Annotated in this window: 57 protein-coding genes (1 of these 57 only partly in view); 21 read left to right on the top strand and 36 right to left on the bottom strand. The window is 61.6% G+C overall.

Annotated features, from left to right (window positions below; genetic code table 11):
* Positions 1-44: 44 nt before the first annotated feature.
* The 11 genes from DM826_RS00590 to DM826_RS00535 form a co-directional block, all read right to left on the bottom strand.
* On the bottom strand, positions 45-518 hold the full coding sequence (locus tag DM826_RS00590; RefSeq protein WP_233735631.1) for a hypothetical protein: 474 nt from the start codon (positions 516-518) through the stop codon (positions 45-47).
* 486 nt (positions 519-1,004) lie between these two features.
* Positions 1,005-2,063: a tyrosine-type recombinase/integrase gene (locus tag DM826_RS00580; protein ID WP_120100166.1), complete on the bottom strand. Its 1,059-nt coding sequence runs from the start codon at positions 2,061-2,063 to the stop codon at positions 1,005-1,007.
* The gene (locus DM826_RS00575; protein WP_120100164.1) at positions 2,060-2,452 is read right to left on the bottom strand and encodes a DUF5805 domain-containing protein; all 393 of its coding nucleotides are present in this window, start codon (positions 2,450-2,452) and stop codon (positions 2,060-2,062) included. The genes DM826_RS00580 and DM826_RS00575 overlap by 4 nt, the downstream gene beginning before the upstream one ends.
* 1,009 nt (positions 2,453-3,461) lie before the next feature.
* Complete coding sequence (lrpA1, locus tag DM826_RS00570; RefSeq protein WP_120100162.1) at positions 3,462-3,890, bottom strand: HTH-type transcriptional regulator LrpA1; 429 nt, start codon at positions 3,888-3,890, stop codon at positions 3,462-3,464.
* Between the two features lie 90 nt (positions 3,891-3,980).
* A complete protein-coding gene (locus DM826_RS00565) occupies positions 3,981-4,919 on the bottom strand; it encodes a thiamine pyrophosphate-dependent enzyme (RefSeq protein WP_120100160.1) in 939 nt (312 codons plus the stop codon).
* A 2-nt stretch (positions 4,920-4,921) separates the two neighbouring features.
* Complete coding sequence (locus DM826_RS00560) at positions 4,922-6,820, bottom strand: 2-oxoacid:acceptor oxidoreductase subunit alpha (RefSeq protein ID WP_120100157.1); 1,899 nt, start codon at positions 6,818-6,820, stop codon at positions 4,922-4,924.
* Positions 6,821-7,201: 381 nt separating this feature from the next.
* Positions 7,202-8,392: a chorismate synthase gene (gene aroC / locus DM826_RS00555; RefSeq protein WP_120100155.1), complete on the bottom strand. Its 1,191-nt coding sequence runs from the start codon at positions 8,390-8,392 to the stop codon at positions 7,202-7,204.
* A gap of 53 nt (positions 8,393-8,445) precedes the next feature.
* Positions 8,446-9,060 carry a hypothetical protein gene (locus DM826_RS00550; protein WP_120100153.1) on the bottom strand — a complete coding sequence of 205 codons (615 nt, stop codon included), beginning with the start codon at positions 9,058-9,060 and terminating at the stop codon, positions 8,446-8,448.
* Positions 9,061-9,099: 39 nt separating this feature from the next.
* Complete coding sequence (aroA, locus tag DM826_RS00545; RefSeq protein ID WP_120100150.1) at positions 9,100-10,437, bottom strand: 3-phosphoshikimate 1-carboxyvinyltransferase; 1,338 nt, start codon at positions 10,435-10,437, stop codon at positions 9,100-9,102.
* Between the two features lie 86 nt (positions 10,438-10,523).
* Entirely contained in the window at positions 10,524-12,026 is a 1,503-nt protein-coding gene (locus DM826_RS00540; RefSeq protein WP_120100148.1) for a tubulin/FtsZ family protein, read from the bottom strand.
* 48 nt (positions 12,027-12,074) lie between these two features.
* Entirely contained in the window at positions 12,075-13,247 is a 1,173-nt protein-coding gene (locus DM826_RS00535; protein WP_120100146.1) for a tubulin/FtsZ family protein, read from the bottom strand.
* 233 nt (positions 13,248-13,480) lie between these two features.
* Here DM826_RS00535 and DM826_RS00530 point away from each other — a divergent pair, with 233 nt between their 5' ends.
* Both DM826_RS00530 and DM826_RS00525 read left to right on the top strand, forming a co-directional pair.
* Entirely contained in the window at positions 13,481-13,726 is a 246-nt protein-coding gene (locus tag DM826_RS00530; protein WP_120100144.1) for a YhbY family RNA-binding protein, read from the top strand.
* A gap of 160 nt (positions 13,727-13,886) precedes the next feature.
* Positions 13,887-14,393, top strand: coding sequence for a hypothetical protein (locus tag DM826_RS00525; protein WP_120100142.1), 507 nt, complete (start codon positions 13,887-13,889; stop codon positions 14,391-14,393).
* Positions 14,394-14,420: 27 nt separating this feature from the next.
* On the opposite strand, the gene DM826_RS00520 is transcribed toward DM826_RS00525, so the two are convergent.
* Positions 14,421-14,600 carry a hypothetical protein gene (locus tag DM826_RS00520; RefSeq protein WP_120100140.1) on the bottom strand — a complete coding sequence of 60 codons (180 nt, stop codon included), beginning with the start codon at positions 14,598-14,600 and terminating at the stop codon, positions 14,421-14,423.
* Between the two features lie 224 nt (positions 14,601-14,824).
* Here DM826_RS00520 and DM826_RS00515 point away from each other — a divergent pair, with 224 nt between their 5' ends.
* Genes DM826_RS00515 through DM826_RS00505 form a run of 3 tightly spaced genes read left to right on the top strand, consistent with a single transcriptional unit; the run spans position 14,825 to position 17,469 of the window.
* The gene (locus tag DM826_RS00515; RefSeq protein WP_120100138.1) at positions 14,825-16,261 is read left to right on the top strand and encodes a cytochrome ubiquinol oxidase subunit I; all 1,437 of its coding nucleotides are present in this window, start codon (positions 14,825-14,827) and stop codon (positions 16,259-16,261) included.
* Positions 16,254-17,255, top strand: a complete 1,002-nt coding sequence (locus DM826_RS00510) for a cytochrome d ubiquinol oxidase subunit II (RefSeq protein WP_120100136.1) — start codon at positions 16,254-16,256, stop codon at positions 17,253-17,255. Before DM826_RS00515 ends, DM826_RS00510 begins: the two co-directional genes overlap by 8 nt.
* A 1-nt stretch (position 17,256) precedes the next feature.
* The gene (locus DM826_RS00505) at positions 17,257-17,469 is read left to right on the top strand and encodes a hypothetical protein (protein WP_205738774.1); all 213 of its coding nucleotides are present in this window, start codon (positions 17,257-17,259) and stop codon (positions 17,467-17,469) included.
* 38 nt (positions 17,470-17,507) lie between these two features.
* Here the strand turns inward: DM826_RS00505 and DM826_RS00500 are convergent, their stop codons facing one another.
* From DM826_RS00500 to DM826_RS00470, 7 genes are all read right to left on the bottom strand, one after another.
* Complete coding sequence (locus DM826_RS00500; RefSeq protein WP_120100134.1) at positions 17,508-17,768, bottom strand: MTH865 family protein; 261 nt, start codon at positions 17,766-17,768, stop codon at positions 17,508-17,510.
* 37 nt (positions 17,769-17,805) lie between these two features.
* The gene (locus tag DM826_RS00495) at positions 17,806-18,042 is read right to left on the bottom strand and encodes a hypothetical protein (RefSeq protein WP_120100132.1); all 237 of its coding nucleotides are present in this window, start codon (positions 18,040-18,042) and stop codon (positions 17,806-17,808) included.
* 81 nt (positions 18,043-18,123) lie between these two features.
* A complete protein-coding gene (locus DM826_RS00490; protein ID WP_120100130.1) occupies positions 18,124-19,224 on the bottom strand; it encodes an ABC transporter permease in 1,101 nt (366 codons plus the stop codon).
* On the bottom strand, positions 19,217-21,172 hold the full coding sequence (locus DM826_RS00485) for an ABC transporter permease family protein (RefSeq protein WP_233735629.1): 1,956 nt from the start codon (positions 21,170-21,172) through the stop codon (positions 19,217-19,219). The genes DM826_RS00490 and DM826_RS00485 overlap by 8 nt, the downstream gene beginning before the upstream one ends.
* On the bottom strand, positions 21,169-22,119 hold the full coding sequence (locus tag DM826_RS00480) for an ABC transporter ATP-binding protein (protein WP_120100128.1): 951 nt from the start codon (positions 22,117-22,119) through the stop codon (positions 21,169-21,171). Before DM826_RS00480 ends, DM826_RS00485 begins: the two co-directional genes overlap by 4 nt.
* 99 nt (positions 22,120-22,218) lie before the next feature.
* Positions 22,219-22,809: a flavin reductase family protein gene (locus tag DM826_RS00475; RefSeq protein ID WP_120100126.1), complete on the bottom strand. Its 591-nt coding sequence runs from the start codon at positions 22,807-22,809 to the stop codon at positions 22,219-22,221.
* Between the two features lie 2 nt (positions 22,810-22,811).
* Entirely contained in the window at positions 22,812-23,132 is a 321-nt protein-coding gene (locus DM826_RS00470; protein ID WP_120100124.1) for a cupin domain-containing protein, read from the bottom strand.
* Positions 23,133-23,233: 101 nt separating this feature from the next.
* On the opposite strand from DM826_RS00470, the gene DM826_RS00465 reads away from it, so the two are divergent.
* On the top strand, positions 23,234-24,001 hold the full coding sequence (locus tag DM826_RS00465) for a DUF429 domain-containing protein (RefSeq protein WP_233735627.1): 768 nt from the start codon (positions 23,234-23,236) through the stop codon (positions 23,999-24,001).
* A gap of 27 nt (positions 24,002-24,028) precedes the next feature.
* Here DM826_RS00465 and DM826_RS00460 read toward each other — a convergent pair whose 3' ends face one another.
* Positions 24,029-24,808, bottom strand: a complete 780-nt coding sequence (locus DM826_RS00460; protein ID WP_120100120.1) for a class I SAM-dependent methyltransferase — start codon at positions 24,806-24,808, stop codon at positions 24,029-24,031.
* A gap of 107 nt (positions 24,809-24,915) precedes the next feature.
* Between DM826_RS00460 and DM826_RS00455 the strand changes: the two genes are divergently transcribed.
* The 3 genes from DM826_RS00455 (at position 24,916) to DM826_RS00445 (ending at position 27,588) form a co-directional block, all read left to right on the top strand.
* Entirely contained in the window at positions 24,916-25,365 is a 450-nt protein-coding gene (locus DM826_RS00455) for a hypothetical protein (protein WP_120100117.1), read from the top strand.
* Between the two features lie 118 nt (positions 25,366-25,483).
* Positions 25,484-26,938 (top strand): APC family permease, encoded by a 1,455-nt coding sequence (locus DM826_RS00450; RefSeq protein ID WP_267899951.1) that lies wholly within the window; start codon positions 25,484-25,486, stop codon positions 26,936-26,938.
* Positions 26,935-27,588 (top strand): potassium channel family protein, encoded by a 654-nt coding sequence (locus DM826_RS00445; RefSeq protein ID WP_120100115.1) that lies wholly within the window; start codon positions 26,935-26,937, stop codon positions 27,586-27,588. The genes DM826_RS00450 and DM826_RS00445 overlap by 4 nt, the downstream gene beginning before the upstream one ends.
* Position 27,589: 1 nt before the next feature.
* On the opposite strand, the gene DM826_RS00440 is transcribed toward DM826_RS00445, so the two are convergent.
* The gene (locus tag DM826_RS00440) at positions 27,590-28,393 is read right to left on the bottom strand and encodes an RIO1 family regulatory kinase/ATPase domain-containing protein (RefSeq protein WP_120100112.1); all 804 of its coding nucleotides are present in this window, start codon (positions 28,391-28,393) and stop codon (positions 27,590-27,592) included.
* Positions 28,394-28,657: 264 nt separating this feature from the next.
* Between DM826_RS00440 and DM826_RS00435 the strand changes: the two genes are divergently transcribed.
* Positions 28,658-30,205 carry a sensor histidine kinase gene (locus DM826_RS00435; protein ID WP_120100110.1) on the top strand — a complete coding sequence of 516 codons (1,548 nt, stop codon included), beginning with the start codon at positions 28,658-28,660 and terminating at the stop codon, positions 30,203-30,205.
* A 10-nt stretch (positions 30,206-30,215) separates the two neighbouring features.
* On the opposite strand, the gene DM826_RS00430 is transcribed toward DM826_RS00435, so the two are convergent.
* The 6 genes from DM826_RS00430 to DM826_RS00405 all read right to left on the bottom strand — a co-directional run bounded on the left by DM826_RS00430 (position 30,216) and on the right by DM826_RS00405 (position 34,087).
* Complete coding sequence (locus tag DM826_RS00430; RefSeq protein ID WP_120100107.1) at positions 30,216-30,749, bottom strand: dihydrofolate reductase; 534 nt, start codon at positions 30,747-30,749, stop codon at positions 30,216-30,218.
* A gap of 2 nt (positions 30,750-30,751) precedes the next feature.
* Entirely contained in the window at positions 30,752-31,750 is a 999-nt protein-coding gene (thyA, locus tag DM826_RS00425) for a thymidylate synthase (RefSeq protein WP_120100105.1), read from the bottom strand.
* A gap of 44 nt (positions 31,751-31,794) precedes the next feature.
* Positions 31,795-32,646, bottom strand: coding sequence for an ATPase (locus tag DM826_RS00420; RefSeq protein ID WP_120100102.1), 852 nt, complete (start codon positions 32,644-32,646; stop codon positions 31,795-31,797).
* A gap of 3 nt (positions 32,647-32,649) precedes the next feature.
* Positions 32,650-32,973: a DUF5827 family protein gene (locus DM826_RS00415; RefSeq protein ID WP_120100100.1), complete on the bottom strand. Its 324-nt coding sequence runs from the start codon at positions 32,971-32,973 to the stop codon at positions 32,650-32,652.
* Between the two features lie 110 nt (positions 32,974-33,083).
* Positions 33,084-33,683, bottom strand: a complete 600-nt coding sequence (gene sod / locus DM826_RS00410) for a superoxide dismutase (RefSeq protein ID WP_120100097.1) — start codon at positions 33,681-33,683, stop codon at positions 33,084-33,086.
* A 206-nt stretch (positions 33,684-33,889) separates the two neighbouring features.
* A complete protein-coding gene (locus tag DM826_RS00405) occupies positions 33,890-34,087 on the bottom strand; it encodes a heavy-metal-associated domain-containing protein (RefSeq protein ID WP_120100095.1) in 198 nt (65 codons plus the stop codon).
* A 132-nt stretch (positions 34,088-34,219) separates the two neighbouring features.
* Here DM826_RS00405 and DM826_RS00400 point away from each other — a divergent pair, with 132 nt between their 5' ends.
* On the top strand, positions 34,220-34,810 hold the full coding sequence (locus DM826_RS00400) for an AsnC family transcriptional regulator (protein ID WP_120100092.1): 591 nt from the start codon (positions 34,220-34,222) through the stop codon (positions 34,808-34,810).
* Positions 34,811-34,900: 90 nt separating this feature from the next.
* A complete protein-coding gene (locus DM826_RS00395; protein WP_120100090.1) occupies positions 34,901-37,480 on the top strand; it encodes a heavy metal translocating P-type ATPase in 2,580 nt (859 codons plus the stop codon).
* 23 nt (positions 37,481-37,503) lie between these two features.
* Here the strand turns inward: DM826_RS00395 and DM826_RS00390 are convergent, their stop codons facing one another.
* The 4 genes from DM826_RS00390 to folP all read right to left on the bottom strand — a co-directional run bounded on the left by DM826_RS00390 (position 37,504) and on the right by folP (position 41,593).
* Positions 37,504-38,046, bottom strand: coding sequence for a hypothetical protein (locus tag DM826_RS00390; RefSeq protein WP_120100087.1), 543 nt, complete (start codon positions 38,044-38,046; stop codon positions 37,504-37,506).
* A 59-nt stretch (positions 38,047-38,105) separates the two neighbouring features.
* On the bottom strand, positions 38,106-39,536 hold the full coding sequence (locus DM826_RS00385) for a cryptochrome/photolyase family protein (protein WP_120100085.1): 1,431 nt from the start codon (positions 39,534-39,536) through the stop codon (positions 38,106-38,108).
* 47 nt (positions 39,537-39,583) lie between these two features.
* Positions 39,584-40,303 carry a 6-hydroxymethylpterin diphosphokinase MptE-like protein gene (locus DM826_RS00380; protein ID WP_120100081.1) on the bottom strand — a complete coding sequence of 240 codons (720 nt, stop codon included), beginning with the start codon at positions 40,301-40,303 and terminating at the stop codon, positions 39,584-39,586.
* Positions 40,304-40,444: 141 nt separating this feature from the next.
* Positions 40,445-41,593, bottom strand: a complete 1,149-nt coding sequence (gene folP / locus DM826_RS00375) for a dihydropteroate synthase (RefSeq protein ID WP_120100078.1) — start codon at positions 41,591-41,593, stop codon at positions 40,445-40,447.
* A gap of 113 nt (positions 41,594-41,706) precedes the next feature.
* Between folP and DM826_RS00370 the strand changes: the two genes are divergently transcribed.
* The 5 genes from DM826_RS00370 (at position 41,707) to dph5 (ending at position 46,910) form a co-directional block, all read left to right on the top strand.
* Positions 41,707-42,294, top strand: coding sequence for a hypothetical protein (locus tag DM826_RS00370; RefSeq protein ID WP_120100076.1), 588 nt, complete (start codon positions 41,707-41,709; stop codon positions 42,292-42,294).
* Positions 42,291-43,109 (top strand): RNA methyltransferase, encoded by an 819-nt coding sequence (locus tag DM826_RS00365; protein WP_120100074.1) that lies wholly within the window; start codon positions 42,291-42,293, stop codon positions 43,107-43,109. Before DM826_RS00370 ends, DM826_RS00365 begins: the two co-directional genes overlap by 4 nt.
* Before the next feature lie 38 nt (positions 43,110-43,147).
* Complete coding sequence (tmcA, locus tag DM826_RS00360) at positions 43,148-45,472, top strand: tRNA(Met) cytidine acetyltransferase TmcA (RefSeq protein ID WP_120100071.1); 2,325 nt, start codon at positions 43,148-43,150, stop codon at positions 45,470-45,472.
* Between the two features lie 77 nt (positions 45,473-45,549).
* Entirely contained in the window at positions 45,550-46,032 is a 483-nt protein-coding gene (locus DM826_RS00355; RefSeq protein ID WP_120100069.1) for a DUF456 domain-containing protein, read from the top strand.
* A 65-nt stretch (positions 46,033-46,097) separates the two neighbouring features.
* The gene (gene dph5, locus DM826_RS00350; protein ID WP_120100064.1) at positions 46,098-46,910 is read left to right on the top strand and encodes a diphthine synthase; all 813 of its coding nucleotides are present in this window, start codon (positions 46,098-46,100) and stop codon (positions 46,908-46,910) included.
* 1 nt (position 46,911) lies between these two features.
* Here dph5 and artA read toward each other — a convergent pair whose 3' ends face one another.
* Both artA and DM826_RS00340 read right to left on the bottom strand, forming a co-directional pair.
* Positions 46,912-47,931: an archaeosortase A gene (gene artA, locus DM826_RS00345; protein WP_394338533.1), complete on the bottom strand. Its 1,020-nt coding sequence runs from the start codon at positions 47,929-47,931 to the stop codon at positions 46,912-46,914.
* 66 nt (positions 47,932-47,997) lie between these two features.
* Complete coding sequence (locus tag DM826_RS00340) at positions 47,998-48,435, bottom strand: universal stress protein (protein ID WP_120100062.1); 438 nt, start codon at positions 48,433-48,435, stop codon at positions 47,998-48,000.
* A 121-nt stretch (positions 48,436-48,556) separates the two neighbouring features.
* Between DM826_RS00340 and DM826_RS00335 the strand changes: the two genes are divergently transcribed.
* From DM826_RS00335 to DM826_RS00325, 3 genes are read left to right on the top strand one after another with little or no spacing between them, the layout of a single operon-like run.
* On the top strand, positions 48,557-50,962 hold the full coding sequence (locus DM826_RS00335) for a DEAD/DEAH box helicase (RefSeq protein ID WP_120100259.1): 2,406 nt from the start codon (positions 48,557-48,559) through the stop codon (positions 50,960-50,962).
* A 25-nt stretch (positions 50,963-50,987) separates the two neighbouring features.
* The gene (locus DM826_RS00330) at positions 50,988-51,248 is read left to right on the top strand and encodes an AbrB/MazE/SpoVT family DNA-binding domain-containing protein (RefSeq protein ID WP_120100059.1); all 261 of its coding nucleotides are present in this window, start codon (positions 50,988-50,990) and stop codon (positions 51,246-51,248) included.
* Positions 51,249-51,656, top strand: coding sequence for a hypothetical protein (locus DM826_RS00325; protein ID WP_120100057.1), 408 nt, complete (start codon positions 51,249-51,251; stop codon positions 51,654-51,656).
* 58 nt (positions 51,657-51,714) lie between these two features.
* Here DM826_RS00325 and dnaK read toward each other — a convergent pair whose 3' ends face one another.
* The 3 genes from dnaK to DM826_RS00310 all read right to left on the bottom strand — a co-directional run bounded on the left by dnaK (position 51,715) and on the right by DM826_RS00310 (position 55,222).
* Entirely contained in the window at positions 51,715-53,625 is a 1,911-nt protein-coding gene (gene dnaK / locus DM826_RS00320) for a molecular chaperone DnaK (RefSeq protein ID WP_120100055.1), read from the bottom strand.
* Positions 53,626-53,801: 176 nt separating this feature from the next.
* Positions 53,802-54,434 (bottom strand): nucleotide exchange factor GrpE, encoded by a 633-nt coding sequence (gene grpE / locus DM826_RS00315; protein WP_120100053.1) that lies wholly within the window; start codon positions 54,432-54,434, stop codon positions 53,802-53,804.
* Between the two features lie 41 nt (positions 54,435-54,475).
* The gene (locus DM826_RS00310; RefSeq protein WP_120100051.1) at positions 54,476-55,222 is read right to left on the bottom strand and encodes a proteasome assembly chaperone family protein; all 747 of its coding nucleotides are present in this window, start codon (positions 55,220-55,222) and stop codon (positions 54,476-54,478) included.
* Between the two features lie 110 nt (positions 55,223-55,332).
* On the opposite strand from DM826_RS00310, the gene DM826_RS00305 reads away from it, so the two are divergent.
* Positions 55,333-56,173: the 5' portion of an RsmB/NOP family class I SAM-dependent RNA methyltransferase gene (locus DM826_RS00305; RefSeq protein ID WP_120100257.1), read on the top strand. 68 nt of this gene lie beyond the right edge of the window; 841 of the gene's 909 nt are visible here — the first part of the coding sequence; its start codon is at positions 55,333-55,335; its stop codon lies off the right edge, out of view.

Raw genomic sequence — 56,173 nt, 5'->3', positions numbered from 1 at the left:
AGAGGGATGTATAGGGGAGACACTACCCAGGCTGATATGACTCACTATGCTACGACCAAACTCAGTCCGACAGTAGCTGGTACCAGCACAAGTAGGTAGCCGGCGGCTGCAATCGCCCACGCGAGCCCGGTCTGTGACCGACGGGTGTCATCCAGCCCCGTTGCTCGTGGCAGCGGAATGAGTATGAAAAATCCGACCATCAAGACGTACAGGACGACTGTTGTTCCAGCGACAGTCGTTGCTGAGAGGGCGCCTGTGAGTTGCTCTGCGACCAAGAGGAAGTACACAAATAGCAGGCCTGTGCCAAGCCCAGCGAGGTAGTGTACCACCGACGCGAGCCGAGATGGCGCGGCATCCACCGGGCGCCCGGTGAGTACACTTGCCGCGACAGACGGCGGGGTCGTTCCCTCTGTAGTGTGAGCCATCAGTCGGTTCATGCCGAGAACAGCAATCCCGGCCGCAGCCAGTCCGATCGGGAATCTGACCACCGGCGATACCGTCGACAGTTCAGAAAGCATCTGGTAGGCGGTTGGGACGCAATCGGCTTGAATTGACTCGTTGCGTAAGTGGGTGTCGTGGCGCGTTTCGATAGTTACGTCGAGACAGCAAAGTCGTCTATCGACCGGCCCCGTCGGACGATTTGCTCGCTGATTACCAGCTTTTCTTTGCGGTCGAGCTGTGACCACTGCAGCGTGTCTGGTGGTGACTCCTCAAATGACTGAAACTGCTCGAGGACTGCCTCGTTGATGAACCGACTAAATGAGCCGCACCGCGAACACTGAGTTTTGAGATGGGAGGTATTGAAACTCCGCGTGACCGCCCCTTCGAGACAGTCGAGACACCGATATGATTGATTCACACATCAGTAGAGGGGTTTGAGACATGAATATCTGTGGCCCGTTTTCGACAGCCACGTTCGCCGAACTGACCGAGATATTTTATATAGCCGAATACGATTTATGAGTTCGAACTCAGACAGCACTCCGCGAGCGACCTATTTTATTTCATCTCAAGATTGAGTAAATATTTGCGTCGTAGGTTGCTCTGACCTGGCCACCCCAGTTGTGGGTGTAGGTGTCGATGATGTCATCAGCCACGTCACCACGGAGATATTTCACCACGCCGCGGTCGCCCGTGCGATCTCGGAGGTGTGTCGTGAAGAAGTGCCGAAAGTAGTGTGGCGTTACGTTATCGGCGGCATCACCGCCGGTGTCGTACCAGCCGGCAGCCTCGGCATGCTCGGTGACGACGGTCCGGACAGCCCGTGGCGTCAGTCGTTGTCCCCACTCACCGGTGGTGTAGACAAACAACGGTTCGGCCGGTGAGAGACTGTCCGGTCGAATCGCCAGCCAGCGTTTGAGCACGCGCTGTAGCTCCTCGTCGACGGGGATGATCGTCGCCCGCTTGCGTTTATTCGAGGCTGTCCGCTCCTCGCCGTTGACCCGCTCGCCGACCGCAGGTTCGCTGTCGACGTACAGCGAGTTCGGTCGAGTTGCAAGCTGTGGTCGAGGACTACCATCAAATGCCGTTTCAACCTCATTGTCGTCGAGAGCAAGATCACGCAGATCGAGATTGCAGAGCTCACCCACCCGCATGCCGGTTTTGAGCAGTGTGACGATCAATGCTTGGTCGAGAGGGTGGTGGATATCGCTGACAAACGATCGCATCTGATCGATACTGATCTCCCGTCGGGTGGGATCTTTCTCGATTGTTTCGTCCAGTTCCTCGACGACAAGCGTCATCGGATTCGACTCGAAGACGCCGACCTGTGTCATATAGGCGTAAAACCGGTGGAGATAGGCGGCGTAGCTGGCGATCGTACTATCGGTGACTGTCCCGCGAAGGGTGTGAACCCACGCCATGCAGTCCCGATGGGTTGCCTCTGCGGGCGTGAGTGCGTCGCCGCTCGGGTTGCGATCCGGATCAGCCAGAAACGCCTCAAACCGCCGGAGCACCCGGCCGTAGGCGTCGCGTGTCCGCTCAGTTTTGCCGTGGTAGGTGAGGTCTTCAAGAAAATACGCGATCGGGTCGTCCGGATTGTCAGTGCTGACGGTCGTGCTCATGAGTCGATCGTTGTGTAGCCGCCGTTTCGGCCGCTGTACCGAATCTGGTTGGTAGCCTGTAGTGAGTCAAGACAGGCTTCGAGTCGCTCCTCGAAATCTGCCGATAGCGAGTCAACCAACTCCTCCCAAGACAGCGAGCCGTTCGAATCGAGGGACTCGAGAACCTGTGTTTCGAGGTCGCCACCCCTAGGGTCTGTGGTGTCAGAACCGGGTTCCACAGCACCGCCTGCGTCAAGTGTGAAATCCTTCCGCCCAGCTTGTACCATCGTCCGAACAAACTCCGCCTGACTCATGCCGAGCTCGTCGGCATGTTCTGTCCATTCGGTTTTTTGCTGCGTCGGCACGTAGGTAACGACACGTGCTCGGTCGTTCTTCTCGTCAGCAGCCATGGAATGTGGTATGTAGGACAGCTACTTGAATCTACCCACACTGTAGCTGATAAGGGATCTTATGCGCTTTTCTATGTGTCTTATTCGTCTATTCATGTGGGTATAAGAAACGATAAATTATATTTTGTGTGTAGTACAGCCGAAAAGAATACTCGGATGATGTGGGGCTCAGTTGCATGGAACCACCAGTGGTTGTGATGCTACTGTAATTAAATCGTACCTTCTAAGTCACTCATGCTTCGGGTCGTCGCTCCGTCCCTCAGAGAACCTACTCCTTCAGCGATAATATAGGAGACAACTGGGAGCCGAAACGTCTGCACATCCGATAGAGAGCTTCGTCGGTGTGATCGCATGGTAGTTCACAAGCGGCTCAGCGATTTTGTGATACTCCTGTGTTGCTGTAGAAAACTGAGACCAGATCCGTTCCCGATTCTACCGCGTATCGGACGCCCTTGGTGGGCCCATTCCGTCTCACCGTAGCATCGGAACGACGAAATCGACGAACAAATCCGAGATATTTGGTTCGGCCATCGTCAAGACTGTATTTAAGACAAACTCGATCAGCACGGATCGCAGATACTCCCGCTAAAAGATAGTATGGTCACATCTGAAGCGTCTCCGGAGAACAAACTGATCGAAGTTGCGATGCCGACGCATTGGCCTGTCGTGAATTAGATGGCTCGCAGGCACCGTTACCCAGTGAGAACAACGCAACGACAGCCACTTGCCGCCGTCGAACGTTCAATCGATGATCGTCCGTATCGTTGTCAGTGAGACGTGGTTGGTGACTCTCGTGTAAACTCTCCGACTTCGTACCATCATGTTCCAGAGTTGCCGGTTTTAGTAACGATATATTTATAAATATTTCTAGATATAACGTAGTCAGAATAATCGGAATCGAGCAGCCACCAACACATAAACTGTATGCTGCTATACAAATATCTAAGCAAAATTATCGGGACAGCACCAACGAAAAACCGATCGACAGCAACAGAATCCTCGGAAGCGATTATTTGAGTCGTTCCTGCAAGAACGAGGGATGTGCGGCCGTGACACCCTCAATAGAGAGAATATCTTCACTGATCACATCGCCAAGAGAGTCACCATCTTGGGCACGAACCTCGGCCATCAACATGTGGTCGCCGGAGGAGCTATACAACGCCTCGATCGAGTCCAACGATTTGAGTGCCCGCGTCGCCTCAACGTAGAGCTCGCTGGCGACGTCGACACCGACCATCGCGATGCTCTGTGAGGAGAGTTTTTTCGGATCGACCTCAGCGGAGTAACCGACGATCACCCCTTCCTCTTCGAGCTGCTGAATATACTTCCGTACCGTGGGCTTTGAGACATCGGCCCGATCGGCGATCTCGGCGTAGGAGGCCTGGGCATCATCCTCCAACACCGAGAGAATCCGGTCTTCCGTCGCTGTCGTGCTCATACCTAACCTTTCGTTCCGATAAAAAAATACCTTGCGAACCGAAAAACCGATTTGGACTGCGTAAATGCCGCAGCGGGGCTATCGTGACAGTTACTTGTGTTTATCGAGGAAGAGATCGGCCGATCGCTCCCACTCGTAGGAGTCGTGGAAGTATCGCTCGGCCAATGGTTCCTCCGGCATCTCGCCGATCGCCTGTTTCTCCTCGGTGTAGGACATCCGGTCCTTGTCGACGTAGTACCGGCCGGTGAGCACTTTGCCCTCGTGGAGGGCATTTTCGGTTTCGGCCATCATGTCGGCGGCCTCACGCCGGTCGGTTTTGTCGAACTCGTAGTCATCGGAGTCGTTGACGTCGATGTAGGGCACGTACTGCTTGGCGTCCTTGTTCCACGTCGGACACTGGGTGAGGAAGTCCACGTGGGCGAAGCCATCGTGTTCCATCGCCTCAATAATGATTTCTTTGGCCTGATTCGGGTTGACCGCGGCCGTCCGGGCAACGTAGGACGCGCCGGCGTTCAGCGAGAGGCTGAGCGGTCGGAGCGGCTCCTTCGCGCTTCCGGAGGGCTGGGTTTTCGATTTATGACCTTTCGGGCTCGTCGGCGAGGTCTGGCCCTTCGTGAGGCCGAAGATCTCGTTGTTGAACACGATGTAGGTCATATCGTGGTTCTCGCGGGCGGTGTGCATGAAGTGGTTGCCACCGATCCCGTAGCCATCACCGTCGCCGCCGGCGGCGATCACTTCGACGCCAGGGTTTGCGAGTTTGGCCGCACGCGCAACCGGCAGTGATCGACCGTGGATGGTGTGGAACCCGTAGCTGTCGAAGTAGCTGTTGAGCTTGCCGGAACAACCGATCCCGGTACACAACAGCATCTCTTCGGGGGATTTCCCAAGCTCTTCAGCGGCCCCTTTCAGTGCTTTGAGGACACCGAAGTCACCACAGCCGGGACACCACGTTGCCTGCGGTTCGAGTTCCGGCGTGTAGTCGTCTTGATCAGTTGGCTGTCCGTCACCGATTGCTGAGAATGCACTCATGATTAATCACCTGCTGCTGGAACGAATTTGGTCTTATTGCTGGAGAGCTCGCCGCCCTCGATGATCGTCGTTTTGAACCCTTCAACGATATCGAGCGGTTCGAAGGGGTTGCCGTTGTATTTGAGGAGACTCGACAGTTTCTCGCCGTACTTGCCGAGTTCCTTCTGGGTGAGGCCGCGGAACTGTGCGGAGGCGTTCATCTCAACAACGAGCACCTCGTCGACGCTCTCGATGAACTCACTGACCTCATCGACCGGATACGGAGCCATATCGGAGACGCCGAGGGCCTTCACCGAGTGGCCCTGCTCGTTGAGCATATCGACGGCCTCCTCGACGGTGCCCTGCTGGCTGCCGAACGTCATCAGCCCGTAGGTGGCCTCGTCGGGGCCATAGTGGGTCTGGTGGGTCTCGTCTTGGGCGGCAAGATCGGCCGAGATCGCTTCAAGCTTCTCGGTTCGTCGATCCATCTGGGCGACGCGGTTCGATGTTGTTTCCGCGATATGTCCCTCGGGGGTGTGCTCGTTGCCGGTGGCGAGGAAACGACCGCCCTTCTGGCCGGGGATCGACCGCGGGCTGACGCCGTCTTCGACATCGTGCTGGAAGCGGCTGTACTTCCCGCTGTCGTCGTGGGGAGCCTCTTCGAGCTCGGCTTCGGTGAGCGTCGAGCCGAGCGATGGGTTGGGCTCCTCATCGAAGTGAGACGCCGGCAGGCTGACGAGCTCGCCGCCGAGCTTCTGATCGTACAGCACGATCGCCGGGATCTGGTACTCGTAGGCGATCTGGAAGGCCCGCCGCGTCTGGGTGTAGGCCTCTTCGACTGTTCCCGGTGCGAAGACAACGCGCTGGGAGTCTCCCTGTGAGGTGTACAGCACGTGTTCGAGGTCGGCCTGTTCGGGCTTCGTCGGCATCCCGGTGGAGGGGCCGGCCCGCATCGCCTCGATGAGGACGACCGGCGTTTCGGTCATCTCGGCGAGACCAAGCGGTTCGCTCATCAGGGCGAAGCCACCACCGGAAGAGCCGGACATCGCCTTCGCGCCGGCGTGACTCGCACCGACTGCGAGGGCGGCCGCGGCGATCTCGTCTTCGACCTGCTCGGAGATCCCGCCGACCTCCGGAAGGTTCTGACACATGATGGTGAAGACCTCAGTCCACGGGGTCATCGGATAGCCCGCGATGAACCGACAGCCTTCGTCGAGGGAGCCGTAGGCGATCGCATCGGAGCCTGACATGAGCACCTGCTCTTCGTCGTGGCTGCCCTCAGGAACGGTCACATCGTTGGCGTCGACATCGTACTCCTCGACGACCATGTCGTGGGCCTTGTTGAGGATCTCAAGGTTTGGTTCGAGGATCTTCTCCGGCATCGCATCCGACATGAGCTCCTCGATCCAGTGGAGGTCGATCCCGGCCAGCGCACAGGTCACGCCGACGCCGGCGGTGTTGCGCATGACCTCACGGCCGACATCGCGGGCCATGTTACGGAGGTCGATGTCGTAGACGTGCCAGTTGTTTTCCTCGACACGGGCGTCGAAGTCCTCGATCTCGGAGGCATCGAGCAGCCCCGAGTCGTAGACGATGACGCCACCCTCTCGGAGCTCATCAAGGTTCTCCGAGAGCGGTTTGATCTCCTCGTTGCCGTAGTAGGCATCTTCCTGTGGGTTGCGAGCGAAGGAGTCGCCCAGCGCCAGCAGAAAATTATAGCCGTCGCCACGGGATTTGACCGGTTCCGCTGCGGCACGAACCTCAGTGTAGGTGTGGCCACCACGGATCCGGGAGGGATAGTGTCGATGTGTGAATACGTCCAAGCCGGAACGCATCAGCGCTTTGGCAAAGTTCTGACTCGTTGAGGCGATCCCGTCACCGGAGCCGCCGGCAATTCGCCAGATGAATTCGTTATCAGTCATAGGTTGCTGTCACGGCCCCACTGGGCCACTAGTATGAAGAGAATGCTAGCCCCGGGTAAAAGAGTTTGCTATGCATTAGCAAGGAAAGATCATTAAGAACCTATAATTGTGGATATTCGTTCATAAGCCAGCCGAATTCGGGGTATTTCACAATCTACAACGGCGTCTCGATGGGCACCACACAACTGGGTTGGTGGACGCCACAATCACCCTACTTGCTCGCCTGTCAGCCACTGCGCCTGAAGGCCGGCCGAACCGGCGTGGTGCAGCAAGGCGGTGTGTCGCTCACTGCGACATCGCTCACGTGAATTACAATATAGTAAAAAGACTGATATATAGCGTCTGCGATGACAGCAAGCCGATATTTTTGGTCGCCGTCGATTACTCCATATTGTCCGGGCTGCGTGGATGGTAGTCGGTGTCGTACTCGCCTGGTTGTCCATCAAGACGGTCGGGGTTGATGCGGCCGTCCAGCAGCATAAAGTCCAGAATCGTCAGATTGAGCATCGCCTCGACAACCGGCACCGCTCGCGGCATCAACACCGGATCGTGGCGACCGACGACCTGCACATCCTTACGCTCGCCGGTCTCCCAGTCAGCAGTCGTCTGTTCTTTCGGGATGCTAGTTGGGGCGTGCCACGTTGCTTCGCCGTAGATCGGTTCGCCGGTTGTGATTCCGCCCTGAAGGCCGCCGTGGTCGTTGCCGACTGGCACCGGATCGCCCTCGTCGCTGACGGTATCCGGGTGGGAATCGCCATCGTCGAACTCCCAGTCCTCGTTACGTTCGCTACCCCGCATCGTTCGGGCCTCACGCCCTTTGCCGAACTGGAAGGCCGTCGTCGCCGGGATCGCAAACATCGCTCGGCCGAGCCGCGACGGGAAGGAGTCAAATCGTGGCGCGCCGAGGCCACGGGGAACGCCGCGACACTCGAAGTACACCGATCCACCAATCGAGTCGCCTTCCTGCTGGTACTCGTCGATCGCATCCCGCATTTCCTCGGCGGTTTCAGGATGGGCACACCGCACCTCGTTGTTCTCGGTGTGTTCGAGCATCTCCTCGAAGCTGACGGGGGGTGCCTCGATGTCGCCGACCTGGTTGACGTGGGCCTTCACCTGTACGTCGTACTCACTCTGCTCAAGCACCTGTTTGGCGACCGCGCCGGCGGCAACCCAGTTGACCGTTTCGCGGGCCGAGGAACGACCGCCGCCACCCCAGTTCCGGGTGCCGAACTTTGCGGAGTAGGTGTAATCGCCGTGTGAGGGACGCGGTGCGGTCACGAAGGGTTCGTACTTCCCCGAGCGGGCGTCCTTGTTCTCGATGACCATCCCGATCGGCGTTCCAGTTGTGTAGCCGTCCTGCAGTCCGGAGTTGATCGTCACGTCGTCGGGCTCACCGCGGGAGGTCGTGATCATCGACTGGCCGGGCTTGCGGCGGTCGAGTTCCGCCTGCACTGCCTCGGTGTCGAGGTCAACCCCAGCCGGACAGCCGCTGATCGTCACGCCCATCGCCTTCCCGTGGCTCTCGCCGTATGTCGTCACCTGAAAGAGCCGACCGAACCGATTGCCATTCATTATCGGCCTCTGGGCCCCAGAGCATTTGAACCTTGCAGTCCGTCGGCGATGGGTCACTCCAGCAGCGTGTCCCGAAGAGCAGGGAAGCGCTCGCTGTTGGTTCGCCATACCCGACGGGTGACGCCGCCGATCGCGCCCACGGTGACGGCAACGCCAACCAGATTGCCGGCCGGGAAGATCGCCGCCACCCCAAGAACGACTGTGCCAACAATGAGAGCCGCCCAGAGATTCGGTCGCCCCTCGTCACTCAATCGGCGTACCAGGATGATGCCGACGACGAGCTGTCCAAGCGCGGTCGCAACAATCAGCCCGATCACGCCGACGACCAGTGGTACCAACACAAGGATGCCAACCTGTGGGGGCGCGCCAAGTTCGGCGAGCGCCGCAGCCGTGACGCCCACGAGGAGATAGCCACCTACGCCAGCGATGACCGTTCCAAGGCCGAACCCCGCGGATTCGAGAGGGTGAACTCGAACCTCCTCGCCGACGGTTCGGATTCGCTCACCGGCATTAGAGACCAACATCGCACCCACAAACAGCGTGATCGACAGATAGCCGATCGCGACGATGATGTTGACAACGAGATCCCCGACCGCAACGAGATCCGCGGGCTGTGGGATCCCCTCAATCCCCACCGACAACGGCGGTAGCATGACAGCCCGATCCATACAGAGCACAACATGACCGACGACAAAAGCATGCGGGGGTTACTCGGTGCGATCGACCCCGGCACCCAGCGACGACAGCACCTCGAAGAAGTCCGGGAACGAGACGGCGACGTGTTCGGCACCGGTGATCGTCGTCGACCCGGCTGCAGCGAGGGCGGCGACCGACAGCGACATGATGACGCGGTGGTCGTGGTACCCCTCCACCGAGGCGCCTTCAAGCGTTGACTCCCCACCGTGGATCGTCAGTGTCGCCTGTTCTTCGGTGACCGCGGCCCCCATCGTCTCAAGTTCCGTGGCCATCGCGCTCACCCGATCGGTCTCCTTGTAGCGAACGTGTTCGCAGTTTTCGATGACGGTATCGCCGTCGGCAACCGCCCCAAGCACGGCGATCGTCGGCAACAGATCCGGGGTGTTGCCCACATCGACAGTCGTCCCCGACAGCGGCGCGGCACCGACTGTGATCGTTCCCGCGTCCCTGTCCCACGTGATGTCGGCACCCATGCGATCGAGCACATCGACGATAGCACTGTCACCCTGCGCACTCGGCTGTGCGCCCTCGACGACAACGGACTCGCCGTCGGCTGCGGCGACCGCACCCGCAGCCAACAGATACGACATCGACGAGAAATCACCGGGGACGTGGTACTCGCCGTTCGCTGGCGCGTACTGCTGGCCGCCTTCGATGACGAAGCCATCTGCGCCGGCCGATCGAACACCATCCGTACCGCTGGTACCGACCGGCTCGGCGGTCACGCCGAAGTCCTCGAGCACTTCCAGCGTGATGTCGACATAGGGAGCTGATTTGAGCTCAGTCGTCAGTTCGAGCTCGATCCCCTCATCGGTGACCGCGCCGGCCATGAGCAACGCCGAGATATACTGTGAGGAGACATCGCCGGGGATTGAGACCGTCCCGCCCGCAAGCGATCCACCGACGACCAGTGGCGCTTGCCCGTTGCTGCGGGTGCTTTCGGCCCGAACGTCCAGCGTCGAGAGTGCGTTCAACAGCGGCCCCTGTGGCCGCGAGCGCAGCGAGTCGTCACCCGTTAGCACCGTCAGTCCGTCACCGAGGGCGGCCGTTGCGGTAACCAGTCGCATCGTCGTTCCGCTGTTAGCACAGTCGATGACATCGTCAGGCACGTAGGGGGTGCCGTCAAAGCCGGTGATCGCTAAGGCGTTACCGTCGCCGACAGGGGTGACATCGCCACCAAAGGCGTTGACCGCCCGCTGGGTCGCCCGCGGGTCAGCACTGTCGAGTGGGTCGTAGACGGTCGCCTCGTCGCTGTAGCCGGCCGCCAAGATCGCTCGGTGGGTGTAGCTCTTCGAGGGTGGTGCACGCGCCGTCCCCGAGACGGTCGACGGCGAGATGTGAGCGTCCATACCGGCGAATACGACCACGGGGGTATCAGCCTACCGGAGCAATATGACGGGTCGGTGGGAGTTCGATGACCGCGGTTTCGCGACGACTACTCGTGTTCGTCGGACGACGTGGCTGCCGCGGTGGTCGCGTCACCATCTTCGGTAGCGGTGTCAGAATCAGCCGATGTGTCAGCCGCGCTGCCGTCGGTCGCATCGCCATCGGGTGTGTCCGTGGCTGTTGATTCATCACTCGCGTCGGCGTCCGGGCTGACGGTGTCGCCGCCGTGTGCATCACCATTCTCCTGTTGTTCCTCAGTTCCGTGGAACTCGAAGGGGTGATCGCTCTCGTCGTCAGGTGCCGCTGTCGACGCATCGGCGGCGACCGCCGTCGCCCCCTCAATTGAGGTCGCCGTGTCGATCACGGCTGTGTCGGCGTCCTGCTCGCGCTGGTAGGCGACCGCCCGCTCCTGTAGCTCGTCGATTCGGGGCACGTCCGTCACATTCGAAAACAGTACCGTGGCGGTGATCTCCGAGGCGTTCGGGAGCGGCTCATCGCCGGCCAATACCTCGACAGTGCCTGTTTCTTCTTCCAGCAGGTAGCGGCCGGTTTCGAACCCTTTTCTGGAGATATCTGATGGTGGCCCCGAAAGGATCACCAGCACCCTATCAGTTGATTCGATATCACAGGGAAGCGTCAGCTTCGAGTTCAGCGCGCTGCGAACGAGTCGCTTGATCGTCGCTGCATCGGTCTGCGTGTCGGGAGTCTCCTCCGCAAGACCCAACAGCTGCATCAGTCGGGCGAGCAGCCCCTCGTCGCTGGTGTCGACCTCGATGCTCGCATGGCCGATCGATGAGAGTCCACCGACGGCCAGCGTGCGCATCACATCGGCCGGATCGATCCGCATCTCCGAGACCGTTGCCGGATCTGATTCCCCGGCCGCAAACAGTGAGAGCATCCGGGTCGCAACCATCTCGTTGATCTCGTCGTACTGCTCGGTAAGTGGTTGGGTGCTCCGTGCCCACGCGTCATTATCGACGGGGAGCACCGCATCAGCCAGCGGGACAAATGTTCGCACCGCTCGCGCGGCTGTGTGTGCGCGCTCATCGGATTCGTCGGCTGCCGGCAACGCGCCGAGCACATACACCGGGATCTCATAGATGCTTTTGAGCTCCTCTAAGAGGACGCTGCCGACGCCACAGCCGGTGCCTCCACCGAAGCCGGCGACGACCATCGCCGCGTCGACCTCGGTGTCGTCAACGAGATCGAGCGCGCGGCGGATCTCCGGAAGTTCGTCATCAGCAACTTCCGCGCCGAGTTCCGGGTCGCCGGCGACGCCTGGTGAGTGGTCTCGGGAGGTCGCGCTGGCGGTGTCGGTATCCGGGCCGTCAGCATCCGGTTCGACGTACTGATTGACCGCCGAATGGGTGTCGCCGATTAGGATCTGTCGCTCTTCGGGGAGGGTGTCTGTCTCACCGAAGGCCTCGGCGGCGGTGTTGAACGCCAGCACATTGCCGTCGGTAAAGTTCCGGCCGGTCTCGACTTCCGCCTGCAGGAGCTTGTCGACCAGCCGGGTGCCCGCGTCACCGACCCCGAACAGCGACAGCTTCATTCACGCCCCTCCCGAGCGAGTCTATCGATCGCTGCCCGCGAGGTGCGGTTAGACGATTGGGTCGAGATCATTGTCATCGTCGGTGATCAGCGACTCGATCTCCTCCTCGCGAACCGCTTCCTGCTGTTGGATCGTGTCTTGGGCGTCAACCGCTTGATCCTGAATCTCCTTGATCCGTGGGGTATCGGTCACGTTCGACAGCAGTACAACCGCCGCGAGCGTATCGGAGTCGGTTCGTGGGTCGTCGCCGGCGAGCACGTCGACCGTTTCGGTCTCCTGTTCGAGCCAATCGCGGGCGGATTCGACACCTTTCCGGGAGATCTCCGATGGCGGCCCCGCAAAGATGATCAGCGCGCGCTCGGCACTGGCCACATCACAGGGAACGGTCAGCCGGGAGTTGACCGCGCGCCGAACGAGGCCTTTGATCTTCGCCGCATCGGTTGACTCCATATTCGAGACCTCTTCCTCACTGAACCGTGAGAGCAGCCCGTCATCGGGGGTATCAACACCGGTCGAGGCGTAGCCGATCGAGGAAACGCCGCCGACCTCCATGGTTCGCATGATGTCACTGGAGTCCATGGCGTTCTCCCCGACCTCGCTTTCGTCAACCTCGCCGGCCGCAAGCAGCGTGACGATGCGGGTCGCCAGCTCACGGTTCATATCCTCATAGCCCTCTTCGATGGTCTGGCCGCGGGATCGCCAGGCGTCATTGTCGAAGGCGATGAAGTTATCGACCTTGTTGACGAACGACTGGAGCGACCGTGCAGCGTTGAGCGCGGGGCGGCCACCCTCGTATTTGCCCGGCAGCATCCCGAGACCGTAGACCGGCTCGTCGTACATCTTTTGAAGCTCCTCAATGACGACCGGGGCGGCTCCGCTGCCCGTCCCGCCGCCGAGTCCGGCAGCGACGAGGATCGCGTCGACCTCGTGGATCTCCACATCGTCGAAGATGCGACGAATGTCGTCGATCTCCGTTTGTGCCACTTCCGCGCCGATAGCGGCGTCGCCGCCGACGCCGTGGCCTTTCGCCTTCTGGTGGGTCTCGCCGATCAACAGCCGTCGATCTTCGGGGACGTGTTCCGGCTTGGCCAGATCCGTCCGTGCGGTGTTGATCACGAGCGTGTGCCGGCAGAGATCCCGCCCGGTCGCCTGCTCGAACTCCACCATCCGGTCGATAACCTTGCTGCCAGCATTCCCAACACCGATCGTTGCGAGTTTCATTGTCGACTCCTCTGAAGTCGACGACGTGGTAGTGAAACCATACGTTAGTGGGATGAATGGACTCTGGGTTTATTAACCTATGTCAGACTCGGCGATATGAGCAGCGCAAAATTCGCCTGTTACCCACCGCCTCAATCGCCCGGCCGTCCGGCTGATCGCGATGTTCACAACGCTTGGGCAGCCGTTCCGGCGATCTAAAGGTTGAAACCCGGTCGACCGATAAATGGCGTATCATGGTTTCAGACGAACTTCGCAAGGAAGCCCATAATCTCGACGTCACGGTCTGGGTCGGCAAACACGGCATCGAGTCAGTGACCGATGAGTTGGCCGATCAGCTACAGAATCGCCGCCTCGTGAAGGTGAAGTTTCTCCGCGCGGCCCGCGGGAGCGATGACACCGAAACGCTGGCAGCCGAGTTGGCCGATTCCGTCGGTGCCGATCTGATCGAAACGCGCGGCAACACTGCCGTCTTGCGCTGAGTGGTGGGTCACCGCGTCGACCCCGACCGAACACCTATCTCTTCATCGACCGTGGTGCCGCTGATCGCAGCCCGAAGAGATTTGTCGCCTTCGCGCGCACTCCCGGCTATGCAGTCGGAACCGTATCAGCCAGCGTCGCCACCACAATGGAGCCAAACAGATGGGTGAGGAACCACCCGCTATTCGTGACGCGCTTGACCAGGCTACTGCGGCCTTCGACGCACCGCCGGAGACATTGTCGTTTCCGCCCACGATCGAGCCAACTGAGACGAAGAACGCAGTTGTCAGCCTTCGGACGGCCTGTCGGCTCCTGACGGCCTGCCGCTCGCTTCGAGAGCCCGGCGGCTATCACGCCAGCGTGATCGAACTCTCGTTTGCCGCGATCGAACACTCTCTTGCGGCCGCCGCTCACAGCCGCGGCGAGACACTCAGAAAAGCAGACTCCGGGCGAGCCACCGCCTTCGCTCGGGCCGGCGACCTCGGGCTCATCAGCGAGACGACAGCCGAACAGCTCAAACAGCTCCACCGCGGCAACCGGAGGCGCACCCGAACACGTGATACCGCAGCCGCCCAGCATGCGACCGCCATGTTCGATCTCGCGGTAGCAGTGCATACCCACGTCGCCGACACAGCAGCCATCTCCCATGAATGTACCTGCGAGGGGTGAGCGGCGCTGTCCCGAGACCGTCGTTTCTCACCCGATATCGTCCCAACGAGAGACGAGCGCGATACCGAAGGTAAACACGATCAGCCCGATCGCTGCCTGTCTGGCCACGGTGCCGATATCCCCGTTGAGCAGTCCGACGACACCGCGAACGAGCAGAACACTGGTGACGAGCACCACGATCAAGAGCACGAGGTGACGGGTCTCCATATTGCTGATACTGGGTGCCGAGCGTATAGTCGTGTCTTTTCTTAACAATAGTGGTGCGGCAGGCTAATCTGAGTTGTATTGTGACAAACACAAAAGTTGAAAACAGCCGTTTTAGGCGATTAAACCAGTGTTTTGCTGATATACGCGCTGAAAAGAGGGACACGTTTAACTAATCGAGTGTCAAAGATGCAATTGTACATCGGAGTTCGACTCCGGGGTCAGTCATCATGGATCCAGTTATCGCCAGTCGGGCCCAGTTCGCCCTTACCACGATGGTGCATATCATCTTCCCCGTGATGAGTATGGGGTTAGCCCCCTTCCTCATTTACTTCACGTGGAAGGATATCCGAACTGGTAAGCCCGTCTACGAACAGTTGCGTCGCTTTTGGACCAAGATCTTCGCCATCTCCTTCGTCGTCGGGACGGTCACCGGCATCGTCCTCGAATTTGAGTTCGGGACGAACTTCGCGGCCTTCTCGACGGCCGCCGGCGAGCTGTTCGGTGGCCCACTCGCCGTCGAGGGGATGATGGCGTTCATGCTGGAGGCGACCTTCCTCGGAATCTTCGTCTTCGGCCGTGACCGCGTCGGCGACAAGCTCTACTTCATCTCCAGTGTCGCCGTCGGCCTCGGCACGTGGCTGTCGGCGGTGTGGATTCTGATCGCCAACTCGTGGATGCAGACGCCACGGGGCTACGAACTCGCTTCTGAGGGTGGCCAGACGGTTGTCCATCTCGTCGATCCGATCGCAGCGTATCTCAACCCCCGCTTCGGCTACATGTATGTGCACATGCAGAACGCCGCCATCGAGTCGGTCGCGCTGTTCATGGCCGGCGTCGCCGCCTACTACGTCTTCCGGCACCACGTCTGGGGATTCGATCACGACAACATCGACTTTTGGGAAACGACGCTGAAGATCGCGCTGATCGCGCTGTTGATCACCGCACCGCTGCAGGCGTTCCACGGCGATATGTACGGCCGTCACGTCGCCGAAACCCAACCCCAGAAGTTCGCCGCGATGGAGGCTGTCTGGGAAACTGACTCCTACGTCCCCGAGTACATCGTTGCCGCGCCAACCAACCTCGATTCGATCACTGATCCACGCGCGAAAGAACTGTTCGGGATCGGGATCCCAGGCGGCGCGTCGTGGCTCGCCAGCGGGGGTGATCCGACAGCCGAAATAACCGGCCTCAACGAGTTCGACACCGAGGCCCCACCGGTGGCGATCGTCTTCTGGGCCTTCCGGGCGATGGTCGGGATGGGCTTTTGGTTCATCCTGCTGTCGTTCTGGGGTGGCTACCGGTGGTACAAAGGCGAGCTCTTCGAGGACGGCCTCCTGCATAAGGCGTTAATGGGGTCGTCGTTGCTCGGGATCGTCGCCGTCGAACTTGGCTGGGTCGTCACGGAGGTGGGTCGCCAGCCCTGGGTGATCCAAGGCGTGATGAAGACCAGCGAGGGTGTCTCCCCCGGGCTCACCGGGCTGGAAGCGACGGCCACTTTCGCTGGCTTTGTCGGCCTCTACTCAGCGTTGCTCATCTTGTATGGCTACGTGGTCGCCCGAATCATCCGCAACGGGCCGCCGGGTGGCGACGACCTGCGGACAAATCGTGAGCCATCACCAACGCCTGAGTCGCCGGCGGTGGGGGTGGCTGACGATGATTAGCGTCGAGGGGCTCACCGCCGGGCCGTTATTTGGCCTCCCGCTGCCGGAGGTCTGGTACGGCCTCATGTTCACCCTGTTAGCGACGTTTTTGTTCCTCGATGGCTTCGACTTCGGGGCCGGCGCGATCTACGGCCTGCTGGATACCGATCGCCAGCGGGAGGCGGTGCTCGCCGCTGTCGGCCCGTTTTGGGACGGCAACGAGGTCTGGCTCGTCGTCTTCGGCGGCGCGCTGTTTGCGGCCTTCCCGGCGGCCTACGCCGGACTCTTCAGCCGGCATTACCTCCTGATGTTTGCCATCCTGGGCGCGCTCATCATCCGCGGGCTGGCCCCCGAGATGTACGAACAGCGACACGACAACCTGTGGCAACGCGCTTGGAGTGTCGCCTTCGTCGCCGGTAGCGTTCTCGCGCCGTTTTTCCTCGGTGTCTTCGCGGGCAACTGGCTCGTCGGCAACGAGGGGTCGATCTCGCTGATCGGCCTCGTTGTTGGTGTGACGCTGACACTACTTACGGTCGTCTCCGGGGCGGCGTTCCTCCGGCTCAAAGCCCAACACGATCTTCCGCCGGTCGTCTCGACCTACGGACAGCTTGCGGTTGTCGGCTACCTGCTGGCGGTCGTTGCCACGCTTGCTGTGTTGGCGATGCGACTCCCCGAGGGGATCACGACGCTGTTGGATCCGCTGATCATCGTCTTGGTTGTCGCCTCTATCGTGTTGGCAGCGGGCTACATCCTCGCGTTGCGGCGGGAGCAAAATCTCATCGCCCTCGGCATCGCGGGCGTGATGACATACGGGTTGATCACCGTCGTCGCCCGGATCATGTACCCGGCGATCGATCCAGCGACCGGCGCGACGATCCGGGAGACCATCGTCTCGACGCTCCCGCTGAATCTGATGACGATCGGTGCCGGACTGCTGTTGCCGCTCGTGGTTGTCTACTTCGCTGTGCTGTACACGGCGTTCAGCGGCCCGATTACTCCGGAGGAGGCCTACTGACGTGGGCGAGGCGGGCTCGTCGACGTTGCTGGCCTCCCGTATTTTTGTGACCTGGATCGAACTCGTCGTCGTAGGATTCGGCGGGACAGCCCTCGCTGGGATTGTCTCTGGGCCCCCAGAGCTACTACTGTATTTTGCGACGACGCTGGTGACCGTCGCTGTGCTCCTGTACAATATCGATCAACTGATTCAGCAACGACTCGGGGAACAGTAACGTCGGTTCCGGCGACAGGGACTCGTTGGGACGCGTTGTTATCCAAACACGCCCTTGGCGCGGAGCCCGGTCATAAGATCCTCGACCAGCGGCTCGACACTGTCGTAGGGATACTCCTGATAGTCGGCGTACTCCATCCCGAGTTCCATCGCGCCGATCGTCACATCGCCAGCCTCGAAGGTTGTTGCCGCGCCGTCCGGCAACACCGGAATCAACTCGAAGGGGTCGGTTACCGGATACTCGGCGGCTCCAAAGACCTCGATGAGTTGCTGACGAATTTCCGCCTCAGGTGTCGTCATCGATCCGACCGTGGTGGTGCAGGGGTTGTCATTCCTGTTAGTCCGGGGTAATCGGCGATCCCTCATCGAACCAGCCGCGTTCGCGGAGGCCAACGCCCAGTAGGACGAGCGCGTTCGGCAGGAACAACAGCGCGCCGAGGGCCATTACCGTATCTTCCGTTCGCAGCCCGTAGGTAACTGCCGCTCCTGCGATGAGGAACCCACTCACCGCAAGCAGGTACATTCGATATTCCATCAGCAACGCGAACGGGCGAAGCAGTACGTCACGATCCATGTGCGGGGATACAACCCACATCCACTAATAGAATCGGTTGTCGAAACCCACCTCGCACCCGACCGTACGACGTGGGTTCGCTCACAGCGTGTTCGGGTTGATCCGCGTCGCTAGCCGGCGGACAGCACCGACGGCCGCAACACCAACCACTCCATAGATAAGAACGGCCAGCCGTGTCGACAGCGTCGCGCTGTCGATCGCCAGCCGTGCCGCGGTGTTGGCTGGCCCACCGGGCAACAGCGTCGCCCCGGCGAAAAACAGCAACACCGCAACCGAAAACAGCAGTTGTGCGGATCGCCGGTCGGGAGCTAACAGCGAGACGGCCACCGACAGCGCGACAACGATCGCTGTCACCGCTGTTACAAGCGTGGCCAGCCAGCCAGCGTTGGCGACGGCGACACCATTCAGCGAAAGCAGCCCCAGCCACGCAACCGCTTGCAGGGGAGCGATAGCGATCATCGCCGCCGACTTGCCGTCGACGATATCGACCATCGTTACCGGCGCGACACGCAACAGTTCAAGGGTACCCTGCTCGCTTTCGGCGGTCAGCGAGTCGACGGTGATCGAACCGCTGATAAACACCGGGAGGAACACCAACAGCGGCAGTAGGATCGTGTAGGTGAAATCGTAGTAGGGGTTGCCGCCGGTGTCAGGCGGCAGCGGCAAGGGTGGATTCGACAGCGAGGCAGCGCGTTCGGTGCGAAGGTTTCGCTCAAGGGCGCGCAAGGCTTCTTGGCCCTCCGAGACGACTAATGTGGTCTCAATGCTGCCCTCCGGGGCGGTCATCACCACCTCGATACGGCCGTCGCTGCGGGTCGTCTGAAACACCGCGTTCACCGCGCCATCCTGGAAGTCGGCGTAAGCCTCGCTGGTCGTCGCATACCGCGTGCCCTCGATGGCTGGTCGCTCTTCGATCGCCTCCAACATCTCGTTGGTAGCCTCGCCGGTGACGGCGGCGTCGATCTGATAGCCATCAACGCTGCCGGGGTCGTACAACGAGACAAGGCCGACAACGAGAAAGCCCGAGAACGCGGCGACAAACAGTTGGATGACGACCGCGAGGATGATCGTCTTCTCGCGGCCCAACACCCGCAGCTCGCGGCCGGCGATCGTCAGTCGTGGGTCGCTTACGCGGTCGGCAACAGCGTGCCACCGAGCGCGCAGCCATTCTCGATCACCCATAGAGGGTCACCACCCCGAAGTTGTACGCCGCGTGAATCGCCGTTGCGGCGACCAGCGACACCAGATACCACCGTAGATTCTTCCGCGCGCCGAGGGCGGCGACACCGGCGGTCACCGTATGCAACACCAGTGGGCCAGCCAACAACAGCAGCGATGTCGAGGGCGTAATGCCGATGCCGGCGGGCTGCAGGGCGGCTTCGCCGAGTTGGAGATTCGGGAGGCCGACCAACTGTGCAACGGCGGTGAACTTCTCGGCGACGAAGAAGCCGATCCCGGAGGCGATCCCCAACAGCAGTGCGGTTCGCACCGATCGATCGAACCGATCACTCTCAAAGCCGGCAAACACGTGAACGCTTTTCGCAACCTCCTCGACGGCGGCGATCACCACGAGCATCAACGGGATCGACACCTCGATCGGCAACACGAACAAGACGGCGATCGCCAACAGCTCAGCAATAAAGACAAACGGCAAAAACAGCGCGGTCAGCACGCCAACCGATCGAATCCCACTCAATCGCGCATCAAGCGCGTCGAGGAACTTCAGCGGTACCGGTTTTTGTGAAAACATATCCTCCTCTCGGTAGACGCCGGTTCCGAGCAGGAACAACACGCCAGCACTCGTATAGAACGGGCCGGTCGAAAACAGGTAGCTCCCGAGGGTGACGGCCTCACCCTGTAGCTCCATGACCACAAGCGTCAGCGGCGAGATCAACGCGATCGGCGTCACGTTTGTGAAGATCGAGGGGATGAACACATAGCTCGTGAGGAAGACGGTGATCGTGATCGTCACAAACGTGAGTTCCTTGAACGATCGAGCGAACATCGCGCCGAGGAACGTCGCCGCCAAGAAGGTCATCGCGATCGGGACGACCGCCGCCACCGACAGCAGGCTCCCGCCGATCGCCGCGGCGATGACCGCTGTGACAGCGACGGCGATAGCCGCGTACGGCAGGGTTTTGCCGGCGACGATGTCCAGCCGCTCGACGGGTGCGACCAACAAAAGCTCCCCCCGACGACTGATTCGCTCGTTGAGGATGCTGCTCCCGTAGGATTGAATAACGAAGTTCATCGGCACGAGGAACAGAAACGCCAGTAGCAGCGAGCCAAAGGGGAAGGGTGGCTGGATCTCAGCCGGCGAGCCGCTGGTGCCGCCGCCGAACAGCGCGCGATCGAGCAGCGAGCCGCCACCACCGTCGGCAACGGGCGGCGCGTCACCCTCGGTGCGATCGGTGCCTGTCGTGTTGTCACCGCCTCCATCGGCTGTTCCACCATCGGCGTCGCTGATCGTTCCATTGGTGTCGGTGTCGTTGGCGTCAGTGTCGGTTCCATCACCGCCGTCAGCATCGTCTGCGGATGTATCATCACCGGTGAGGTTACCTGCGTTCGTTGGGGCGGCCGGGCCGAGCGTCGATTGTGGAATGTACTGTAGCTCGACGATAACCGGATAGGCGGCGGTTCGATTCGGTTCCAGTGCCATCGCTCGGTCGTTGTAGGACTGCACCGCCGAGCGGAACGCGGTGAGTGCGGCATCACCTTTCTCACCGTCGGCCGGCTCAACGAGGAGCGTTGGCGAGCGCGGGCCGGGGCCAGCGGCTGGTTGTCGAACCCCGCCGATCAGGAGGTCGATCTCGCCGGTTGCCAACGCAGTTCGATCCGGCGGGCGGGCGGTCAGGCTGGCGTGGTCGTCGATCACCGCGTTGTAAGGGCTGTTGTCGGCGACACCGACCCGGTAGATGTCAGTGTTCGGCGACGGTGAGGCGACGCCGAGGGCGACAGCCGAGGTGCCGACGCTGGCAACGACGACAACGAGGACGGCGATCACGGCGAGGGTACGGCGGTTGTAACTGCTCGTCGACTGGCCGAGTTCCCAGCGGGCGATCCGGGCGACCCGGCGGAGTCGACGCCCGGCGGTCGTGAGCCGTGTTCGCAGGCGATCGACCCGCGTCACGGCGCGTCCTCCACCTCGTGTTGGTCAGTCGTGGGCTCGCTGGCTGGCTCGGTGTCCCTGGCTGTGCGTGGACTCGGCATCTGTTGGCCGGTCAGCTCCAAAAAGATCGATTCTAGGCTTGGCTCGTCGGTGCGAATATCGGTGACGCTGCCACCTGCGTCCGTCGCGGCGGCTTGGATCGCTTCGACCTCGGCCATCGTTTCGACGACCGCCCGGTGACGACCGTCAGCGGTTGGGTCGGTGCCGTCGAGTGCGGTGTCGCTGTAGACGTGGTAGGTCGTTTCGCCGTACTGTTCGCGGATGTCAGCGACCGAGCCGCGGGCGATAATCCGACCCTCGTTCATGATCACGACGCGGTCACAGACGCTTTCGACGTGGTAGAGATTGTGCGCGCTGAAGATGACCGTCTTGTCGTCCTCGCGGAGTTCTTCGGTGAACTCCAACACCGAGTTTGTCGTCAACGGGTCGAGCCCGCTGGCGGGTTCATCGTAGATGAGCACGTCGGGATCGTTGACCAACGAGCGGGCGATGGCGACCTTGCGTTTCATCCCCTTCGAAACATCGCCCAGTCGGCGGTCACGGTAGTCAAGATCCAGCCGATCGAGTGTCGACTCAATGCGTTCGCTTGCTACCTCGCGGGGCACGTCGTAGAGATCAGCAAAAAATCGGAGATACGATCGCGCCGTCATATCCTCATACAGCGGCGATTCCTCCGGCAGAAAGCCGAGTTGGTGTCGCATTTCGGGGTCGCCGGCGTCGTAGCCCGCGACGGTTGCCGTCCCGCTGGTTGGTTCGATCAGCCCAGCCAGCATCTTCAGCGTCGTCGTCTTGCCCGCGCCGTTCGGGCCGACGACGCCGAAGATCTCCCCGCGGTCGATCTCGAACTCGCTGCCAACGACGGCAGCGAAATCGCCGTAGGTCTTCCGCAGCCCCGACACCTCGATCATACCTCTTGTGCCACCGCAGCGTACAAAAACACACGGCCTTGGCTATCAGTGCTAATAGCCAGCAGGCACGAGTTGTCGAGGCCCGCCGAACTCCTGCAACTACGGCGGTCGCTCTAATTCAAACCGATCTCGTGTCGAGGCGTAGTAGTTGCCAGCGAGCCGGCCGACTGTATCGAGTGCGTCGATATCGATTTTCTCGTCGGTAAGAACCGCCTCGTCGACATGGGCGTGAACAACCTCACCGAGGATCAGCACGCTGTCGCCGACCTCAATCCAGTCGTAGAGTTCACATTCGAGGGCGACGCTCGCGGCTGCGACGCGCGGCGGGTCGACAACGACTGACTCGGCGCGGTCGATATCGACGTGGTCGAACTCGCTTTCGTCGGCCGGGAGTGTCGCACTCGTGGCATTCATTACCTCGACGATGTCGTGCGTGACTGTGTTGAGAACGAACTCCTCGGTGTCAGCGACGTTCTGTGGCGTGTGTTTGAGGTCATCGCGGCCGACCGGCGCGAACATGACGACCGGCGGGTCGACGGCGACGACGTTACAGAAGCTGTAGGGTGCGAGATTGTCGACGCCGTCGGTACTGGTCGTCGAGATCCAGCCGATCGGCCGCGGCGTGATCGCCGTCGACAACAATCTGTAGGGCGATCCGAAGGCGTCGGGCGCGCCATCACGCGTCGCCATCGCTACGGCGCGCCAGCGATAACAAACTGGCTGGGCGCGTCGCCGGTGTGGATCTGCCGGTCGCTGTCGGCGGCAACGCGGATCGCCTCGCCAGCCGCTAGTGGAATATCGTCGCCGTCGATGGTGATCGTCGCTGTACCCTCGACAAGGATGTACACTTCCTCCTGTTGCTCGTCGGCATGATTGTGCGGCTTGCCGCTCCAGTTCGGCTCACAATCGAGCACGGAGATCCCAAGCTGGTCGCAGTCCAGCGGCTCACGCAGGAAGTGGAGGCCACCACCGACCGGCTCGACATCCGCATAGTCGACTTTGGTGTAGGACATCGCCCCGATCTTCGTCGCTGACGGGAAAGTACTCTTCGGCGGGTGGCAGACGATCGTTCCCAACCGGTATCCCCTTGCGTTCGGGGCCGGTAACACGCTGTGTGACTGGATCTGTGGTCGGTGTCGATGGCTGTGCCGGCGGTTGGATTGCAGTGTGGACAACCGGTGGCGACGAAACCCTCCACAGCGGACGATATGAGTCGATTGAAGCCGTTGTCGACGACCACGCTGCTGCTGACACGTTCCTTATCGACATGCCGATCGGGCTTCCCGACAGCGAGCCACGAGCCTGCGACAGCGTGGCCCGACAGCGACTTGGGGCACGCAGTAGTTCGGTGTTTCCCGTTCCGTGTCGGGCGGTTGTCGACTACGTGCAACGCGAGGGCGACGCGGCTGAGTACGACCACGCGAACACGCTGCAGCGCGAGCGGCTTGGCTCTGGGCTCTCCAAGCAGGCGTGGAATATCACCCCAAAGATTGCCGCGGTGGATACGGTGCTCCGCGAGGCGCACCCCACCCCCGACATTCGCGAAAGCCACCCCGAATGCTGTTTCGCCGCACTCAACGATTGGTACCCGATCGCCCAGCCAAAATCGACAGCGAGCGGACGGGCCGCGCGGTTCGGCGTCCTTGATTCCGAACTCGATGGCTGGCGCGACTGTTATGAGACCGCCCTTGACGAGCACTACCGCAAACATCTCGCCCGCGACGACATCATCGACGCGCTGGTGTTGGTTGCCGCCGGCCAGCACGCGCTCACATCGATTCCGGGCAAGCCACCGACCGATGAGGCTGGATTGCCGATGGAGATCGTTGTTCCTGATGTCGATCCATCGTGGCACCAGCATCTCTCGGTCGCCGAGCAGTGATAGTGGCGCAGCACGGCCGACTGTCCCTTACTCTCTAACAGCAATGAATCGAAGTCGCCGATAGTCGGCGATCCACGATCCATCATGGAACAGGTCATCCCGAAGCGTGGCCTCGATATCCGTGAGAACAGCGTCCTGCTCCGCCGGAGAGAGTGGCCCAAAGAAGTGATCGCCGAAGGTACCCAGCCACTCTCGAAGCCCCCTTTCACCGTGTTCCAGCGTCGTTGGCCGGTCAAAGAGTTCCGCCCTCCGCACCTCGAAGCCGTGTGTTTCGAGCCGGCTGGCGTACTCGCCGACGCTCGGGAAATACCATGGATGTGTGATCTCGTAGCCACGGTCAGCAAGAGCGGCTTCGACGGCGTTTGTAATCGCTGCAACGTTGCCGACACCGCCGCACTCAGCGACGAATCGACCGGTTGGCGCTAACGTGTCGGCGATGGTTTGGAGTAGCGTGTCCTGATCGGTCTCCGGAATCCAGTGGAGTGCTGCATTCGAGAACACCGCGTCAAACGTCCGGTCGGGCGCGTAGGTTCGGGCGTCAGCATGCACAAATTCGCAATCTGGGTACTGCGCGCGGGCCTCGGCGATCATCGACTCGGCGGCGTCGACGCCGACGGCGGTCGCCCCACGCTCACGGATCGCGTCGGTCAAGTGTCCCGTCCCGCATCCGACATCAAGCACGCGCTCAGTAGGTTTTGGATCAAGCACGTCAACCAGGTCGCTCGCGGCGTCGTGGACGAACTCACAGGTGGCATCGTATTTGCGACCGTCCCATTTGTTGGTCACTGTCGATTCCGAGTCAGTCATTCATCACATCATTGTCGACAGCCTGTTTATACTTCGTGGCGACCGTCGTTGCGTGTTCCGACACGCATCGTCGGAACTTCCATATCTCTCGCCTTCCTACAACAGGTATGTTTACCGGGCGCACCGACACCCCGTGTTGTCTCTGTGGGAGCGCGAAAACCGACCGGCGGATCGAAGTCCCGCCGCGGGCGGTGACGCTGATGGAAAACAGCGGGCCGATCGCCTGGCAGGACATCGTCACCCCGGTGACCCTCCAGTTTTGTGCCGACGACTGGGAGTTGGTTCGTGATCTCGCCTTGGAGATGGATCATCACCCACTGTCGCGGTGCAATGTTGCCTACGCCTCCTTCGACCTCCGAGAGGATTTTGAGGCCATGCTCACCGAGACGAAGGAAGCCGTCGACCACGCCGAGATGGAAACCCGCCTGTTGGAGCGCAGCCGCGAGGTGTTGGCCGATGCCGACGATCCGATGACCGAAACGCGGGCTCTCGTTGAAGCGGCGGTGATCGACTCCGCTCTCGCTGAACTGGATGCGGTGCCATCGACAGCCGAGTAACCGAGCGTGTCAAATCGTCCAACTTTCGGGCGAGCACCGATAGCTTCTTTTGGAACTCGCCGCCAGTAGCCCGTACGGTGCCCCTCGTTACAGTCTCATCCGACAGGAGTTGGGCGCAGTGAGCAATCAAAACCGCTCGCCGAATGCCGAACTCGGCCTGCTCGATGCGACGATGATCGGCATGGGGGCGATGATCGGCGCCGGGATCTTTGTGCTGACGGGGTTGGCTGCTGAGATTGCCGGCCCCGCCGCGATCATCGTCTTCGCGCTCAACGGCGCGGTCACAGCGTTTACCGGGCTGTCGTATGCCGAACTCGCCGCATCGATCCCGAAAAGCGGTGGCGGCTACGCCTTCGTCCGAGAGATCTTCGATGACTTCGCGTCGTTCATCATGGGCTGGATGTTATGGTTCGCCTACATGATCGCCGGCGCACTCTACGCGCTGGGCTTTGCGCCGAACTTTCTGGAGTTGTTGCACGTCTATGGGCTCGTCGCCCCACCAGGAGAGGTCGGTGCGATCGCCATCCCACTGATCGATCTGTCGGTTCCGCTCGCGTTTTTGCTGGCGTTTGTCGCCGTTCTCGCCTTGGTCGCGCTCAACGCCGTCTCGACGGCTGCAAGCGGGAGTGCCGAAACGATCTTCACGATTATCAAGGTAAGCATTCTCGTGGTGTTCGTCCTGTTCGGGCTGAGTTCGCCGATGTTTTCGGGCGCGGAGTTTCAGCCGCTGTTCCCGTCGAACGGTGGTGCGGCCGCAATCTTACCGGCGATGGGGCTGACCTTCATCGCCTTCGAGGGGTATGATCTCATCACCACGGTTACGGAGGAAGTCAAAAATCCACGAGAAAACATCCCAAAGGCGATCTTCCTGAGTCTGATCGCGACCGTGATCGTCTATCTCGCGGTGGTAACCGTTGCTGTCGGCACCCTCGGGGCCGACGGCTTGGCCAATGCCGGCGAGGCCGGGATCGCAACGGCAGCCACATCGTTCATGCCGACCGGCCTTCCGATCATCCAAAACGGCGGCGCGCTGATCGTCTTTGGGGCGGTTTTCTCGACGTTGACCGCGCTCAACGCGGTCGTTATCGCCTCTTCGCGGGTCGCCTTCTCGATGGGGCGGGAGGGCCAACTGCTGCCCTCGTTCGGTCGGCTACACCACCGCTACGGGACGCCGTTTGTTGCCATTCTCGCCAGCGCGGTCGTCATGCTTGGCTCGGTCGCCTTACCAACCCAGAGTGCGGGCAACATGTCGAGTCTATTCTTCCTGTTGTCGTTCGTGATCGTCAATGTCGCCGTGATTCGGCTCCGACGTGAGCGTCCGGCGATGAATCGGCCCTACAAGATGCCGTTTTATCCGGCCCCGCCGCTGATCGGAATTGCGTTGAATCTACTGTTGACCGTCGTCCTTGTCGAGTATCTGTTCCGAACCGATCCGCTGGCGATCGTCCTCAGCGTCGGCTGGATCGCCCTCGGCGGTGTTGCCTATCTCGGATTGAAGCGGGTTGGAAGCGAGTCTGAGCCCGACGCAGAGACCGACAAGACAATGGCGTCGGACAGTGAGGCTGACCTATGACCACGACGCGTGATGTCATCATCGCCGGCGGAGGTCGTGTCGGCTTTCAGACAGCCGAGATACTGGCTGATCGCGGGCACGACGTGACGATTATCGAACGCGAGGAAGCCGTTATCAACTCCATCGCCGACGAATGGGTGGCAACCGTCATCGCCGGCGATGCGACAAACCCGAACATCATCGAACAGGCAGGGGTCGAAGACGCCGATGTGATCGCCGCCCTCACCGGCGAGACCGGGCTGAATCTTGCGGTTTGTTTGGCCGCTGCGGAGCTGTCGCCGTCGATCCGCACAGTCGCCCGCATTGATCGAGCGGCCGGCGAATCCTACACGCGCTTTGTCGATGCCCTCGTTTTTCCGGAGCGAGCCGGCGCGAGAACGGCTGCCAACGAGATCATCGGCAGCGATGTCCAAACGCTCGCGGATGTCACCGCAACCCTCGATATCATGCTGATTCGCATCGCTGAGGAGGCACCGGCAGCCGGCAAGCAGCTATCCGAGGTGCGGTTCCCCGATGGCACGCTCGTTATCTCCGACGGCGAGGGCGACCGGGTCGCCCGTTCGGAGACGACGCTGACAGCGGGCGATCGGTATCTTGTGGCCGTCGAACCGGCTGTCGCCGACGAAGTAATGAATTTGCTGCGAGGATAAGCTACTCAGTGGCCGCGCGGTGTTCGATCTCGCTTCTGAGCCCGGCAGCCCCAAAGTCGTGATCCGGTCGGAGTTGGACAAAATGCAGAAAGTCCGCAGCCGCAAGGAGATCAGCCGTTGGGTACGAGGCGTCGGCGGCCGCGACCGTCGCCCGCGTTCCAAGGATCGGTTCAACGGCGGCCAACGCGCAGGCGAGGTCATACGACCGAATGCCCTCTTGGGCGTCGCCGTCGACGCTTGTCGCATCAATAAAGTAGAGTTCGTCATCGAGCAACAGCACGTTTTCCGCTCGGAGATCACCGTGGGCCAACCCAGCGTCGTGGAGAGTTCGGAGTGCGGCAAACAGCTCCTCGGCGACCCACGATTCAGTCTCGGGATCAAGGGCGTCTAGCGAGCGGAATGCAGGGAGATACTCAAAGACAACGACCCCGTAGCCCTCAGCCTCGAAGGCTTCGATCGGCTCCGGGGTGTTGAGCCCCAATTCACGCATCTTCTGGGTGGCCTCAAGTTCGTGCCGCGCCATCTCGGCCGGCGACTGGAAGGATTCAAAGAAGCCGGCGGTGCCGCTGGCGACCGCGCCAAGATTTCGCCCGGTCGTAAACAGCGCGTGGACGAGGGTGTTCTGCTGGCTGATCACCTTGACAAACAGCGCGTCGTCGATGACGACCGGCGTCGACAGCCAGTTGTCGGCATCCAGAAACCGCACGTGGGCCGGCGCGCGGTCGTATCGCTCGACGACCGAGCGAACAACGGTTTCGATCGTCGACCAACTGGGTTGGCCGCGAACGAATCGGCGGAGGGACACTACCGGAGGTGATGACGCGAGCGGATATAAACATCCGGCTCGTGGGTGTGGTCGGCGATTCGGACAGCACTGACGAGGCCGACAGCCGGTGATCGGTCGGCGATTCGAACGGCTGTCAACAGTCCATCAGCTCATATCTGCGACCGAGTGTATTATATATGTTCATGTGGTATCCGTTCTCAACAGACCAACCCGATCCATGTTCCTCACGCCGGCCGCTCTCTCATCGGTGTTCGCCTGGCATCCCAGCGGATGTGATAGCAGATGAGCCAGACGGAGGAACACACCGACGATGAGTTGACGACGGCGATCCTCTCGGCGATTGATGCCGGCGTGGTCGTTCTCGACGACGACGATCGGATTCAGCGGGCGAACGAAACGGTTCGCAACGAGCTTGGCCTCGGAGACGACGACATCGGCGTTCGCGCCAGCGAGGCCTTGCCGCTCGGTGAGTATTTGGCGCAGCTATCGCCCGGCGAGTCGCTTTCAGAGACAACGGTAGCCCCAGCGCCCAACCCAGGGGAGGTCGACACTGAGCCAGCGTTACAGCCACATACCGGCGGTGTGGAACTGGTCATCCCGCAGGGTGATCTCGACCGCTGTTTTGTTGTCAAGGCAAAATCGATGGCGACGGCCGCAGCCGACCGGTTGCTGTTATTCGAGGAGATCAGCGCCCAACGCCGGATCGAATCGCAGTTTAAGACCGCGATGGGGTACACATCGGATACAGTCATCGTTGCTCGATCGGATGGCACCGTCCGGTACGTCAGTGGCCCACCGGAGACCACAACCAAATCGCCGAGTGAGATCTCCGTCTCAAAGAACCTTCTCGATGTCGTCCATCCAGACGACCGATCGACGCTTGAGACGGCGCTGGAAGTCGCAGACGAAACCGGTGATGCGAGCATCCACCACTGTCGGTTGGAAACGGCTGGCGACGGCTGGCGGATGTTTGAGGTTGCGGTGCGGGAAAACGGCTCGCTGCCGGCCATCGACGGGCTGATCGTTACCGCCCGCGATGTGACCGACCGCCACCAGTTTGAGCAACGCCGACAGGTGATGAACCGCATCCTCCGCCACGACCTCCGCAACGACATGAACGTCGTGGTCGGCCACGCCGATATGTTGCTACAGGCCGACGATGACCAGGTGACAGGCCACGCCAAGACGATCCGCCAGAAGGCACTGTCGTTGGTCAATCTCGGCGATAAGGTGCGGACGATCGACCAACAGCTCCACGGTGTCGACCGACAGCTCCGCCAGATCAACATCGCCCAGATCGTCCGCGAGGAGATCAGTGCCGTCCACGACGAGTATCCCAGCGTTATCATCCGCTCGCGGATCGACGAAACATCGATTATCGGCAACACGCTCATCCGAACCGCGATTCGGAACGTGCTGGATAACTCCATCGTCCACAACGACAACAGCTGTCCGGAGATCGAAGTCGAGGTCGATCGCCGCCACGAGACCAACCGCGTGCAAGTCGAGATCCGCGACAACGGGCCCGGCATCCCCGAAGGCGAGCGCCGGGCGATCACCAACGAGGCTGAGACCCCCTTAGAACACATTAGTGGCCTCGGCCTCTGGTTGGTCAAATGGATCGTCGACGGGATGGACGGCTCGCTGTCGATCAGCTCAAACTCCCCGCGCGGAACGGTCGTGACGCTTTCATTCCCGGCTGCTGACGCCGACGAGTGGGATGAGATCGAGGATCAGCGACCGGCCGGCGTCGCCAACGGCATTCCGTTTGCTAACGGCTCGATCGGCGATAGCGAACCGATCGGAACAACGACCAGAACTGAAGACTGACTGGATCCGCCTACTGTCGGCGATACGTGACAAACGCGAAGTCTTCGCGGTCATCGCGGTCGACCGCAACCCACTCACTGTCGTCCCACTCGGGAAACTCGGTGTCGCCCTCGTAGGCGTCGGCGAGTTCAGTCAACACCAGTTCGTCGGCCCGAGCAAGGAACTGTTCGTAGACGGTCGCCCCGCCGATCACGAAGATCCGTTCGGCACCGTCGTCAAGTGCACAGACAGCTTCGGCTTCGGCGACAGCAGCATCGATCGAATCGGCGACAACGACGCCCTCATCGAGGTCGGGCTCGCTTCGACTCAACACGATATTGTGCCGTCCCGGGAGTGGGCCGTCGATCCGGGCGGCGATGGACTCGTAGGTTCGTCGACCCATGATCACCGGGTTGCCCATCGTTGTCTCCTTGAAGTGCTGGAGGTCGGCAGGGAGATGCCACGGCATCTCGCCGTCATCGCCGATGACGCCGTTGGCGGCGACGGCGGCGATCAGAGCGATGGGTGGGTCGTCGTTGTCGGCAGCGGGTGTCTCCTCGGCCATCGTTACTCCGCGACCGCGAAGCTGATCCCGTCGGCCGGATCGTAGTCAGTTAGTTCGATATCGTCGAACGCGAGTTCGTCGAGCGGTTTGTCTGCGATTTCGATGCGCGGCCGCTCGCGTGGTTCACGCGACAGTTGCGTAAGGAGTCCGGGGACGTGATCGTAGCCATCGGTGTCTTCTGTTTCGTCGGGGGCTTCGGTTTCGAGCCAGTCGCGGACGGTGCGGTACTCCTCGGGGTCGTCGACAGCGGCCAGTCGCTCCTGGAGGCGGTCGAGGTTGTCGGCGTACCAGTCGCCGCGGTCGTCGGTGCCGCAGTAGATGTGGGCGTCGACGACGGTGTGGCCGAACTCGCCGACTTCGAAGCCAGTTTCTTGGGCGACGGCGTGGGTGAGCAGCGAGTAGGCGGCGATGTTAAACGGGACGCCCAGCGCGATATCGCCGGATCGCTGTGTGAGATGACAGTTCAGTTGGTCGCCCTGGACGCTGAACACGAAGGTGTAATGGCAGGGCGGCAGCGTGCTCACCGCGGCGTTTGCGGGGTGCCACGCCGAGACGACGAGCCGCCGGGAGTTCGGTGACTCCTTCAGGGTGTCGATCACGTACTGAATCTGGTCGAAGGTGCCGTCGTCGTTTCGCCAGCGGTGGTCGTCGTCGGGCCACGCCTCGCCGTCGAGACCCTCGTCGGGAACCGGAAACCGCCGCCAGAAGCGGCCGTAGGCGGTGTCAAGCCGGCCCTGCTCGTCGGCCCACGCATCCCAGATGCCGGTTTCCTCGCGGAGATTGCGGATGTGCTCCTCACCGGAGAGATACCACTTGAACTCGTGGATCAGCGAGTTCCAGCGAAAGCCGGAGAGATCCTTTGTCGTCAGCAGTGGGAACCCTTCCTGCAGATCGATGGTGTACTGTTGACTGAAGGAGGCGATGGTGTCGACGCCGGTGCGGTTTGGCTTGTGCCCGCCGCCGGCGAGCGTGTCGGCGACGAGATCGAGATACTGCTGCATTGCGGCTTGGTAGTTTCACCGGAGCCGGCTACAAGTGTATTGCGCTACCGGTCGCTGTCAGCCGGCTCCTCGCTGAGAGCCACCTCAAGGAGTGCTTCGTAGACGCCCGCGTAGGCATCGGCGACACGGGTGGAATCGCCGCGCTCATCGCTGCTGAGTGGCTGTAGCGTGTGTGTCGACACCGGCTCGATCATCTCGACGACGCGGTTGACACGCTCCTCCAGTTGGCCCTCTCGACTGCTTCCACTGGCAACCTCGTCGGCTTTCAGATACCGCGACCCATCGTAAAGCCGCACGCGCGTCGGAGCGACGACAGCGACCGCATCGAACTCGATTCCGTCGACCGGCAGGGCGATATCGGCGTAGGATTCGACGACCCCGGGTGTCGTCTCTGCGATCCGGTCGGTCACGCGCTCGAAAGCCGGGAGATACCGCTCGGCCATCACATCGTTGAATCGCTCGACATTGTCAACCCGAACCGCATCGGCCAGCGGCAGCGATTCGGCAACGAGATCCGGCAGCAGCCCCTCGCGTTCGGCAACACCGTTGACGACGAACGACGGCCCATCCGGTGTCGTCACGCGGTCGACGAGGAACGTGCGGCCGGCTTCACCGAGCATCCCGGTTCGGCCAGGTGTCGGTCGCCAGAGGCGGTGGACGGGATTCAGCTGTTCTTCGGTGAGATCGGTGTCGCCAGCGGCCGCCAGCGTGGCGACATCCTTGCCGTAGAGGCGGCCGTCGCTGAGGGCAGCCGCAGCGTCGTCGTGGTCGTACCAGTAGTCGTTGCCGGCGCGGGGTTTGAAGCCGACCGCGCCGTCAAGAGCCGCGAGCAGGCCGGCGGCGAACGTCGTTTTGCCGGCGTCAACGCGGGCGTCGCCAGCGACGAGTAGTTTCATCGGTTAGTCGTCGCTGGCGGCGGTGTCGTCGTTGTCAGCATCGTCGGTACCGTCGTCACCCGCGTCTTTCAGTCCGTAGTAGCCTGGTTCCTCCTCGTTTGGTGGCTCGGCGATGACCAGTTCCTCGGAGTTGCGCATGATCCATGGGATCGCCCAATCGAGGAGGACATCCTCGACGCCTTCGTCGATCTCAGCGTCGGTTTCAAGCCCCTGCAGGAGGCGGGCGATCTCGTAGACGGAGTACATCATCCCGTCGTCAAGCAGTTCCTCAGGCGTGTAGAAGTCACAGGGATACAGGTCGTCGAAGGCGTCCTTCGGGCGTGGCATACAACCCTGTAGCAGTGCCGACCCCGAAAACAGCACGGATTAGCTGTCGCTGATGGGCGAGTGCTGCCGCTGTGCAGTCAGCGTCGCAAAAAATAACGTGAACGCCCGAATTACTCGAAGAGCTCGACGGCCTGTTCGTACCGTGCACTCGGTTCCTCCCAGTCGACGACGTTGAAGAACGCATCAACGAAGTCGCCGCGGGCCGGACCGTAGTCGTAGTAGTAGGAGTGCTCCCAGACGTCGAGTGCGAGAATCGGGTGACCGCCCCAGATCGCGCCCTGGTCGTGTTTGTCGACCACGACGTTGCGAAGCTGGTTTGAGAACGAGTCGTAGACGAGCAGTGCCCAGCCAGAGGCGTTGCCGGCTGCGGCTTCGAACTCGCCTTTCCACGCCTCATATGAACCGAAGTCCTCGGCGATCCGGTCGGCGAGGTCGCCGCTTGGCTCGTCGCCACCCTCCGGCGACATGTTCTGCCAGAAGAGATCGTGCAGAATATGCCCCGAAGAGTTGTGGGTCACATCGCGGATTGCGCCCGCGCTGGAACCGAAGTCGTGGTTCTCACGATTTTCTTCGAGGGTTTCTTCGGCCGAGTTCCAGCCGTTGACATAGCCCTGGTGGTGGGTGTCGTGATGCCACGTCAGGACTTGTTCGCTGATATGCGGCTCAAGGGCGTCATACTCATACGGAAGGGGGTCGAGTTCGTAGCTCATAGGTAATTCCTCCACTCATCGGTACTGGTGGCACGCTGTTAAAGCTTGAGGAGTTGTATGGTAGCAATTCCCACGATTTGGCCACTGAAACAAACGGTTTCGGCACCTCAGGAGAGCGTGTGTAATCAAAAGTAATTCCGCGTTGGTGTTAGGTTAGCAACTATTCGATCCGATGCAGTGACCGAAAACTACGCGGCTGCGAGCAGTTATGCCGACGCCTCGTAGCCGGCATCCTCCACAGCCGCTAGGAGGTCGTCGGTCGCCGCCGAGCCCTCAATCTCGGCGGTGCTCGCCTCTCGATCCGCGCTCGCTGCCGTCACACCGTCCACCGATGTGAGGGCGTCTTTGACAGTTTCCTCGCAGTGCTCACAGCTCATCCCGTCGACCGTAATCGTCTGTCCCATAGCCGGCTACATATCGGGTCTGCGGTGGCTTGTAAATTGTTGCTTCAACTCGAAGGCTGCGCGTTGGGTACAGTATGGATTCCAAAGCGGATGGTGGCCAATAGTATTGTATCCGGCATGCGTACAGCCACCATGCGCGAACTCGACGAAACCGACATGGAAATCCTCTCGATGCTGGCCGCCGACTCCCGCCGCCCCTTCAGCGAGATCGGCGAGGAAATCGGCCTTTCGGGGCCTGCCGTCTCCGATCGTGTCACGCGATTGCAGGAGGCCGGCATCATCAACACGTTCACGATCGATGTCAACCGCGGCGCGCTTCGGGCCGGCGTCCCGGTGTTGATCGATCTTGACCTGCCAGCCGAATCACTGACGCCAGCACGAGACCAGCTCCAAGACGCCGACGCCGTCGAACACATCTTCGTTACCGCCGAGGGCGACATCCGGTGTTACGCCCGCGTCGAAGCCCAAAACGTCCGCGAGTGGGTCGCGGGACTCTTCGAGGAGATCGCCGTCAACGACTACACGGTTACCCTCGTCGACGACGTTGAGTGGACACCCACAATCGACGGCGTCGAGTTCGCCCTGACCTGCGCGGAGTGCGGCAACACCGTTGACAGCGAGGGTGAAACAACACGGATCGGCGGTGAGGTCTATCACTTCTGTTGTTCCTCGTGTCTGAGTCGCTTCGAGGATCGCTACCAGCAGTTTGAATCAGACGCGTAGCTGCTTTTGATTCCAAAGTTTACGGCCTGGCTAAGCCGTGGTATCGAAGTAGAAAACGCAGTAAGTATGGAACCCGTATACCTAGGTACCATGACCACACAGACAATCACCCTCGATATCACGGGGATGTCCTGCGCCAACTGTTCGGCAACCATCGAGGACACCCTCAACGATCTTGACGGCGTCGACGACGCGAGTGCCAACTACGCCACCGACGAGGCGACCGTCGAGTACGACGCCACAGCAGTATCGCTCGCGGAACTCTACGACGCGATCGACGATGCCGGCTACGGGGCGGTCTCAGAGACCGTCCGTATCGGGATCACAGATATGTCGTGTGCGAACTGCGCCGACACCAACGCCGAGGCCCTCGAAGCCCTGCCTGGCGTTATCGAGGCAGATGTAAACTACGCGACCGACGAGGCACAAGTCCGGTACAACCCGGCTGCCGCCACCATCGACACGTTCTACGACGCTATCGAAAACGCCGGCTACGAGCCGGTTCGAGACGACGGCGATGACAGCGGCGACACCGACGCCCGCGATGCAGCCCGCGAAGGCGAGATCCGCAAACAGCTTCGGCTCACCCTCTTCGGGGCTGTGTTGTCGGCTCCGCTGCTCGTCTTCCTTGCCGACAAATTCCTGCTGGGCGGCGCGGTCGTTCCCGACTCGGTGTTCGGGGTCGAACTCGGCTGGATCGAGTTCCTGCTGGCAACACCCGTCCAGCTTGTGCTCGGCCGGCCGTTCTACAGCAACTCCTACGACGCGCTCGTGAAAAACCGGCGGGCGAACATGGACGTCCTGATCGCGCTGGGCTCCACAACGGCCTACACCTACTCTATTGCCGTCCTCGCGGGCCTGATCGCCGGCAGCCTCTACTTCGATACGGCCGCGTTGATCCTCGTGTTCATCACACTCGGCAACTATCTCGAAGCCCGCTCGAAGGGCCAAGCCGGCGACGCGCTCCGTGAACTACTCGAAATGGAGGCCGACACCGCGACCGTCATCACTGACGACGGCGAGGAGGAGATCCCGCTGGATGATGTCGAGGTCGGCGACCGAATGAAAGTCCGGCCCGGCGAGCAGATACCGACCGACGGCGTCGTCGTCGACGGTCAGAGCGCGGTCGACGAGTCGATGGTAACCGGCGAGTCGGTACCGGTCGAAAAAACCGAGGGCGACGAGGTCGTCGGCTCGACGATCAACGAAAACGGCGTCCTCACCGTGGAAGCGACGAAAGTCGGGTCGGATACCGCCCTCCAGCAGATCGTCCAGACGGTCAAAGAAGCGCAGTCCCGCCAACCTGATATCCAAAATGTCGCCGACCGCATCTCGGCGTACTTCGTGCCCATCGTCATCGCCAACGCCGTGCTATGGGGCCTGTTGTGGTTCTTCCTGCCCGAAACACTGGCTAATTTCGTTGCATGGCTCCCGCTGTGGGATCCCGTGGCCGGTGGCTCGACAGTCGTCGGCGGTACAGTCTCGGTCTTCGAGTTCGCGGTCATCGTCTTCGCCTCCGCCGTCCTCATCGCCTGTCCCTGCGCGCTCGGGCTGGCGACGCCCGCGGCGACGATGGTCGGGACGACAATCGGCGCCCAAAACGGCGTCCTGTTCAAGGGTGGCGACATCCTCGAACGCGCGAAGGATGTCGACACAGTTGTTTTCGATAAGACCGGCACGCTCACCGAGGGCGAAATGGAGTTGACCGACGTGGTCGCCTTCGATGGCGAAAGTGAGGCGATTGCAGATGGCGGCCAACTCGCTGAACGCGAGGCGCGCGGCGAGGACGACGTGCTCCGACTCGCTGCGAGTGCCGAGCGCGGCAGCGAACACCCACTCGCGCGTGCTATCGTCGAGGGTGCCGAAGAGCGCGGGATCGAACTCGGTGATCCCGAAGACTTTGAGAACGTCCCCGGACAGGGGATCCGTGCGACTGTGGAGGATCGAGAAGTGCTGGTCGGCAACCGCAAACTCCTGTCGGGCAACGGGATCGACACCGAACCCGCAGCTGAGACGATGGAACGCCTCGAAAGCGAGGGCAAAACCGCGATGCTTGTCGCTATCGCCGGCGACCTCGCGGGCGTTGTCGCCGATGCCGACACGGTCAAACCGAGCGCGAAAGAGGCCGTGAGCGCGCTACAAGCCCGCGCTATCGACGTGATGATGATTACCGGCGACAACGAGCGTACCGCTCGCGCAGTTGCCAAGGACGTCGGCATCGACCCCGACAACGTCCGCGCTGGCGTCCTGCCGGAGGACAAATCCGACGCGGTCGAGGCGATCCAATCTGAGGGCCGCAAGGCGATGATGGTCGGCGACGGCGTCAACGACGCGCCTGCGCTGGCGGTCGCCTACGTCGGCACCGCTATCGGCTCCGGGACTGATGTTGCCATCGAAGCCGCCGACGTGACCCTGATGCGCGACGACCCGCTGGACGTGGTGAAGGCGATCCGGATCTCGGCGGCGACGCTCCAGAAGATCAAGCAAAATCTCGTGTGGGCACTCGGCTACAACACGGCGATGATCCCGCTGGCGTCGCTGGGTCTGCTTCAGCCAGTCTTAGCCGCGGGTGCGATGGCGATCTCCAGCGTCTCGGTGCTGACCAACAGCCTGCTGTTCCGTCGCTACTCGCCGGAGACGGACTACAAACTGCTGGGTCGGCTCCGGTGATTGCCAGGGTGCGCTGACTCCCATTACGCACACGGCTCGGTGAAACAGTCGAGGCAGTCCATCGCACGAAGATCTAGCAGATACGACGCGTTCGCGTTTTCCTGATCACCCTGTCGACGCTGGTACCGATGCAGCGGTGCCTGCCCCGCCTCGACGAGGGCTTCGATCTGTGCAACTGAGGTTCGCCAGACACCCTCCATCTCCTCAACCTCGGCACCCCACCCCGACAGTTCCTCGCGCCACCGAACCCAAAAGAAGATGTCAGGATCTCCTTTCTGTTTGTACCGCTCGTAATCGTTTGCGTTGAACGTCACGACGTGTTGCGGCGGGAGCCCATACTTCCTTTCGGCGGTGAAAAACGGCGTTTCCTGCGTTTTGAGGTCGGCCGGCTCTCCTTCGACAAGCAGATCGAGCGCGGTTGGATCGTCCGCTTTGGCCGGATTTTCGCGGGCAGCCAGTCCAAGTGCTGGGGCAACCGAGTCGAGAAAGGTGGCTTCGCGCTGCTCACCGAACCGCAGCCACGGAGCCTTGTTTTCGGTGTCTGTCGGTTTGTTATCGGTCGGCATATCTCCCGTCACTCCGGCATCACATATGAAGTCTCGTGACCGACACGTAGAGCGCTAACTCAGTCCTCGCCGCGAGCGGCTTCAAACATCGCCAACGCCTGCTCGCGTCGCTCGCTGTGATCGACAATCGGCGCGGGATACTCTGGGGCGGCGTTTCGTCGCTGTAGCGATGATACTTCGTGCCACGAGTGGATGAGTTCGGGATCGACGCCGTCCAATTCGGGGACGTATTTCGTGATGTACTCGCCGTCAGGATCGTAGCGTTCGCCCTGTGTCATCGGGTTGAAAATGCGGAAATACGGCTGGGCGTCGGTGCCGGTCGAGGCCGCCCACTGCCAGCCGCCGTTGTCATTGGCGGTGTCGTGATCGACCAGTTTTGTGCGGAACCAGTCGTAGCCCTCGCGCCAGTCGATCAGCAGATCCTTGGTGAGAAAGGAGGCGACGATCATCCGCACGCGGTTGTGCATGAACCCCTCCGCGCGGAGCTGCCGCATCCCGGCGTCAACGATGGGGTAGCCGGTTTCGCCATCCTGCCACGCGGACAGAAGATCAGGGTCGTTTTCCCACTCGATTTCGTTCTCGTACGTCTTGTAGTTCTGCGAAACGACCTCAGGGTTGAACCACAGGACGTGCGTGTAGAACGCTCGCCACGCGAGTTGTGATTGGAACTCCTCGATCTCTTCGCGCTCGTCGTCGGTGGCGTCAGCTTTTGCCTCTTCGCTGGCCCAGTAGACTTCGCGGATGCCAATTGTCCCGTATTTCAGATCGGCTGAGAGCCGCGAGGTCGAGTTCCGTGTCGGGTAATCGCGGTCGCTCTCGTAACGGTAAATTCCGTCCTCGCAGAAGGATTCGAGTCGCTTGCGAGCGGCCGCAGTCCCAGCAGGCTCGAGGTCGGCCTCGGGCTCGTCGAAGCCGAGCTCGGCCAGCGTCGGCAGTGAGCCGGCATCGACGCCGACTGCGTCGCTGTCGAGGAGGCTATCGGCGTCAGGAGCCGGATACGGATCGTCTTTCTCGCGGTCGTGCCACTTCCGTCCGAAGTAGGTAAACACCGAGTACGGATCGCCGTCGTTGGTGGTGATCGACCCTGGTTCGTGGCAGATCGCGTCGTGGAAAGACTCGCGGGCGATATCAGCGTCGGCGAGAGCTTGGCGAACCGCCGCGTCGCGTTCGCGCGCTAATCCTGAATAATCCTTGTTCCAGACCACACGGTCGGCGGCAACAGCGTTAGCGACATCGACAACGACAGATTCGGGGTCGCCGCGGCGAATCAGCAGGTCGCCGCCGCGGTTGCGGTACCACTCCCGGAGTTTGGCGAGCGCGTCCAGCAGGTAGGCGACACGCGGCGGGCCAGCACAGTCGAGAACGTCATCGTCGAAGACGAACAGCGAGACGACGCCGTCTGTCGCATCGTTGTCGACCGCCTCGGCTGCCGCCGCCAGCGCGCGGTTGTCGGCCCCGCGGAGATCCCGACGGTGCCAATGGAGTTGCATACCCACACCACGGGCGGTCGGGTAAGGAAAGTTGCGGAGTCACCAGATCAGGCACTCGTCGACAGCGTCGTCAAATCAGTTGTCAGCGCGTCGCGGCGGCCGTCAAGCACGTCAAAGCGGTCGTCGCGGCGACGTTCCAGCCAGTACAGCAGGTGTTCAGCCCACTGCAGTTTGCGAGCCTTCATTGGCCCGACGGCCGGATCATCGAACTCCCAGCCGAGAAACCGAAGTTCGTCAGCACCGAAGGCGTCGGCGAAAAACGCCGCACGGTCGCCGTCGGTAAACCCGCCGACGTTTGCGACAGCGTCGGTTGGAGCCGCCTGCGTCGTCACTAGTGTATGCTGGCTGTCGAACTGCGGTAGCCACTCTCGAACAGCCGGCATATTGTCGCCGTGGGCGTGGGCCGCGACCGGCGTCCCCTGGTGGGTAAGCTCGCGCGCTGTCGCCGTGTTTTTGTCGAGGTCGGTAACCATCAGATCGACCGCGATGTCGCCGTCGGCCAGTACGTCGACCGCGGTCGAGGCGGCAACGATGGCGTCAACGCTGTCAGGATCGAACGCAGCGATCTCGGCCGTCAGCGACGGCGCGGCACCGACGACGGCGACGGTCGCGCCATCGAACACGGCGAGGCGATCGTGATCGAACGGTTCGGCGAACTCGGCGGCAACATCACGGGCACGCTCGTCGGCCGCCCGATCGAAGCCGAAATCTGCCAGTATTGCCTGGTAGATCGGCTCCCACTCGGTAAACGCGAGGCTGTCGCTCATCGGTGTAATAAAAATCCGCTGACAAGCGGGATGCTCGTCAGCTGAGATATTGTATGGGCCGGAGTGGCATCAAGTACCCCTACCCGAATGCCGTTCCGGCGTCCATCTTGTCGTTTAGCATCATCCGGCATAAGTTTTCTCTTAACAGCACCGTTCGCTGATACGTTCCACGGTCGCGGCTAGCCGGGATGAGTCGCCCGTAATCCGCCGTCTGAGCGATTTGAACCCGGATGGTGTGCCAATCAATACCAGTGCGTTGTCAGACGCACCGCTGACAGCGGTCACCGGCGTCTCACCAACAGTATTGAGCAACTGCTCCCGACTGTCGACACCTAACCCGGTGAGTTCGAATGTTCGGATCACACTGTCGTCGGCAGCTGCGTCTGCCGCGTTATACCGGTCGAGATGTCGCTCAGCCTCACGCTGTGTTGTGATATCCAGTTCCTCGACAGCAATACCGTCGATGGTTTCCCGAAGCCGATCTCGACTGAATTCGTTGCCGATCAGCGCCGCATCCCGCGTTTCGGCCACGTCGTGGGTTCGGATGACATGTGCGCCGCGTTCGACCGCCATCGCCGTCGCCGCCAGCGAAACTGGCAGGGCTTCCTCGGTCTCACGCCCGGCCACGGATCGAAGGAAGTTCTTGCGATTAATTGACACCAAGATCGGGTGGCCGTAGCCGCGGAACTCCCGCAGCCGGCGGAACGTTTCACGGTCGTCCTCGATCGTTTTGTCCTCGCTCCAGCCGCCGAAGGCGGGGTCGATGATTGTTTTGTCGGTGAGCCCATTGAGTTCCAGCGCGTCGTAGATGTCGTCGACATCCTCGATCGCCCCCGGACGTTCGAGATCCGGCGGTGAGGCCATCTTGGCGACCGCAACGTCGTAGTCAGCACAGACCTCCGGCAGCTTCGGATCGGCAAACCCACAGATATCGTTGACCATATCGAAGCCGCCGTCGAGCGCCGCCTCGGCGACCTCGTGGTAGCGCGTCTCGATCGAAAAGATGGCGTCGCCGGAGACGCTTTCGATCGTCTCAAGGGCCGTATCTAGGCGATCGAGTTCATCCTCCGCGGAGAGAACTTCGAACTTCTTGTTGGCAGATTCAAGGCCGACATCGACGATATCCGCCCCTTCATCGATGAGTTCGCGGTCGACGTACTCGGCCGCTTCATCGGGGCTGTTGAACACACTCGGCTTGTAGGGTGATTCGCTGCTGACGTTCAACACACCCATGATCCGGGGCGGCTGGTCGTCGCCGATCTGCAGGCCGGCGGCATCGACAGTTCGCATACGACAACCACGGCAGCAGCAAGTATAGACCGTCCGGTCGTGCCGCTACCGATGGAGATTTACCGCGGCGATTGAGCCAGTCGGTTTTTATCCGGCCCGCCGATAGTGTGGGTATGGGCAAGGTCAACGTCGGGCTTCGCGGCTGGCGGTTTGCGGAGGATGACATCTTCAACGACGACGGGATGTTCAAACAACTTGAAGAGATTCCCAAGGACGACCGCCAGCGACTCCTTCGGCTCGTCTCGCTGGTCGAGAAGCCGTGTGACGCCTGCCGGCTGATCCACGGCGAAGAGGAGATTCACCGCGCCAGGCAGGCGGCGGTCGTCTACGGCGAACCGAACGACGAGGTTGTCCTCTGTACCGACCACGAGGCAGACTTTCTCTACTGGTATCAGAACGACGGTGGCAGCGAGCATCGCGGCACCGCTGCGTTCGATGATGCCTTCGAGGAGTGGTTCGACAATGGCGGCCGCGCCCCCGAAGAGTTCGAGGCGGTCGAACACGTCGAGACTGATCCCGAAGGGTTGCCTGATCCGCCGGACGCCCAGGAGCTCAACGCGATGCTGTCGGAGGGCTATGAGCCGGAACGGATCGACCTGCGGGAGTACGTCGACGACGAGACAGCCGAAGCCGCCAACGACGCGCTCGCTGACGGGGTTATCGACGAGACCGACATGGACTACCCGACCGCCGACGAATGAGCGGCCACGAACCGATTGTCGTCGTTGTCGGCGCGGAAACGCCGGGCAACGTCGGCACCATCGCCCGAGCGATGAAGAACTTCGGGCTCTCGAACCTCAAACTGGTCGATCCACCGCCGTTGGATCCTGACGGCGAGGCCTACGGCTTCGCCGGCCACGCCCGCGAGGACGTGTTACCGAATGCCGAGGAGATTTCCTTCGAGGAAGTAGTTACGACCTATCACACTGTCGGCTGTACCGCGATCACCGGCGAGGATAGTCGTCGTCACCGCCGATTCCCCTACACCACACCCGGCGAGTTGGCCGAGACGCTGCAGACGGTTGATAGCCGGACAGCCATCGTCTTCGGCCGCGAGGGGCGGGGACTGTACAACGAGGAGATCGAACAGCTGGATCAGATCTGCTCGATCCCTGCCAGCGACGACTACCCTGTCCTCAATCTTGGACAGGCCGCCACGATCGTCCTCTATGAACTCCGCGATCTCACCGTCGACGAGACCCAACTGCCTGACCGCGAACACGAGCGCGCCGCGGAAGCCGACATCGAACGATTCTACGACTATTTCGCCGAGTTTCTCGACGCCCAACGCTACAACGACCGGAAACGCGAGAAGACCCAGCGACTCATGCGCCGGCTGATCGGCCGTGCCCATCCGACAGGCAGAGAGATTCACACGCTGCTGGGTGTCCTCCGCCAGGCGACGGAGCAACTGGAACACCGACAAGCACTGTTAGATCGGTACGACGAACCAGACCGATTTGGCGGCGACACAGCCAGCGATGGCGACGCGGATCGAACGGGCGACGGCGCATAGACGGAAAGAGCCTTGCCGACGCTGCTGCAAGCCAGAGTATGGATCTGCGGGGTCTCGTCGCCAGCCTCCGAGAGAACGCCCACGCTGCCAATGAGCGACGGCTGCTCGCGCTCACTGGCGACCGTGAGGCCGGCATCGACGCCGCCTACACCGCGATTGCGGCGGCCGGCGTCGACGACGAGGCGGTGAGTCTTGTGACGACCCAGCAGGGGTTCAGATACCACCGCCTACACCCTGATCACGCCGACGAGCTGCTCGGAACGACCCGAGAGATCGTTGTGCTTGATTGCCACGAGGGCTTTTCGGCTAACGCCCTCGGTCAGGTCACCGGCGCGGTCGACGGCGGCGGACTCCTCGTGTTGGTGCTCCCGCCGCTGGGAGCGATTCCAAATCAACTCATCGCGCTGGTCGATCAGGTGGCCGTTCCGCCGTTTTCGCGCGACGATGTTGGCAACCACTTTCGGCGACGGCTAGTCACTACACTACGCCATCATCCGGGTGTGGCGATCGTGCGACTGCCGCCATCGACGGCGGCAACGAACGACGACACCCCGGACGAAATCACGATCAAGCGCGACGGCCTGATCAATCGGTCACAGTCGACACCTCCATCTGACCCACGCAAATATACCGACACCCCGTTTCCCGACGCCGCATACGAAGCCTGTCGAACCGTCGATCAGGCTCGCGGGGTTGCTGGCCTGTCAGCATTGTCGAGCCCGGGCAACGCTGTCGTCGTCGAAGCCGACCGTGGCCGTGGCAAGTCGAGTGCGGCCGGGCTGGCCGCCGCCGCGTTGGCGGCTGATGGCCGGGACGTCCTCGTGACGGCACCCAGCTTCGACAACGCGGCCGAACTCTTCGAGCGAGCCACCGAGTTACTGGCGACACTCGATCATCTGGCTGCCGACGGCTCGGCTGACAGCGACACTGACAAAATCGAGCCGCCGATGGCGACGACAGCCGGCGGTCGCATCCGGTTTGCATCGCCGCCAGACGCCGCCGACCTCCCAAGTGAGCCCGACGTGGTGATCGTCGACGAGGCGGCCGCGCTCCCGGTTCGATTGCTGGAACGCTTGCTTGACGCACCGGCTGTCGGCTTCTGTACGACAGTCCATGGCTACGAGGGATCGGGCCGTGGGTTTGCGGTTCGGTTCCGCGATCGACTGGCTGCGTCCTCCTACGATGTGACCGATATCGAACTCCGTGAACCGATCCGCTACGGACAGGGTGACCCAATCGAGGCGTGGCTAGCGTGGACACTCCTGCTTGATGCGGAGCCGCCGGCCGACCAGCTCGTCGCCGACGCAACACCCGAGACGGTGTCCTATCGCACACTTACAGCTGATGACCTCGTCGACGACGAGAGTCTGTTCCGGTCAGTTGTCGGGTTGTTGGTCGCCGCCCACTACAAGACCGAGCCCGACGACATCGTTCGCCTGCTCGACGCGCCGAACCTCAAACTGCGCGCATTGCTGGCCGACGGCCATCCGGTGTCGGTCGCGCTGCTCGCCCGCGAAGGGGGACTCAGCAGTGAGCAGCAAGCGGAGATCTACCGCGGCCAGCGCGTCCAAGGCAACATGCTGCCGGACGTCCTGACAAGCCAACTGCGGGATCCGACAGCGGCGGGGCCAGTCGGCTATCGCGTGATGCGGATCGCCACCCACCACGCCGCCCGGTCGCGTGGATTAGGCTCGGAACTCCTCTCGTGGTGTCACGACGAGTTCGGTGACGCCGTCGACTGGTTCGGCGTTGGCTTCGGTGCAACGCCGCGTCTGCTGTCGTTTTGGCGCGTAAACGGGTATCGACCCGTCCATCTCTCAGTGACGCGAAACCAAACAAGTGGAGAACACTCCGCGCTCATGCTGCGGCCGTGTTCGACGGCAGGCATCGACCTCGCTGGCCGCCATAGCCGATGGTTCCGCGAGCGGATCGCGGGACAGTTGGCCGACACGCTCTCGGGCGTTGCGCCGGACGTGATCCGTGGTGTGTTGCGTGCGGTATCAGTGCCGGCTGATGACACCCAACAGGGCACACTCGATCTTGACGACCGTGGCTGGCGTGTTCTCGCGGGCGTCGCCTATGGGCCAGGAACCTATGAGGCGGCTCCGCATGTGTTTCAGCAGCTTGCGATGGCCCATCTCATCAGCCCGATCGCCGAGTTGTCGCCGCGAGCCGAGCGGCTGCTCGTGCGGAAAGTGTTGCAGTGCGCGCCGTGGGCGACCGTCGCCGACGAACTCGGATTTGCCTCTGAGCGGCAATGCAAACGTGCTTTCGGGACGATTGTGAGGCAATTCTGTGAGGCTGTCGATGATGAGGCCGGCGGCGACATCATCGCCGAGGAGCGCGCGACGTACGAGGACTAAGTGCCATCTGCAGCGGGCGGGAGCACCGACAGCCACCCGGCCGCATCCCTTTTCGCATTCGACAGCCCAGTGGTGGTATGGTTGAGGTGGTTCTCGTTGTCGCTGTCGGGCTGTTGGTCGCTGGGATGGTCGGAAGCGTGCTCCCAGCTGTTCCCTCCGGGCTCTTTTCGCTGGCCGGAATCTGGGCGTACGCGCTGTTTGGCAGCGAGCCGCTCGGCCCGCTGGCCATCGGTGGGCTGACACTGGCGGCGATTGGCACGGTCGTCGTCGACCACGTCGGCGGCCCGGTGGCGGCAAAGCTGAGCGGCTCCTCGAACCGAACCGCGCTTATCGCGGCCGTTGTTGGCTTCGTTTTGCTGTTCGTGCTCGGCCCGCTGGGCATCATCGTCGGCGTCATCGGCACCGTCTTTTTGTTAGAGCTCACCGAGGGAGCCGATATGGAGATGGCCGCCCGGCGATCGATCTACACTGCCGCCGGCGTGTTGGGCTCGGCACTTGCGCAACTGCTGTTGACCGGGACGATTCTCCTCGCATTCGTTGTGATCGTTGTTGTGTTTTGAGCAGTGAACCCCACACTGCGCGACCGAACAGGGCGTTTATTCACCTCGCCACGCTCTGTCGGGGTATGCTGACGTTCATTGGGTTAGGGCTCTACGACGAGGGGTCGATCACCCGCGAGGGCGAAGCCGCACTCCAGGCGGCCGACCGCGTGTTTGCGGAGTTCTACACCAGCCGCCTGCTTGGAGCCGATGTCGACGATCTCGAAGCCCACCACGGGATCGAAATCGAGGTTCGGGATCGCGCGGGGGTCGAACAGGATCCGGAACCGATCTTGCAGGCTGCCGAAAACGGCGATGCCGTCTTTCTCACCGCCGGTGATACGATGATCTCGACGACCCACGCCGACCTCCGGGTGCGAGCGGCCGACCGCGGGATCGACACCCGCGTAATCCACGGTGTCACCGCCGAGACCGCCGCCAGCGGGTTGACTGGGCTGCAAAACTACCGCTTCGGCAAGGCCGTCACGCTACCGTTTCCTGGGCTGCACGGATCGGGCGACGTGCCTCCAAGCGTGATCGAAGCAATCGATGCAAACCGCGAGCGTGGGCTGCATACGCTGGTCTATCTCGACATCAAGGTTGACAGCCACCGGGAGCTCTCAGCCCTCGACACCGACGATCCCTACATGACCGCCGACCACGCCGCCGGATTGTTGGCAAACGACTGGGAAGACGAACTCGCTGTTGTCGTCGCTCGTGCTGGGAGTCCGGAGCCTGTCGTTGCCGCCGACCGGCTGTCGGCGCTGGCCAAGCAGTCTTTTGGCGACCCGCTGCACCTACTCGTCATTCCGGGGGAGCTGCACCATGTTGAGGTCGACGCGCTGGAATCGCTTGCTGGCGCACCAGAATCGATCCTTCCAACCGAGTCAGATCGGTAGGTCAGTCGCTCTGTTGGGCACCGGGCTGTTCAGCAACCGGCTCACGCGGTAGCTCCAAGGCAGCCTGCAGGTCGTGATCTTCACCGGTGAGGAGGTATAGGACATCCTCCAGAACGGTCAACAGCTCCGGAAGCTGTCGAGCCACGAGATAGGTGATCGCCATGAGCGCGACGACCGCGCCGAGTTGGCTGATGATGCGATCGGAGACAAGGAACGACACGCGATAGGGGTTTGTCTCCCCGAACAGGAACAACACCGCATCAGGGAACCAATGCATCAACTGGTTGCCGGCGGCGATCGAGATGAAGGCGGTGCGGAACACGTTGAGCACGAAGATGATCGGCACGGCGACCGCCAGCGCGCGGAGCTTTCGGCGGAGCGGGGCTCTCACAGCCGCGATGAGGCCACTGAACACGGCGATACTGCCGAGGCCAGTACAGGCCAAGACGATATAGACGTTGTAGATGTGGCCGTCGCTCAGCGTCCACTGGTAGGTTGCCATGAATCCTTCCGGGCTCTCGACGAGGGCCGGCGAGTAGCCGGCCGCCGAGATGATCCAGCCGGTGATGACAGTCGTGATCTCGATGAGATACTGCCGGGGGGCTGGTAGCGCGAGGCCACCGACCGTAATCGCCGGAATCGTCTCAAATGGGAGGTAGATGAAGCCCATGACGGCGATCGCTCGCGAGAGGACGAACAGCGTCGTCCGCCCGGTGTAGAGCTCGTAGGCCGCATAGAAGCAGGCTGGGCCACCAATCAACGCCAGGAATGCCTCGACGAAACTCTGGTGTTCAAACCACCAGAATGGCACCGAGTTGAGCCAAAAGAGTCCAAAGCCCACCCATGCGGTTGTCGCGGTCACCCGTGCCTGCTGCATGAGATCCGTTCCCGAGCGGCGGCCGTACCACTCGGTGATGCCGGCGGCCGCAAAGAGGAGCACGACGACCCAGATCAACGCATCCGAGAGTGGCCCCATCGTGAACAGTTCGTCGCGGAGCCACGCGACGGGGGAGCCAGTCATATCAGTCGGAAGGAGACAGCCTCATAAATCCCTTATCGTTGTGTGCGCACACGCTGACCAGCCGCCTCAGTCCTCGGCTCGCTTGACTGTCATGACCGGCAGCTCCGTGTTTTGGATCACGCGTTCGGCGACACTGCCCATCAGCAGCCGATCCATCCCCGTTCGGCCGTTGGTACCCATCACGATCGTATCGGCGTCGATATCGTCGGCGTAGTTCGTGATCGTCTCGCCGGGTGCGCCCTCGCGGATGCTCACAACCGTATTGAGGCCTGCCGAACTCGCAGCGTCAGCAACCTCATCGGTGATGCGTTCGCCCTCTTCCTGGAGTGTTCCTTTGATGTGGTCACTGCCAAGTTTGGGAGCCATCTGGCTCACGCGCTCGTGATCGACGACATAGAGAATATGCATGGCAGCGTCATGTTTGTCCGCCAGATCGATCGCGTGAGATGCGGCTTCGCTGGCCGCCTCACTACCGTCGGTCGGGAACAGCACCGTCTCGTACATATCTCAACGTTTCCGTGCGCCGTTGTGAATTAATCGGTTTGGCGACTTCACTGGCTGTCGATCCGCCTACACAGCGACCACCCACCACAACCGTTAGCATCGCTGGAACCGAACGATGGGTGTGAACGAGCTCGTCGACTGGCTGCGAACACGCCCACACTACGATGGCCAGATCGTCGCCCATCGAACCCTCCCAGCCCGCGACGCCGAGTTCGCCGATATCGACCTCGAATCCCGCCTCAAATCAGCTCTTGCCGACCGCGGAATCAACCAACTCTATGAGCATCAAGCCGCCGCTATCAACGCCGTCCGCGACGGCGACAACGCCGTCATCGCCACCGAAACCGCCAGCGGCAAGAGTCTCGCCTACACCGTGCCAGCCTTCGAGCGCGCGATGGATCACGGCGGGCGAACACTGTATCTCGGCCCCCAGAACGCGCTGATCGCTGATCAGGACGAAACACTCTCAGAACTCGCTCACGACCTCGGCTTCGGCAGCCGGGTGTCGGTCGATCAATACACCGGCCGTCTCTCCGATAGCGAAAAGCGAGATGTCCGCGACCGCCGGCCGACCGTCCTGCTGTCGAACCCGGATATGCTTCATTTCGCGCTGCTGCCCTATGCCAACCGGCTGTGGGAGTGGTTTTTCTCGTCGCTGGAAACCGTTGTCATCGACGAAATCCACGGCTATCGCGGCGTTTTTGGCACGCAGGTCGCTCTCGTGCTCCGCCGACTGAACCGCATCTGTGAGCGATACGACAGCGATCCACAGTTCGTCTGCTGTTCGGCGACGATCGGCAACCCAGTCGAACACGCCGCTCGGATCACCGGCCGCGACGAGTCGTCGTTCGCCCTCGTTGACGACGATACCAGCGCGCGCGGCCCGCGGCACTGGCTGCTGTGGAACCCGCCCGAGTACGAAGATGCACAGCGCGGTCACGGCAGCGGCCGTCGACGGTCGAGTCACACCGAATCGAAATCGCTGTTCGTCGACCTCGTCGCCCGCGGCTACCAGACGTTGGCGTTCACTCGCGCTCGGCAGGCCGCCGAGCAGTACGCCACCGAGAGCAGCGACGAACTCCGCAATCGCGGCGAGCGCGACCTCGCCGACAAGATCCGCGCCTATCAGGCCGCACTCAACCATGACACCCGCCGAGCGATCGAAGGCGACCTCCAGTCCGGCGATTTGCGAGGCATCTGGAGTACGAACGCCCTCGAACTCGGCGTCGACATCGGCGGCCTCAACGCTGTCATCCTCGACGGCTATCCCGGCACGCGAATGTCGGCCTCCCAACAGGCCGGTCGCGCCGGTCGTGGCACCGATCCCGCCCTCGTCGCGTTCGTCGGCGGGGAGGATCAACTCGACCAGTATCTGATGACACACCCCGAGGAGTTCTTCGAGGCCGACCCCGAGCAGGCCATCGTCGATCCCGACAACCGTGAGTTGCTGGCGGATCACGTCGCCTGCGCCGCCGCTGAAAACTGGCTATCGACCGCCGACGAGACACACTTTGGCGAGGACTTTCCTGACGCTGTCAGCGAGTTAGTCGACGAGGGTCGGTTGGATCGCCGTGAGACGAAGGATGGCATTCGCTGGCTGCACGACGGCGACGGCAGCCCACAGCACACCATGAACCTCCGAACGATCGGCGACCGCGAGATTGACCTCCTTGACGCTCGCAGCAACGACGTGATCGCCACGCTGGGCTTCGATGATGCCCTCCGGGACGCCCACCGCGGTGCGATCTACCACCAGCAGGGCCAGACCTACGAGGTAAGCAAACTCGATCTCGACCGCGATGTCGCCGAACTCCAACCCTCGTGGGCCGACTACTACACGCAAGTCCTTGCGGAGAAATCGGTCGTTGTCAACGACGATCTCACCGAAAAATCACTGCCGTACGCGACGGGTGACGCTGAGGCGGATACTGAGTCTGATGCCGAGGCGACTGTTCACTTCGCCGATGTCACCGTCACCGAGCGGATCACCGGCTTCCAGCGCAAAGATCGCCGCACCGGCGAGGTCATCGGCGAGGAAACGCTGGAGTTGCCGAAAACGACGTTGCGAACGAAAGCCCTCTATTTCACCGTCCCGCCGGCCGTCGAACGCGACCTTCGGGATACCCACTCTGACTGGGAATTTAATGGCGGCATTCACGCCGCCGAACACGGCATGATCTCGCTGTTCCCGTTCATGCTGCTCTGCGACCGCGGCGACATCGGCGGGCTGTCGATCCCACACCACCCCCACACCGAGCGGGCGACCGTCTTCATCTACGACGGCTACCCCGGTGGCGTCGGCCTCACCGAAGCCGGCTTCGAGATCGTCGAGGAGTTAATGACCCGTACCGCTCGGCTGATCGATGACTGTGACTGCGCAGACGGCTGTCCGGCCTGTGTTCAGTCGCCGCAGTGTGGCAACGGAAACGAACCGCTGGCAAAAACACCGGCGGTGACGCTTCTCGATGCGTTGACGGCGACGAACCGCCATTCGAACCAGTCTGACAGCGTCTCGCCACAAGATTGAGATATTACAAGAAGTATTACCACGTATGAGCAAGTCAACGCGTGTCACGGAGAAAGGCCAAGCGACGATCCCGAAGCCCCTCCGTGAGAAATACGATCTGGAACCCGGCGACGAGGTGGTGTGGGTGGATACAGACGACGGAATCGTCGTGAAAAAACGAACGCAGGGGAGTGGTCGCGGCATGCTCGTTCCTGACGATACCCCCCAAGAGACGCGAGACGAGATCGCATCGGAGTTAGCGACCCGACTGCGAACCCGCCGGGATCGAAACTACGAGGAGGAGTAGATGGAGTCGTATACGGCCGATGCCGTCTCGATGCTGGTGTATCTCGTTGATGCGCTGCCTCACGCTGCCGACCGGGTGTTCGCCGAGGCCGAAGCCGGGGAAGCTGTGATACAGGCCCCGAGCACAGCACTCGCCGAAGTGCTGTATTCGGTCAGCCACGACACATCGATCCGGGGTGTTTCACTCGCGGGCACACCGGATGACGCCAGACGGGCACTGGTCGAGGACGGCCCTGTGTCGGTTGCCCCAGTCGACAACGCGGCACTCACCGAATACGCGCAGGTGGAAAGCGAGTTTAGCATTCACGACGGCTTGATCGTCGCCAGTCATCGTGCCCGAGGGACGGATGCGATCATCACAACTGACAGCGTCATCGCCGACGCCGACTATCCCATTGTTTGGGATTGAATCAGCAGCAACAATCAGAAAGAAATAGCTCAGTAACAGTCAGAGGGCGCGCGAGGGCTTACTCGTCTTTCTCGTCGTCTTCGTCGGCGTCTTCGAAGTCAGCGTCAACGTACTCGTCGCCCTCGCTGTCAGCACCAGCAGCACCGCCTGCGCCGGCACCATCGGGCCCAAAGCCGCCTTCAGGGCCGCCCGCGCCGCCAGGGCCGGCCTGAGCCTGCTGGGCCTGCTGTTGGTACATCTGTTTGCCGATCTCCTGGAGTTCCTCCGAGAGGTTCTCGGTGACCTCTTGCAGTTCCTCGGTTTCGGCGTCGTCGTCTTCGAGGACTGCTTCGACATCCTCGATCGCATCCTGAATATCGGCCTCAAGATCGTCGTCGACCTGTTCTTCGTTCTCCTCAAGCAGGGATTCGGCGCGCTGAACCGCGCCCTCGGCCTCGTTGCGGGCTTCGATCCGCTCGCGACGTTGCTGATCTTCTTCGGCGTGTTGCTCGGCTTCTTCCTGCATCCGTTCGACTTCCTCATCGGAGAGGCCGGCGCCGCCTTCGATGGTGATCGACTCGGCGTTGCCCGAGCCCTGATCCTCGGCGGAGACGTTGACGATACCGTCGGCGTCGATCGAGAACTCAACTTCGATCTGCGGCGTTCCTGCGGGCGCTGGTGGGATCCCGGACAGCATGAACTCCCCGAGCAGTTCGTTCTCCTCGGCGATCTCGCGTTCGCCTTGGAAGACGCGAACCTGGACTGAGGTCTGGTTGTCCGCCGCCGTGGTGAAGACCTTCGAGGCGTCGGTCGGGATCGTCGTGTTCTTTTCGATCAGTCGCTCGAAGATACCACCCTTGACCTCGATCCCGAGGCTCAGCGGCGTCACGTCGAGCAGGACGATGTCGTCGACATCGCCGGCGAGGACGCCGCCCTGAATCGCCGCGCCGAGCGCGACGGCTTCGTCGGGGTTGACGTTTTTCTTGGGCTCCTGACCGACGAGTTCTTCGACCTGGTCAGCCACCTGCGGCATCCGGGTCGATCCGCCGACGAGAATGACCTCGTCGATGTCGCCTTTCGATTTGTCGGCGTCGTCGAGAGCCTGCTCGGTCGGCTCAACCGTTCGCTCGATTAGCTCTTTGGTGATGTTCTCGAAGGTCGCTCGTGTGATCGACGTTTCGAGGTGGACAGGACCGGAGTCGGTCGCCGTGATGAACGGGAGGTTGATGTTGGCTTCCTTCCGCGAGGAGAGTTCGATCTTCGCCTCCTCGGCGGCTTCCTTGAGTCGCTGGAGAGCCTGCCGATCGTCGCGGAGGTCGATCCCGTGGTCGTCTTCGAATTCGTCGGCGAGGTGGTCGATGATCGCCTCATCCCAGTCGTCGCCACCGAGGTCGTTGTCACCGTTCGTGGCAACCACGTCGTAGACGCCGCCGCCGAGTTCCAGCACAGAGACATCGAACGTGCCGCCACCAAGGTCGTAGACAAGAACAGTCTGGTCGGATTCATCGTCAAGCCCGTAGGCCATCGACGCCGCGGTCGGCTCGTTGACGATGCGTTCGACCTCAAAGCCGGCGATCTCGCCGGCGTTTTTCGTCGCCTGTCGCTGCCGGTCGTTGAAGTACGCCGGCACGGTGATGACAGCTTTCTCGACGTCGTGGCCGAGATACTCCTCGGCGTCGCGTTTGATCTTCTGGAGGATCATCGCCGAGATCTGTTCGGGCGTATAGCTCTCGTCGTCGATCTCGACCTCGTAGTCCTCTTCGCCCATGTGGCGTTTGATCGACTGGATCGTCTTGTCGGGGTTCTGAACGGCCTGATTTTTCGCTGGCTTGCCGATCAGTCGCTCGCCGTCGTCGTCGAAGGCGACGACCGATGGGGTCGTCCGGTCGCCCTCGCCGTTGACGATGATCTCCGGGTCGCCACCCTCCATCACTGCAAACGCGCTGTTCGTGGTGCCAAGGTCAATACCGAGAATTTTCTCACTGGCCATCTTGCCCTGAATTACCGCCTTGGATCGGTTAAAGGTTACTAGACACGGCGACACAAGCGAACCAACAATATCGACGCTGTCTTGCGATTAGGCCGATAGATGAGGTGAGACAGTCGGTGTGTTTAAATAAACCGCAAACGCACCAGTCTCGGTCTCACAGCAGCGTCGCTGGGGTCTTACTCGTCGGTGCTGACCGTCACTCGCGCCGGCTGGAGCACCTTGTCGGCCATCTCGTAGCCCTCTTGGTAGATGTCGACGATGGTGCCTGCGGGCTGGTCGCTGTCGACGCGCTGCATGACCTCATGGCGTTCAGGGTCGACCTCGTCGCCGGCCGCCGGCGAGATGAACGCGACATTTTCGTCTTCAAGTGCCCGATCGAAGGACTCCAGCGTCGACTCAACGCCGGGGCGGATGTCAGCGTCGTCGTCTTGATCGAGTGCGCGAACGAGGTTGTCCCGGACATCAGTCAGCCGTTCGACCAACTCTTCGGTCGCCCGCGCCTTCATCTCCTCCTGTTGTTGCTTGGTTCGTTTCTTGTAGTTCTTGAAGTCGGCTCGTGCACGAGAGAGCTTCTCGGTGAGTTCATCAATCTCGTTGTTCTTTTCGGCGACCTCATTTTCCAACGCCTCGATCCGGGATCGAAGTTCCGTTGCCGGCTCAGTGAGTGTCTCGTCGCTGTCGATGATACGGTCGACGAGTTCGTCTGCGGGCAGAGCTTCGATGGCCTCGCTGTCATCGTCGGTCGGCTCGTCGGCTGCAGCGTCCGTCTCGGGATCTGATTCCTCGACCGCTGCTGCGTCTTCACTCATACACGGGAGGAGGCCCTTCGGCGGCTTAAGGGTTCAGAAGCCTACTGGTACATCCGGATCGGCTCGGCGCGGCTACTTTCCTCTGTGGCCTGCTGCATCCGCTTCAGCAGTTGTTTGCGAGCCTGTTCGATCTCCGCAGCTTTGTCGGTGAGCTCACTCGTGTCAATATCGCGATCGACGATCGGCTCGATGCCGCGTTCGAGCACGGCTTTTGCGGCGTCTGGATCAGGAAACTGCGGGTCGGATTCGACGATGTACCCTACTGCGGTCGTGTCGTTGTCGAGGGCATGCGACAGCAGCGCGCCGGTCGGCCCCGAAACCATCCCCATCTCTGCGGGCGTGTCGATGCCTGCTGCCGCCAATTGTTCTGAGCCGCCGCCGGTTCCAACGCCGTAGAGGGCTGGTGGTTCGGCCTGCTCGTCAGGCTGTCGCGGCAGCCCGGAGACGTAGATGGGCAACACATCCTCGGTTTTGAACCAGCCGGTCACGCAGTCGGCGAAGGCGGTGGCGGCATTCGGCTTGATCGGCACGTCACTCTGGAGGGCGATCAGTTCGCGGTCGCTGTCGACGTAGAGTCTGACCGGCGTCACCAACTCGCTGCTGTCGGGTTGGTAGGTCGCCACCCGCGGAATCCCCTCACAGTGGACGTTTGCATAGTGCTCCATCCCCAACTGCTCGATCAGGTGGTCAACGATGATCTTGCCGACTAACCCGACGCCAGGAAAGCCTTCGATGAGCGTCGGGCTGTCGAGTACAACATCATCCAGCTGGTACTCGATACGAGCCATATAGTGTCGACAGGAGCGATCCACCTAATCGTTGGTGTCGCTGGCGGGTGGGCCACCAGACGGGTCACACGGAGCGAAACCGACAAACCAGCGGCCGCGAAACGGACGCCATGAATCCCTTAGAGCGGTACGCCCCGCTCGTCGACGACAAAGCGGCGTTTTTTGCGGCCTGCGAGCGACCGCTGCCCTCGGTCGTCCGCGTCAACACGATCAAAACTGCTCCAGAGCGCGCTCGTCGCGCCCTTGACGATGAAGGCATCGAATACGAGTCTGTTGGGTGGCACGACCAGCTTCTCCGGCTGCCCGAGGCCAGCCCGGGGACAAACTGGCCGTATTTCCACGGCTGGCTCCACGGCCAAGAGGAGGTTTCGGCGGTGCCCGCGCTCGCGCTCGATCCAAAGCCGGGCGAGAAGGTCTGGGATAGCTGTGCCGCCCCGGGCAGCAAGACGACCCAGCTGTCGGCGATGATGGACGACCGCGGCACCGTCGTTGGCAACGATAACAACCTCGGGCGGCTCTCCTCGCTGCGGCACAACGCCGAACGGCTGGGCGTCACGAACCTCGTCGTCACCAAACAGGACGGCCGGAACTTCTCGCTCAAGGACTTCGGCTTCGATGAATTCGACCGCGCTATCGTTGACGCACCCTGCTCGTGTGAGGGAACAATCCGAAAAAATCCGACGACGCTGGAGGAGTGGACGCTGGAGCACGTTCACAGCGTTGCAGCGGTACAAAAGGGCATCCTCTCGCGGGCCGTCCAGGCGACCAAGCCGGGCGGGACGGTCGTCTACTCGACGTGTACGTTCGCCCCCGAGGAGAACGAGGCTGTTGTCGATCACGTGCTGGAGACCGAGGACTGCGAGGTCGTTGACTTCGACTGCCCCCTCGATTCGGTTTCTGGCGTCACCGAGTGGGAGGGTGCCAACTACGACCGGAGCGTCGAACAAACCC

Origin of the sequence: Halonotius aquaticus (genome assembly GCF_003605575.1) — an archaeon.
Taxonomy (GTDB): domain Archaea; phylum Halobacteriota; class Halobacteria; order Halobacteriales; family Haloferacaceae; genus Halonotius; species Halonotius aquaticus.
The sequence above is the reverse complement of the archived record's forward strand: the minus strand, read 5'-3'. Positions and strand labels throughout refer to the sequence as shown.

Excerpts from the sequence above, each read along its gene's own strand:
- DM826_RS00370 (WP_120100076.1), top strand. The coding sequence starts at position 41,707 with ATGGGCAAGGTCAACGTCGGGCTTCGCGGCTGGCGGTTTGCGGAGGAT.
- DM826_RS00475 (WP_120100126.1), bottom strand. The coding sequence starts at position 22,809 with ATGGCGACGCGTGATGGCGCGCCCGACGCCTTCGGATCGCCCTACAGA.
- sod (WP_120100097.1), bottom strand. The coding sequence starts at position 33,683 with ATGAGCTACGAACTCGACCCCCTTCCGTATGAGTATGACGCCCTTGAG.
- DM826_RS00430 (WP_120100107.1), bottom strand. The coding sequence starts at position 30,749 with ATGGCCGAGGAGACACCCGCTGCCGACAACGACGACCCACCCATCGCT.
- dnaK (WP_120100055.1), bottom strand. The coding sequence starts at position 53,625 with ATGGCCAGTGAGAAAATTCTCGGTATTGACCTTGGCACCACGAACAGC.
- aroA (WP_120100150.1), bottom strand. The coding sequence starts at position 10,437 with ATGGACGCTCACATCTCGCCGTCGACCGTCTCGGGGACGGCGCGTGCA.
- DM826_RS00395 (WP_120100090.1), top strand. The coding sequence starts at position 34,901 with ATGACCACACAGACAATCACCCTCGATATCACGGGGATGTCCTGCGCC.
- DM826_RS00470 (WP_120100124.1), bottom strand. The coding sequence starts at position 23,132 with ATGTCCTACACCAAAGTCGACTATGCGGATGTCGAGCCGGTCGGTGGT.
- tmcA (WP_120100071.1), top strand. The coding sequence starts at position 43,148 with ATGGATCTGCGGGGTCTCGTCGCCAGCCTCCGAGAGAACGCCCACGCT.
- DM826_RS00565 (WP_120100160.1), bottom strand. The coding sequence starts at position 4,919 with ATGAGTGCATTCTCAGCAATCGGTGACGGACAGCCAACTGATCAAGAC.
- DM826_RS00500 (WP_120100134.1), bottom strand. The coding sequence starts at position 17,768 with ATGACGACACCTGAGGCGGAAATTCGTCAGCAACTCATCGAGGTCTTT.
- DM826_RS00455 (WP_120100117.1), top strand. The coding sequence starts at position 24,916 with ATGTTTACCGGGCGCACCGACACCCCGTGTTGTCTCTGTGGGAGCGCG.
- DM826_RS00525 (WP_120100142.1), top strand. The coding sequence starts at position 13,887 with ATGGGTGAGGAACCACCCGCTATTCGTGACGCGCTTGACCAGGCTACT.
- DM826_RS00535 (WP_120100146.1), bottom strand. The coding sequence starts at position 13,247 with ATGAAACTCGCAACGATCGGTGTTGGGAATGCTGGCAGCAAGGTTATC.
- DM826_RS00520 (WP_120100140.1), bottom strand. The coding sequence starts at position 14,600 with ATGGAGACCCGTCACCTCGTGCTCTTGATCGTGGTGCTCGTCACCAGT.
- DM826_RS00495 (WP_120100132.1), bottom strand. The coding sequence starts at position 18,042 with ATGGATCGTGACGTACTGCTTCGCCCGTTCGCGTTGCTGATGGAATAT.
- thyA (WP_120100105.1), bottom strand. The coding sequence starts at position 31,750 with ATGCAGCAGTATCTCGATCTCGTCGCCGACACGCTCGCCGGCGGCGGG.
- dph5 (WP_120100064.1), top strand. The coding sequence starts at position 46,098 with ATGCTGACGTTCATTGGGTTAGGGCTCTACGACGAGGGGTCGATCACC.
- DM826_RS00325 (WP_120100057.1), top strand. The coding sequence starts at position 51,249 with ATGGAGTCGTATACGGCCGATGCCGTCTCGATGCTGGTGTATCTCGTT.
- DM826_RS00550 (WP_120100153.1), bottom strand. The coding sequence starts at position 9,060 with ATGGATCGGGCTGTCATGCTACCGCCGTTGTCGGTGGGGATTGAGGGG.
- DM826_RS00590 (WP_233735631.1), bottom strand. The coding sequence starts at position 518 with ATGCTTTCTGAACTGTCGACGGTATCGCCGGTGGTCAGATTCCCGATC.
- DM826_RS00510 (WP_120100136.1), top strand. The coding sequence starts at position 16,254 with ATGATTAGCGTCGAGGGGCTCACCGCCGGGCCGTTATTTGGCCTCCCG.
- folP (WP_120100078.1), bottom strand. The coding sequence starts at position 41,593 with ATGCGAACTGTCGATGCCGCCGGCCTGCAGATCGGCGACGACCAGCCG.
- DM826_RS00580 (WP_120100166.1), bottom strand. The coding sequence starts at position 2,063 with ATGAGCACGACCGTCAGCACTGACAATCCGGACGACCCGATCGCGTAT.
- DM826_RS00540 (WP_120100148.1), bottom strand. The coding sequence starts at position 12,026 with ATGAAGCTGTCGCTGTTCGGGGTCGGTGACGCGGGCACCCGGCTGGTC.
- DM826_RS00355 (WP_120100069.1), top strand. The coding sequence starts at position 45,550 with ATGGTTGAGGTGGTTCTCGTTGTCGCTGTCGGGCTGTTGGTCGCTGGG.
- DM826_RS00415 (WP_120100100.1), bottom strand. The coding sequence starts at position 32,973 with ATGCCACGCCCGAAGGACGCCTTCGACGACCTGTATCCCTGTGACTTC.
- DM826_RS00575 (WP_120100164.1), bottom strand. The coding sequence starts at position 2,452 with ATGGCTGCTGACGAGAAGAACGACCGAGCACGTGTCGTTACCTACGTG.
- DM826_RS00530 (WP_120100144.1), top strand. The coding sequence starts at position 13,481 with ATGGTTTCAGACGAACTTCGCAAGGAAGCCCATAATCTCGACGTCACG.
- aroC (WP_120100155.1), bottom strand. The coding sequence starts at position 8,392 with ATGAATGGCAATCGGTTCGGTCGGCTCTTTCAGGTGACGACATACGGC.
- DM826_RS00490 (WP_120100130.1), bottom strand. The coding sequence starts at position 19,224 with ATGGGTGATCGAGAATGGCTGCGCGCTCGGTGGCACGCTGTTGCCGAC.
- DM826_RS00390 (WP_120100087.1), bottom strand. The coding sequence starts at position 38,046 with ATGCCGACCGATAACAAACCGACAGACACCGAAAACAAGGCTCCGTGG.
- DM826_RS00400 (WP_120100092.1), top strand. The coding sequence starts at position 34,220 with ATGCGCGAACTCGACGAAACCGACATGGAAATCCTCTCGATGCTGGCC.
- DM826_RS00445 (WP_120100115.1), top strand. The coding sequence starts at position 26,935 with ATGACCACGACGCGTGATGTCATCATCGCCGGCGGAGGTCGTGTCGGC.
- DM826_RS00420 (WP_120100102.1), bottom strand. The coding sequence starts at position 32,646 with ATGAAACTACTCGTCGCTGGCGACGCCCGCGTTGACGCCGGCAAAACG.
- DM826_RS00405 (WP_120100095.1), bottom strand. The coding sequence starts at position 34,087 with ATGGGACAGACGATTACGGTCGACGGGATGAGCTGTGAGCACTGCGAG.
- DM826_RS00385 (WP_120100085.1), bottom strand. The coding sequence starts at position 39,536 with ATGCAACTCCATTGGCACCGTCGGGATCTCCGCGGGGCCGACAACCGC.
- DM826_RS00435 (WP_120100110.1), top strand. The coding sequence starts at position 28,658 with ATGAGCCAGACGGAGGAACACACCGACGATGAGTTGACGACGGCGATC.
- DM826_RS00340 (WP_120100062.1), bottom strand. The coding sequence starts at position 48,435 with ATGTACGAGACGGTGCTGTTCCCGACCGACGGTAGTGAGGCGGCCAGC.
- grpE (WP_120100053.1), bottom strand. The coding sequence starts at position 54,434 with ATGAGTGAAGACGCAGCAGCGGTCGAGGAATCAGATCCCGAGACGGAC.
- DM826_RS00560 (WP_120100157.1), bottom strand. The coding sequence starts at position 6,820 with ATGACTGATAACGAATTCATCTGGCGAATTGCCGGCGGCTCCGGTGAC.
- DM826_RS00330 (WP_120100059.1), top strand. The coding sequence starts at position 50,988 with ATGAGCAAGTCAACGCGTGTCACGGAGAAAGGCCAAGCGACGATCCCG.
- DM826_RS00365 (WP_120100074.1), top strand. The coding sequence starts at position 42,291 with ATGAGCGGCCACGAACCGATTGTCGTCGTTGTCGGCGCGGAAACGCCG.
- artA (WP_394338533.1), bottom strand. The coding sequence starts at position 47,931 with ATGACTGGCTCCCCCGTCGCGTGGCTCCGCGACGAACTGTTCACGATG.
- lrpA1 (WP_120100162.1), bottom strand. The coding sequence starts at position 3,890 with ATGAGCACGACAGCGACGGAAGACCGGATTCTCTCGGTGTTGGAGGAT.
- DM826_RS00310 (WP_120100051.1), bottom strand. The coding sequence starts at position 55,222 with ATGGCTCGTATCGAGTACCAGCTGGATGATGTTGTACTCGACAGCCCG.
- DM826_RS00460 (WP_120100120.1), bottom strand. The coding sequence starts at position 24,808 with ATGACTGACTCGGAATCGACAGTGACCAACAAATGGGACGGTCGCAAA.
- DM826_RS00380 (WP_120100081.1), bottom strand. The coding sequence starts at position 40,303 with ATGAGCGACAGCCTCGCGTTTACCGAGTGGGAGCCGATCTACCAGGCA.
- DM826_RS00480 (WP_120100128.1), bottom strand. The coding sequence starts at position 22,119 with ATGATCGAGGTGTCGGGGCTGCGGAAGACCTACGGCGATTTCGCTGCC.